At 34.6% G+C, this 57671-nt stretch carries 54 protein-coding genes, 1 tRNA gene, 1 other RNA gene and 2 pseudogenes (1 of these 58 only partly in view); 33 read left to right on the top strand and 25 right to left on the bottom strand.

What is annotated here, in order from left to right; translation table 11 throughout:
* The 3 genes from lysS to ABN099_RS07500 form a co-directional block, all read left to right on the top strand.
* On the top strand, positions 1-401 hold the end of the coding sequence (gene lysS / locus ABN099_RS07510; RefSeq protein WP_349463019.1) for a lysine--tRNA ligase. It extends 1126 nt beyond the left edge of the window; only the last 401 of its 1527 coding nucleotides appear in the window; the start codon falls outside the window, past its left edge; the stop codon is at positions 399-401.
* Between the two features lie 157 nt (positions 402-558).
* Positions 559-632 (top strand) — tRNA-Gly (locus ABN099_RS07505).
* Between the two features lie 1244 nt (positions 633-1876).
* Positions 1877-3430 (top strand): methyl-accepting chemotaxis protein, encoded by a 1554-nt coding sequence (locus ABN099_RS07500; RefSeq protein WP_349463018.1) that lies wholly within the window; start codon positions 1877-1879, stop codon positions 3428-3430.
* Between the two features lie 468 nt (positions 3431-3898).
* Here ABN099_RS07500 and ABN099_RS07495 read toward each other — a convergent pair whose 3' ends face one another.
* The 3 genes from ABN099_RS07495 to ABN099_RS07485 form a co-directional block, all read right to left on the bottom strand.
* Complete coding sequence (locus ABN099_RS07495) at positions 3899-4102, bottom strand: hypothetical protein (protein ID WP_349463017.1); 204 nt, start codon at positions 4100-4102, stop codon at positions 3899-3901.
* A 351-nt stretch (positions 4103-4453) separates the two neighbouring features.
* The gene (locus ABN099_RS07490) at positions 4454-4663 is read right to left on the bottom strand and encodes a sigma-S stabilization anti-adapter protein IraP (protein ID WP_349463016.1); all 210 of its coding nucleotides are present in this window, start codon (positions 4661-4663) and stop codon (positions 4454-4456) included.
* A 601-nt stretch (positions 4664-5264) separates the two neighbouring features.
* Positions 5265-5813: an NADPH-dependent FMN reductase gene (locus tag ABN099_RS07485; protein ID WP_349463015.1), complete on the bottom strand. Its 549-nt coding sequence runs from the start codon at positions 5811-5813 to the stop codon at positions 5265-5267.
* A gap of 448 nt (positions 5814-6261) precedes the next feature.
* Here ABN099_RS07485 and ABN099_RS07480 point away from each other — a divergent pair, with 448 nt between their 5' ends.
* Entirely contained in the window at positions 6262-6762 is a 501-nt protein-coding gene (locus ABN099_RS07480; protein ID WP_432807488.1) for a hypothetical protein, read from the top strand.
* A gap of 5 nt (positions 6763-6767) precedes the next feature.
* Positions 6768-9590 carry a sugar transporter gene (locus tag ABN099_RS07475; RefSeq protein ID WP_349463013.1) on the top strand — a complete coding sequence of 941 codons (2823 nt, stop codon included), beginning with the start codon at positions 6768-6770 and terminating at the stop codon, positions 9588-9590.
* Between the two features lie 52 nt (positions 9591-9642).
* Here ABN099_RS07475 and ABN099_RS07470 read toward each other — a convergent pair whose 3' ends face one another.
* Positions 9643-10494 carry a T3SS regulon anti-activator ExsD domain-containing protein gene (locus ABN099_RS07470; RefSeq protein WP_349463012.1) on the bottom strand — a complete coding sequence of 284 codons (852 nt, stop codon included), beginning with the start codon at positions 10492-10494 and terminating at the stop codon, positions 9643-9645.
* An 83-nt stretch (positions 10495-10577) separates the two neighbouring features.
* The gene (locus ABN099_RS07465; protein ID WP_432807487.1) at positions 10578-11414 is read right to left on the bottom strand and encodes a helix-turn-helix transcriptional regulator; all 837 of its coding nucleotides are present in this window, start codon (positions 11412-11414) and stop codon (positions 10578-10580) included.
* A gap of 1278 nt (positions 11415-12692) precedes the next feature.
* On the opposite strand from ABN099_RS07465, the gene ABN099_RS07460 reads away from it, so the two are divergent.
* Together ABN099_RS07460 and ABN099_RS07455 are read left to right on the top strand one after the other, a co-directional pair.
* Positions 12693-13208 carry a bactofilin family protein gene (locus ABN099_RS07460; RefSeq protein ID WP_349463010.1) on the top strand — a complete coding sequence of 172 codons (516 nt, stop codon included), beginning with the start codon at positions 12693-12695 and terminating at the stop codon, positions 13206-13208.
* 74 nt (positions 13209-13282) lie between these two features.
* The gene (locus ABN099_RS07455; protein WP_349463009.1) at positions 13283-13840 is read left to right on the top strand and encodes a GNAT family N-acetyltransferase; all 558 of its coding nucleotides are present in this window, start codon (positions 13283-13285) and stop codon (positions 13838-13840) included.
* Here the strand turns inward: ABN099_RS07455 and ABN099_RS07450 are convergent.
* The gene (locus tag ABN099_RS07450; RefSeq protein ID WP_349463008.1) at positions 13818-14168 is read right to left on the bottom strand and encodes a nitrous oxide-stimulated promoter family protein; all 351 of its coding nucleotides are present in this window, start codon (positions 14166-14168) and stop codon (positions 13818-13820) included. The genes ABN099_RS07455 and ABN099_RS07450 overlap by 23 nt on opposite strands.
* Positions 14169-14347: 179 nt before the next feature.
* On the opposite strand from ABN099_RS07450, the gene ABN099_RS07445 reads away from it, so the two are divergent.
* A complete protein-coding gene (locus tag ABN099_RS07445) occupies positions 14348-14593 on the top strand; it encodes a DinI-like family protein (RefSeq protein WP_349463007.1) in 246 nt (81 codons plus the stop codon).
* 105 nt (positions 14594-14698) lie between these two features.
* Here ABN099_RS07445 and ABN099_RS07440 read toward each other — a convergent pair whose 3' ends face one another.
* Both ABN099_RS07440 and ABN099_RS07435 read right to left on the bottom strand, forming a co-directional pair.
* On the bottom strand, positions 14699-14938 hold the full coding sequence (locus ABN099_RS07440) for a YecH family metal-binding protein (protein WP_349463006.1): 240 nt from the start codon (positions 14936-14938) through the stop codon (positions 14699-14701).
* Between the two features lie 109 nt (positions 14939-15047).
* Positions 15048-15263: a DUF465 domain-containing protein gene (locus tag ABN099_RS07435; RefSeq protein WP_349463005.1), complete on the bottom strand. Its 216-nt coding sequence runs from the start codon at positions 15261-15263 to the stop codon at positions 15048-15050.
* A 254-nt stretch (positions 15264-15517) separates the two neighbouring features.
* Between ABN099_RS07435 and eco the strand changes: the two genes are divergently transcribed.
* Positions 15518-16009 (top strand): serine protease inhibitor ecotin, encoded by a 492-nt coding sequence (eco, locus tag ABN099_RS07430; RefSeq protein ID WP_349463004.1) that lies wholly within the window; start codon positions 15518-15520, stop codon positions 16007-16009.
* Between the two features lie 80 nt (positions 16010-16089).
* Here eco and ABN099_RS07425 read toward each other — a convergent pair whose 3' ends face one another.
* Complete coding sequence (locus ABN099_RS07425; RefSeq protein ID WP_349463003.1) at positions 16090-16527, bottom strand: universal stress protein; 438 nt, start codon at positions 16525-16527, stop codon at positions 16090-16092.
* Positions 16528-17053: 526 nt separating this feature from the next.
* On the opposite strand from ABN099_RS07425, the gene ABN099_RS07420 reads away from it, so the two are divergent.
* Positions 17054-17968, top strand: a complete 915-nt coding sequence (locus ABN099_RS07420; protein ID WP_349463002.1) for a cation diffusion facilitator family transporter — start codon at positions 17054-17056, stop codon at positions 17966-17968.
* Positions 17969-18065: 97 nt separating this feature from the next.
* Here the strand turns inward: ABN099_RS07420 and ghrB are convergent, their stop codons facing one another.
* Positions 18066-19025, bottom strand: coding sequence for a glyoxylate/hydroxypyruvate reductase GhrB (ghrB, locus tag ABN099_RS07415; protein WP_349463001.1), 960 nt, complete (start codon positions 19023-19025; stop codon positions 18066-18068).
* A 425-nt stretch (positions 19026-19450) separates the two neighbouring features.
* Here ghrB and galE point away from each other — a divergent pair, with 425 nt between their 5' ends.
* The 10 genes from galE to ABN099_RS07365 all read left to right on the top strand — a co-directional run bounded on the left by galE (position 19451) and on the right by ABN099_RS07365 (position 32731).
* On the top strand, positions 19451-20467 hold the full coding sequence (galE, locus tag ABN099_RS07410) for a UDP-glucose 4-epimerase GalE (RefSeq protein WP_349463000.1): 1017 nt from the start codon (positions 19451-19453) through the stop codon (positions 20465-20467).
* Positions 20468-20514: 47 nt separating this feature from the next.
* Entirely contained in the window at positions 20515-21570 is a 1056-nt protein-coding gene (locus ABN099_RS07405; RefSeq protein WP_349462999.1) for a UDP-glucose--hexose-1-phosphate uridylyltransferase, read from the top strand.
* Between the two features lie 132 nt (positions 21571-21702).
* Positions 21703-22863 (top strand): galactokinase, encoded by a 1161-nt coding sequence (galK, locus tag ABN099_RS07400; RefSeq protein WP_349462998.1) that lies wholly within the window; start codon positions 21703-21705, stop codon positions 22861-22863.
* Entirely contained in the window at positions 22863-23933 is a 1071-nt protein-coding gene (gene galM, locus ABN099_RS07395; RefSeq protein WP_349462997.1) for a galactose-1-epimerase, read from the top strand. The genes galK and galM overlap by 1 nt, the downstream gene beginning before the upstream one ends.
* A 180-nt stretch (positions 23934-24113) precedes the next feature.
* Complete coding sequence (locus ABN099_RS07390) at positions 24114-25130, top strand: substrate-binding domain-containing protein (RefSeq protein WP_349462996.1); 1017 nt, start codon at positions 24114-24116, stop codon at positions 25128-25130.
* 394 nt (positions 25131-25524) lie between these two features.
* Entirely contained in the window at positions 25525-27159 is a 1635-nt protein-coding gene (locus ABN099_RS07385; RefSeq protein WP_349462995.1) for a sodium/sugar symporter, read from the top strand.
* A gap of 235 nt (positions 27160-27394) precedes the next feature.
* The gene (locus ABN099_RS07380) at positions 27395-29434 is read left to right on the top strand and encodes an IreA family TonB-dependent siderophore receptor (RefSeq protein ID WP_349462994.1); all 2040 of its coding nucleotides are present in this window, start codon (positions 27395-27397) and stop codon (positions 29432-29434) included.
* A 111-nt stretch (positions 29435-29545) separates the two neighbouring features.
* A complete protein-coding gene (locus ABN099_RS07375) occupies positions 29546-30403 on the top strand; it encodes an alpha/beta hydrolase (RefSeq protein WP_349462993.1) in 858 nt (285 codons plus the stop codon).
* Between the two features lie 377 nt (positions 30404-30780).
* Positions 30781-31947 carry an MFS transporter gene (locus ABN099_RS07370; protein WP_349462992.1) on the top strand — a complete coding sequence of 389 codons (1167 nt, stop codon included), beginning with the start codon at positions 30781-30783 and terminating at the stop codon, positions 31945-31947.
* 196 nt (positions 31948-32143) lie between these two features.
* Positions 32144-32731 (top strand): DUF1287 domain-containing protein, encoded by a 588-nt coding sequence (locus tag ABN099_RS07365; RefSeq protein WP_432807486.1) that lies wholly within the window; start codon positions 32144-32146, stop codon positions 32729-32731.
* 622 nt (positions 32732-33353) lie between these two features.
* On the opposite strand, the gene ABN099_RS07360 is transcribed toward ABN099_RS07365, so the two are convergent.
* A complete protein-coding gene (locus ABN099_RS07360; RefSeq protein ID WP_349462991.1) occupies positions 33354-33737 on the bottom strand; it encodes a YkgJ family cysteine cluster protein in 384 nt (127 codons plus the stop codon).
* Positions 33738-34124: 387 nt separating this feature from the next.
* Positions 34125-34469: a DMT family protein gene (locus tag ABN099_RS07355; RefSeq protein ID WP_349462990.1), complete on the bottom strand. Its 345-nt coding sequence runs from the start codon at positions 34467-34469 to the stop codon at positions 34125-34127.
* A gap of 452 nt (positions 34470-34921) precedes the next feature.
* Here ABN099_RS07355 and ABN099_RS07350 point away from each other — a divergent pair, with 452 nt between their 5' ends.
* Positions 34922-35335 (top strand): lysozyme inhibitor LprI family protein, encoded by a 414-nt coding sequence (locus ABN099_RS07350; protein WP_349462989.1) that lies wholly within the window; start codon positions 34922-34924, stop codon positions 35333-35335.
* Positions 35336-35515: 180 nt separating this feature from the next.
* Here ABN099_RS07350 and ABN099_RS07345 read toward each other — a convergent pair whose 3' ends face one another.
* The 5 genes from ABN099_RS07345 to ABN099_RS07325 all read right to left on the bottom strand — a co-directional run bounded on the left by ABN099_RS07345 (position 35516) and on the right by ABN099_RS07325 (position 42994).
* Positions 35516-36220 carry a LutC/YkgG family protein gene (locus tag ABN099_RS07345; RefSeq protein ID WP_349462988.1) on the bottom strand — a complete coding sequence of 235 codons (705 nt, stop codon included), beginning with the start codon at positions 36218-36220 and terminating at the stop codon, positions 35516-35518.
* 1 nt (position 36221) lies between these two features.
* Positions 36222-37643 carry a LutB/LldF family L-lactate oxidation iron-sulfur protein gene (locus ABN099_RS07340; RefSeq protein WP_349462987.1) on the bottom strand — a complete coding sequence of 474 codons (1422 nt, stop codon included), beginning with the start codon at positions 37641-37643 and terminating at the stop codon, positions 36222-36224.
* An 11-nt stretch (positions 37644-37654) separates the two neighbouring features.
* Positions 37655-38374 (bottom strand): (Fe-S)-binding protein, encoded by a 720-nt coding sequence (locus ABN099_RS07335; protein ID WP_349462986.1) that lies wholly within the window; start codon positions 38372-38374, stop codon positions 37655-37657.
* A gap of 120 nt (positions 38375-38494) precedes the next feature.
* Positions 38495-40021 (bottom strand): L-lactate permease, encoded by a 1527-nt coding sequence (locus ABN099_RS07330; protein WP_349462985.1) that lies wholly within the window; start codon positions 40019-40021, stop codon positions 38495-38497.
* 1812 nt (positions 40022-41833) lie between these two features.
* Positions 41834-42994 (bottom strand): MFS transporter, encoded by a 1161-nt coding sequence (locus ABN099_RS07325; RefSeq protein WP_349462984.1) that lies wholly within the window; start codon positions 42992-42994, stop codon positions 41834-41836.
* Positions 42995-43307: 313 nt separating this feature from the next.
* On the opposite strand from ABN099_RS07325, the gene ABN099_RS07320 reads away from it, so the two are divergent.
* From ABN099_RS07320 to ABN099_RS07310, 3 genes are all read left to right on the top strand, one after another.
* Positions 43308-43598: a putative quinol monooxygenase gene (locus ABN099_RS07320; protein ID WP_349462983.1), complete on the top strand. Its 291-nt coding sequence runs from the start codon at positions 43308-43310 to the stop codon at positions 43596-43598.
* A gap of 156 nt (positions 43599-43754) precedes the next feature.
* Positions 43755-44345, top strand: coding sequence for a histidine phosphatase family protein (locus tag ABN099_RS07315; protein WP_349462982.1), 591 nt, complete (start codon positions 43755-43757; stop codon positions 44343-44345).
* Between the two features lie 157 nt (positions 44346-44502).
* Entirely contained in the window at positions 44503-44781 is a 279-nt protein-coding gene (locus tag ABN099_RS07310) for a hypothetical protein (RefSeq protein WP_349462981.1), read from the top strand.
* Positions 44782-45077: 296 nt separating this feature from the next.
* On the opposite strand, the gene ABN099_RS07305 is transcribed toward ABN099_RS07310, so the two are convergent.
* Both ABN099_RS07305 and ABN099_RS07300 read right to left on the bottom strand, forming a co-directional pair.
* On the bottom strand, positions 45078-45494 hold the full coding sequence (locus ABN099_RS07305) for an autotransporter outer membrane beta-barrel domain-containing protein (protein ID WP_349462980.1): 417 nt from the start codon (positions 45492-45494) through the stop codon (positions 45078-45080).
* Between the two features lie 56 nt (positions 45495-45550).
* Positions 45551-46177: a fimbrial protein gene (locus tag ABN099_RS07300; protein WP_349462979.1), complete on the bottom strand. Its 627-nt coding sequence runs from the start codon at positions 46175-46177 to the stop codon at positions 45551-45553.
* Positions 46178-47291: 1114 nt separating this feature from the next.
* Here ABN099_RS07300 and ABN099_RS07295 point away from each other — a divergent pair.
* Complete coding sequence (locus tag ABN099_RS07295; RefSeq protein ID WP_349462978.1) at positions 47292-48173, top strand: hypothetical protein; 882 nt, start codon at positions 47292-47294, stop codon at positions 48171-48173.
* Between the two features lie 125 nt (positions 48174-48298).
* Here ABN099_RS07295 and ABN099_RS07290 read toward each other — a convergent pair whose 3' ends face one another.
* The gene (locus ABN099_RS07290) at positions 48299-48433 is read right to left on the bottom strand and encodes a hypothetical protein (protein ID WP_349462977.1); all 135 of its coding nucleotides are present in this window, start codon (positions 48431-48433) and stop codon (positions 48299-48301) included.
* A gap of 709 nt (positions 48434-49142) precedes the next feature.
* On the opposite strand from ABN099_RS07290, the gene ABN099_RS07285 reads away from it, so the two are divergent.
* A complete protein-coding gene (locus tag ABN099_RS07285) occupies positions 49143-49955 on the top strand; it encodes a hypothetical protein (RefSeq protein ID WP_349462976.1) in 813 nt (270 codons plus the stop codon).
* A gap of 42 nt (positions 49956-49997) precedes the next feature.
* On the opposite strand, the gene ABN099_RS07280 is transcribed toward ABN099_RS07285, so the two are convergent.
* Together ABN099_RS07280 and ABN099_RS07275 are read right to left on the bottom strand one after the other, a co-directional pair.
* Positions 49998-50735, bottom strand: coding sequence for a DUF3732 domain-containing protein (locus tag ABN099_RS07280; RefSeq protein WP_349463126.1), 738 nt, complete (start codon positions 50733-50735; stop codon positions 49998-50000).
* A 678-nt stretch (positions 50736-51413) separates the two neighbouring features.
* A pseudogene (locus tag ABN099_RS07275) lies at positions 51414-51704 on the bottom strand (DUF932 domain-containing protein); the annotation flags it as partial.
* Between the two features lie 366 nt (positions 51705-52070).
* Between ABN099_RS07275 and ABN099_RS07270 the strand changes: the two are divergent.
* From ABN099_RS07270 to ABN099_RS07255, 4 genes are all read left to right on the top strand, one after another.
* Entirely contained in the window at positions 52071-53885 is a 1815-nt protein-coding gene (locus ABN099_RS07270; protein ID WP_349462975.1) for a colicin-like bacteriocin tRNase domain-containing protein, read from the top strand.
* 2 nt (positions 53886-53887) lie between these two features.
* Positions 53888-54148: a bacteriocin immunity protein gene (locus ABN099_RS07265; protein WP_349462974.1), complete on the top strand. Its 261-nt coding sequence runs from the start codon at positions 53888-53890 to the stop codon at positions 54146-54148.
* A 116-nt stretch (positions 54149-54264) separates the two neighbouring features.
* Positions 54265-54570, top strand: coding sequence for an HNH endonuclease signature motif containing protein (locus ABN099_RS07260; RefSeq protein ID WP_349463125.1), 306 nt, complete (start codon positions 54265-54267; stop codon positions 54568-54570).
* A 2-nt stretch (positions 54571-54572) separates the two neighbouring features.
* A complete protein-coding gene (locus ABN099_RS07255) occupies positions 54573-54833 on the top strand; it encodes a bacteriocin immunity protein (protein ID WP_349462973.1) in 261 nt (86 codons plus the stop codon).
* 45 nt (positions 54834-54878) lie between these two features.
* On the opposite strand, the gene ABN099_RS07250 is transcribed toward ABN099_RS07255, so the two are convergent.
* Positions 54879-55034, bottom strand: a complete 156-nt coding sequence (locus ABN099_RS07250) for an integrase core domain-containing protein (protein ID WP_432807494.1) — start codon at positions 55032-55034, stop codon at positions 54879-54881.
* A gap of 205 nt (positions 55035-55239) precedes the next feature.
* Between ABN099_RS07250 and cas1f the strand changes: the two are divergent.
* A pseudogene (gene cas1f / locus ABN099_RS07245) lies at positions 55240-55689 on the top strand (type I-F CRISPR-associated endonuclease Cas1f); the annotation flags it as partial.
* A gap of 173 nt (positions 55690-55862) precedes the next feature.
* Here cas1f and ssrA read toward each other — a convergent pair.
* Positions 55863-56228: a transfer-messenger RNA gene (ssrA, locus tag ABN099_RS07240) on the bottom strand.
* Positions 56229-56287: 59 nt separating this feature from the next.
* Positions 56288-56770: an SsrA-binding protein SmpB gene (smpB, locus tag ABN099_RS07235; RefSeq protein ID WP_349462972.1), complete on the bottom strand. Its 483-nt coding sequence runs from the start codon at positions 56768-56770 to the stop codon at positions 56288-56290.
* Positions 56771-56926: 156 nt separating this feature from the next.
* Here smpB and ABN099_RS07230 point away from each other — a divergent pair, with 156 nt between their 5' ends.
* Together ABN099_RS07230 and ABN099_RS07225 are read left to right on the top strand one after the other, a co-directional pair.
* Positions 56927-57361, top strand: coding sequence for an SRPBCC family protein (locus ABN099_RS07230; RefSeq protein WP_349462971.1), 435 nt, complete (start codon positions 56927-56929; stop codon positions 57359-57361).
* Positions 57351-57647: an RnfH family protein gene (locus ABN099_RS07225; RefSeq protein WP_432807493.1), complete on the top strand. Its 297-nt coding sequence runs from the start codon at positions 57351-57353 to the stop codon at positions 57645-57647. Before ABN099_RS07230 ends, ABN099_RS07225 begins: the two co-directional genes overlap by 11 nt.
* Positions 57648-57671: the final 24 nt, after the last annotated feature.

The following is a 57671-nucleotide window of genomic DNA, read 5'->3' as shown; positions in this document are numbered from 1 at the left end:
AAGAAGTTGCTGAAAGCCACTTAATTCAACCAACATTTATCATTGAATACCCAGCTGAAGTTTCACCTTTGGCTCGTCGTAATGATGACAATCCATTTATCACTGACCGTTTTGAATTCTTTATTGGTGGTCGTGAAATTGGTAATGGTTTCTCTGAGCTTAACGATGCTCAAGACCAAGCGGAACGTTTTGAAGAGCAAGTACGTCAAAAAGAAGCCGGTGACGCAGAAGCAATGTTCTTTGACCATGACTATATCACGGCATTAGAACATGGTTTACCACCAACAGCAGGTTTAGGTATTGGTATCGATCGCATGGTGATGCTATTTACTAATAGTCATACTATTCGTGATGTTATTTTATTCCCGGCAATGCGCCCAGGAAAACCAGCTCAAGCTTGATTATTATCGAGTTATTAAATAGTTTAAAAGTCACCGTAAGGTGGCTTTTTTATTTTTGATTATAATGAGTTATATCTATTTAGGTGAATAAACAAGCAGTTAAATTATCAAGGGATTGCTGTTCAAATCTGTGGGCGTATAATCGGAAAATCCTACTGCGGGCGTAGTTCAATGGCAGAACGAGAGCTTCCCAAGCTCTATACGAGGGTTCGATTCCCTTCGCCCGCTCCAAACAAACCTCTAGTAATATCTATTAAAGTCTCCAAGTTACTGATAAATTAAGGCTAATATTTGCTAGGTCTTTTCGCAACGAAATACTCAGCGCAACAAAAGTAGTTAGCTACTTAATTTTCCAGCAATATCTTTGTGACGTTTCCGCACTAAATAAATATGTTTATCCCTCGATTTACCGCTTTTAGTTTGATAACTAGCCTCATTAATTCGTTCAGCGATACGCACCTGTTATTAACTCAATGAATACTTATTATATTTGCGTATAACCGTGTTATACAGATTAGAAAATGTAAAATTACTGATTAATTTTAAGTGCAAGATAATTTAACTATGAAGATGGAGGGATTAGTTTATGTAAGAGGCTTCTAACGTCACATTTATGCCTTGGTTTGTACAAATGAAAACTGACATACTAAGTGAAACATCAAATTTAAAAAGTTGAGGTAACAAGGCAAAACATCCTGTAGAACAATCACCTAAGCTAGACTATCTTGCCCCTAATTTTTCTGAAATATATCCATACCTCAGTCAATGGGGAATTGTTGATGATAAAGGTAGATATTTACCTTGGTGTAAGCTGAAGTGGAGAGTGCCAAGCAAGAAAGCCAAGAATATTTGCTGGGCGATTAAATTTCGCAGAGAACAAGTGAAAAAAAATATCGGCGTATTTGATAAACATGGCAATGAATATTTTTCTTCCAATAAAAATTGGAAGGTCAACGCATTACATAGCTCCAGCAGACATAAGAGATAGACTATAGAGTAAGGTAACTTACTGTAAAATCGGAAAAGCATATTATTGCGTCGTGTCACTGTCTGAATACATGGCAAAGCTCAAAATAAGGGGGAAGTGCAGACAATACAATCTAAAGAGTGTTACAACTGGCGAATGACCGCCCTCACTTACCAATAGACGAAGCCAGCACCAAAGAGGTGATAAGAAGTTAACCAAATTTTATTTTTCAATTACTCTCTTATCCCTTCAACTTACCTTACTGTTTCTCAAGCAGCATAAAATACAATGCATTGATTTTTAACTGTTTTTTAATTTATAAACTAAGTTTTAAAATTTGTTATATAAGTAACACTTTTACTTCCCTCTAATAACTCTTTTTATGTAGAAAAATAAAAAAACAATTTATAAAAAACTTTAGTAAAAAATTAAAATTAATTGAAAAATTGTCGATAAGAATAGATTAGCCCCTATTGGGATTACTTTATCTTGTTAGTTGAGAAATTAAATGCAGAAACTTCGAAATATTACTATTCGTCTGATGATGTTAGTGATACTTGGCCTTTTATGTTCGATATTTGGTGGCGTAAGCGCATATAGTGCTTGGTCTTTATCACAAATTTCCAAAGGTAATCAAGCAGATAATCAAATAATAAAGCAGATGGCTGCGTTAAGTCAGGGAAATGATCAATATTTCCGTTTTGTCACTCGTTTAAATCGAGTGGTTGAGCAAAAAGCCGCAGGTGAAGAGGTAGATTTCACGCCTTCTCAAATTGCCATGGAGAACATGGAAAAACAGCTAGAATATATGAAATCTGTTTCTCCTGGTCCCATGGATGAAAAAGTTTCACAAGAGTTAATGACAGTTTGGCAAGCACTATTTGAGCAAGGTGTTAAACGCCAAATGGATCTGGCAAAAAACGGTACTATTGCTGAATATGAACAGCATGCAAAAACTGTTACACCTGCATTAAGCCGAGAACTAGGCGCAGTAACCGAAAACTTTAATCTTGCTGCTAATGCCAAAATTGATAGCACTATTTTGGAAGTTGATGAGTTGATAAGCTTAACTCAAATGGTGATTATGATTAGCGTTATTTTAGGCGTGATCATATTAATTCTAACCGATCGCTATTTAGTCTCGATGTTACAAAAACCATTAGAAAGCATTCGTCAGCATTTTATCAAAATCACACAAGGTGATTTAAGCCAATCCCTTAAACCTTTTGGTAATAATTGCGCGGGTAGATTAATTCCATTATTAATGGAAATGCAAAATAGCCTACACGAAGCTGTAAGCACTATTCGTATGGGAAGTGAAAGTATTTATCGAGGTGCATCTGAAATAGCTAAAGGAAATAACGATCTTGCATCTCGAACAGAAGAACAAGCGACAGCACTAGAAGAGACCGCGGCAAGTATGGAACAAATTACTGCAGCAGTGAATCAAAATATGGAACATGCTTATCAAGCGAGTGGGCTTGCAGATAGTGCTTCAACAACCGTTGCTCGTGGTAATACATTAGCGGTATCTGTTGCAACAACCATGAATGGGATCTCTGATAGTTCAAAGAAAATAGCAGATATTATCCATGTTATAAATAATATCGCATTTCAAACCAATATATTAGCATTAAACGCCTCTGTTGAAGCGGCAAGAGCAGGTTCTCATGGTAGAGGCTTTATGGTTGTCGCTAATGAAGTCCGTAATTTAGCTGCTGATAGTGCTAAAGCGGCGAAAGAAATTGAAGTGTTAATTACAGATTCTGCATTACGAGTAAATAAAGGAACCAAACTCGTTAATGATATGGAGTCAACAATGGAAGAGATCCTGATTGGGGTTAATCAAGTAACAACGATAATGAAGCAAATCAGTACGGCTTCAGAAGAGCAAAGTAAGGGAATTGCACAAGTGAGTGTTGCAATAACTCAAATGGATGGTGTTACACAACAAAATGCGTCGTTGGTTGAGCAGGTTTCGGCTGCCGCAGTTTCATTAGAGCATCAAACCGAAGGCTTACAATTATCAGTACAAAAATTTAATATTGTTAATCGTTATTAATTTATAGCGATATAGAGCAATACTTTAAAAATGTGTCTAAGGTGGTAAGTTTTTACTCGTTAGATACATTATATTGAATCGTTTAAATGTAATACAAATCATATGTTTTAATTTTATTTATAAAAAATTATTATGATTTTATTTTGATTAATAACTTAAATATTGATTTAATGTTTGTGATTTAAGGTCAATTAGATGCTATTTTAAGCTATGTAAAAGAACCCACTATCTTAAAAATAGAAGGGGATTTTCTATTAGTCGCGAAGATTGCTTATTTTTATTCTCCGTTTTTACCAATCTTTATTGAAAAGATTTCTATATTAACTCAATTGTATTAATTGTTATTTAATCAATCAGTGATGGTGTTCGGTTACTGAGGTGATACATTATTATACTAAAGGCGCTGATATAGAATCATAACTAATATAAAGATAATTATTGTGATATTGAAAATATAGCGCCGTAATCTTAGAGCAGTTTCTTTATATATTGTTCTGTTTTGTTTATTACATCCTTATGATGAGGATGATCAACATAAGCTACACTGATAGTTTTATCAATATCTCGAATAACTAATTCTTTTTGTTTACTTGTTAAGGTTAGTAATAGAGACTTTAAAACGACCTTTAAGGCGGCAACTTCATACTCTATATTGATGACTTTTTTTTCCATAAGATCCTCAAGAATTTTGTATCTATTCTGCTATAGGAAGATTTATTTTGCATAGTAATTAATTATTTAAATAATTCCAAGGAAAAAGTGTCATAGAGGATAAGATGATAATTTTTATGTCAAATTTTTTTGTTGGTATAAAAATTAGTATCAAGTTGATACTGGTATTAATATGAAATTTATAAAGGAAAATCAGTAAGAGTAAATTTAGCTTAAGTGAAGTGATGGAGTAATAAAGAATAAAATAAGCAAGTGATGGCTGAAAGTAGTAGTAAGTATAGGTAGGATGCTTTGAGCTGCATCCTATATAACAATTTGGCTATAATTTTATCAATAGTGATAAAAATAAAATTAGGCTTGGGTAAGTTTTTTTACATATTGTTCAGTAAGATTGATAACTTCATTAAGTTGAGGATATTTGTTTGAAGTATCTTCAATGACCAAGGATATATTGCCTAGCATATCGCGTCGCTGTTTATCATTTAAAGTGGAAAGTAAAGATTTGATGACAATCTTTAGTGCAGCGATCTCGCATTCGATTTCTTTTAAATTTTTATCCATGATTTACCTGCCAGTATTTAATGGTTCGGTAATATAGGTAAATTTTTCACCTATAACAATTAGTGAAGTATATTATTTAGAGATATATCGCACATTATGCCTAATAATTTAATTAATGTTAATTAACAAAAAATAATTATCAAGTATTTATCCTATTCTGTTTATTATCGTTTTTAATTTATTGATAATTATTGCTTTTACTTAAATGACATAAATTTGTCATTTTTGATCTTACTGATATTTTGCTTGGCTTAGTTATTTTTTGTTTGATATGGCACTAAAACTAGTTATAACTAAAAATAAAATTAGTCCTTTTTTGATTGTTTATGTTGGTTACTGTTTAAAATACCAAAAAATTAAAACGAACTAAGATTTTTATAAGTGATCGTTTGGGTCGAAATTAGACTAATGACTCTATTAAAAATGATATTTTTTATCGTTTTTGCTAAGGGGAGGTAATTTATTTTTATCTGTTCATGTTGTAAAGCATAAAAAACAATAAAACTAAACCATTGAATAATCAACATGCTTAAATATCATGCTACTTTCAGCTTGAAAAACGAGCCCAGTAATTTATTAGCGGGCTCGTTTTTATTATTTTTTATTTGTGATTGTGCTTAATAAAAGCAACATAAGCATCAACCCAATTTTGCATAAAACTGGCACTCTTTTCTGAAAAATGTCCATTTTCAACCATACCGTCATACCATTTTAAAAAGCATTCGGGTTGATTCAATGTTGGCATATTTAAGAAAGATAGAGAGTTACGTAAATGTTGTTGAGCGATAGCAGTACTGATATTGCCAATAGAGACACCAATAATACCTGCTGGGATATTATTCCATGCATTAGTACCATAAGGGCGTGAGGCTTGATCAAGTGCATTTTTTAGCACACCAGGAATTGAGCGATTGTATTCCGGGGTAACGAAAATAATACCTTGGCACTCTGTTATCTGTTTTTTAAAATGGATTACCGCTTCAGGAGTGTTACTATCATCATCTTGGTTGTAGAGGGGAAGAGTGCCAATATCGAGAAATTGAAATGCAAAATCTTTTGGAAATAGCGAAATTAGTGCATTCGCTGTTTGTTTGTTGTACGAGTCTTTTCTTAAACTTCCTACGACAATACCAATTTTAATTCTACTCATTTTAGCTCTCCTATATTGAAGGACAAAACGAAAATCAATTACAATTTTGATATTCGTATTCTGATATTATCCTCATAATAAGAATCCGCAATAAAAATTAAATAAAAAAAACACACGTAAATTGCGTAAATAAATGATAAATTTACTATTATTATTTTTATTATTATCTGGTATCCTTTCCTCAAGATAGAATTAAAAATATTAAATAACGGTTAAAATTGAGTACTTATTTTTGCTAAATAAAGGTTGTGTTCATTTTTTGATGTTTTTAGTGTGATGTACGTAGTGTTTTTAGAAAAAATAAACAAAACAGCAAGGTTGCTCGTTGCAACCTGAGGCTTTAGCCTATTTATTTAGTATGCAGTAGGTAATAGAAAATTATAATAAAATGGCTTAAAATGCGACAACTCATACGCTCTTATTTAAGTCTGATCGGAATTAAGGAAAAATGATGTCCTTATTAAAATATAAAAAGAATGTTCTTGCTGTGTTTATGGCAACTAGCACTATTGCTTTATCGGGGTGTGTTTGGTCATCACAAAGCCAACCAGTTGAGACGCCAGCTCCAGTAGCGGCACAATATTCTGCACCTAATAGCACTACACAGCCAATGGCGACGGCACAACCTCTTTCTATGACACCGACCTTAGAATCAGGTAATGGTGGATTGGATACACAAAAATTAGGATTAGCACCACAAAGTGCTTGTATCAAGCAACTTGATTCCTTAAAAACATTTTCACCCTCAGACTATCAGTCAATGATGGGTGCGTTTAAAGAAATTAGTGAAATCAATGCGATGTACCGTAGTGTTCAAGGCACAGCCAGCAAAGATAGCTTAGATCTTTTGAAAATGAGTATTGAGTCGAAAACTGAAGTGTTGTGTGCGAAAGTTCGCTACCTCTCTGTAATGTCAGTGAATTCGACATTAAAAAAACTAGGTGAATAATAATCATGAAATTAAAGCAGAGTGTTTGTCTTGCTTTTATGTTGTTTCCGGCGTTGTCATTTGCTAATAATGAGTTTAATTCTGTCATTGAAGATTTTGACCGTTATTTTGAAACTCAAGAGCCTCAGAAACCACTTAAAGTTGATCCTAAACCATCTGCTGTTAATTCATCTTCATCGTCAAGAACGGGGCAGGTTAGAGGGGCGAATAATTCGACAATCAAACCTCAACAAGTAAAAACAGATCCGCAAGTAAGACCATCGACAAATAAAACGGATAATCAGGTGATAGCATCAACTAAAACACCTGATGTCACCTTGTCTGAAAATTGTCCTGCACCACAAATTGATTATTCCAAAGTGAATAGCGATTACACTCGTTATTTAACTCCGCTGCTCTCTTTTGTTCCTATTAACCCTCAGTTTTCAGCGGCAGATTTAAATCGGTATAGTTATAGCAATAAACCCGCTGTTTATAATCCGCTCTCTCTTTATACGGGTGCACGTTACCCACAACAATCACGTAATGAAAATCCACTACTCGATATTTTCCCTGGCGCATTTTATTCAATAACTGCCATTCCTCTGCATTTTACTTATCAATTTAATCGTTCTTTACTCGATCATAAACAACCACTATTTAATAAAGAGTTATTAAATCGACTGGCAAATACCAGAGAAAAGTATCAAACATTACATAAACAGTTTACTGAACAAGTAAGCACTATTGCCCACTATTCTGAGCAGCTATTACATGCCAATGCTCAAATACAGCAGCTACAAACAGAATTAACACAAACAGAAAAGAAACTTGTTCTGGCGAATAATCTGTTAAAAGATGACACTCTAAAAGAGTCAGTTGCTAATCTGCAAAATGAATTAAGTAACACAGAAAAAGAGCGTAATACCTTAGCAGGACAACTGGCAGAAAAAGAGAAAGCGCTGCAGGCATCAACAGAAAAAAATAATGAGTTTGTAAAACAACAACAAGAATTTGAGTCACAACAAGAAGTGCTCAAAAACTTAGAAATCAAAGCGGCACAACTTGAAAAAGAAAAAGAGCTAGTACAAGCGCAATATGCGCAAGCTCAAGCTTTATTAAAAGATAATACAGCTAAAAAAGAGATTGAAAAACTACAAGCCTCATTAACAACTATCACTAATGAGCAAGAAAAATTAACCAGTCAATTAAATGAAAAACAAGCATTGCTGGCTAAAATAGAAAAAGAGAAAGAAGATGTGCAAGGTCAATATGCACATGCTCAAGTGTTATTAAAGCAAAGTGGTGAGCAAAAAGATAAAGAAATTGCTAAATTGCAGGCATTAAAAGATAAAGAAATAGATAAACTACAAACTTCTTTAGCGACAGTACAAAGTGAGCAACAAAAACTGACTGCTCAGTTAACTGAGGCACAAACTAAATTTGCGCAAATCGAGAAAGAAAAAGAGGATGTGCAGGCTCAATATGCACAAGCTCAGACTTTATTAAAAGATAATACCGCTAAAAAAGAGTTAGAAAGACTTCAAAGTTTAATATTGAAACTCACTTCTGAGCGTGAAGACGTTACTAAACAACTTGCAGATAACCAAGCTTTGTTGACACAAACTCAACAAGATAATAAGCAACAAGTTGATGCCCAGTTGCAAGAAGTAACACAATTAAAAACACAATTAACGAAGAGCCAGCAGGACCAAGAGCAAATTAATAAATCATTATTAATGGCACAACAACAAGTTGCTGACTCTGATGAAAAGCTAAAAGTAATTCCTGAGCTAAAACTACAGTTAGAAAATAAAGTAAAAGAACTCGCAGATCTCAAAAAAGGCTTATCTGCCGGTGAAAAAGCAATAGATACTTTAGTCTCAGATAAAAACAATCTAATTGCTAAATTAGAGAAAGCACAAAGCGATTTATCAACTAAATATCAGGCATTAGATAATCAATACAAAGAAAGCAATATTGCTATTGCTCAGTTAAATGTTAGCAAAACAGAAAATGAAAAAGCGTATGCTTTGCTAGAAAAACAATTTGCTGAAAGACAAGACGCTATTAATAAATTAGCGACTCAGTTAGAACAAGCCAAAGTACAGTCAGAGCAAAAGAATACAGAGAATGCACAATTAATTGCTTCATTAAAACAGCAACAGGCAGAATCTACAGCACAAGTAAAACTGCAAGAAAGCACGCTAACAAATGCTCAAAAAGAGTTGATTGATATCACTAAACAGCTTGAAGCTCAGCGAGTGTTAACTAAAACTCTTGAAGAGAAAGAGTTGAAGCTAAATGAGCAAATTAAAGTAAAAGAAGCAGAATTAGCTCAAACAAATACTGATACAACAAAAATCCAGAAAGAGAATAAATCACTCAAAGAACAACTAGAAAAAGTAATGGGTGAAGGACAAATGATCTCTGGGCAACTTGCTTATGCTTATTCCATTATCGGAAAAGACAATGCGCAACGAAATAAAAGTATTCTTTCAGATATACAAAAACAAAATTACACCCAGTATGATGACAATACCTATTTTAAAATATTGAAACAGGGTAAACCCGTTGATTCTATCAATAATAAGACCGTCGTATTCGTTATGCATGAAGAGCTGACAGATGGTACGGTGACGCTAAATTATGATAAATCTAATCCACTTATCTTACCTTATCGTCAGTTACCACTACCATTGAATACCTTTATTGCAAAAGCAGGTATCAATGGTAAAGCTAAAATCTATATCAAACCTGGTGGAGGATATGGTAAAAATGGTGTACCTGGTCAAATACCACCAGAATCCATGTCTATTGTGACTGTTGAAATATTAGAAATTAAGTAATTTTAAACTATTTCAGCTCTTCTATTCCTTTGGGTTTAGATGAGCTGATTTGTTATTCACGCCATAAAAAATTATCATTATTCAAGCATAGCGATCTTTCTAGTAGCCAATTTTTTAATTTCTGACAGTTTTCAGGATGCTCAGGAATACTTCTTAATATAACCCAAAGCGGTTTTAATATCTCAGAGCGTGGTGAAACCGCTTGGATATACTCAAGTGTATTTTTTATTTCTACAGTAAAAATAGGCTCAGATTTCCATGCATTTAACAATAACTGTATGTCTTTGTTTAATAATTCATTAATAAGTATTAGTCTTATCTTATCAGCATCTAATTTAATATTAATATCGTCTAAAGATAAAAAAGAATCACCATTATTTGATGGTTGTTTTTCTTCAAATAGCTTAATGTTATTGCATTGATTAATCTGTAATTCTAACTCTCTCTTGGTTTCGTAAAGAGAGAATAACTGTGGAGTGATATGGTTTACCCACCAAATAAAAAGTGGCTTGATTACGGCTTGAATAAGGCGTAGGTGCTCTGTAATGTTCACTGTAGCATCAAGATCGTCATTCCAGTTAATATGTAAAGGAAATGAGTGATCAGATGAAAGGCTTGATATACGAGCTAGTTCAATAATATCTCTGATATCTTTTTTTGACATAGCAACAGAGCAATGTTTTTTTCGCAAAAACCACGTTGATTGCAATAAGCTATCTAAATCTTCTCGACACAAAAGACGTGATAATATTTTTATCTGCTTTTCATTAATATCTTCATTGTTGAAAAACAAAGAAAACTGAAGGTTAAACAAGTCATCTACAGTTTTCTTATTGTCACTAACCATCATTCGCTTTAGTAAGTCTAAGTCTCGATAATAATGATGTTTGTTATTTTCTATCACAATATTCACTCTCTCGTAAGGATAAATTTTGAATATTCTAACGATGAATAAATTTTTGATATTATGATATTCGTCTGGATTTTTTATAATTTTAACTTAAGGCTTCTCGCTTTACTTGGTGTCATGTTGAAACGACGATGATAGCTTTGTGTGAAATAAGATTGGCTAGAGAAACCAGATTCCATTGAGATATCGACGATACTCATTTCTGTAGTTAGCAGCAGTTGATGTGCGTAAATAATCCGTCTTTCACATATCCATGTTCTTGGTGATGTACCATAAACATGGCTAAACAACTCTTTAAATGTTGTTAACCCCATTCCAAACTCTCGAGCAAACTGCTTTAATTTCCAATTTCTTAAGTGATTTTTTTCCATAAAAATCTGTAAGCGGTCAACTTGGCGATGACTTAACTGGCGTAGCAATGCCATTAGATCAGAGCCTTGTTCTGTTGAAAGTAATAAAATTAAAAGCTCTTCAATACGTAATTGTGTAAAAGCATTGGGACAATCTTGAGATAATAAGTATTCAAAACCATTGTTGCAAAAATTAATTAAAGGAGAATTTTGAAAGCAGATAAAAGCCGAAGAGAACGTTTCATCGCGTTCTATATTACTAAGAATATCACTATACTTTGACATGAAACTTCGAAGAAAGTCATCAGTAAGCGGAATGAAAATAGTTTCGCAAGATTCTGCATTCTGCGTTTTTATTGTATAATTTCCCTGCTGTAGGAAAAGAACTTGATCTTGATTTACCAAAACGGTATCAGTACAGTTTTGTAATATAAGCCCATTTTTTCTTATAATATATAAAGCTTTTTGCTCACTTTCTAATATTTGATATTGTGGATATAAATAAGTTTTTTTTTGAATAGCACAATCATTTAGATTTTTTTCACTGCATTGTATTGTATTCATGTTTCGCCCAAAATTTATTTTATAAGTATCACTATATTTTAAAGTTTAATAAATAGAGAGTTTTTAGAAAACGTCTCTTTATTATTGTGCCATTATTAAAAGTAAAAAAGAGAATGTTTTCTTTATTCTAATGTGGTTTTTTTTTAGATATTAGACATTGATATAACCATTGGTAATTTAAGATAAGTAATTTTTATTAATTTAAAGTCATTTTTAATGAATTGCAAAAAAAAAATAATTAAGTGGAACTTCATAGAGAAAGGGAAAGATTAATAGCAATAAATATTTGTAATTTATTATTTACAATAAACTGATGAGTAATTAAATTAATTTAATTACAATAGGTTATATCGGGCTTATTTGTTTACAGTGTAAATTATTTGATTGTGAATGCAAAAAATGACCATCTTTATTATATTTAATAATAGCGTGATTTATTTGTATTTTGTTAATATAGTTTGATTTAATGTAAATTAAAATGAGTGAAATATTTTAACTAAGTAACAATTTAAAATAAGAACTAGGGATTATAGTTTACATGATTATAGTTTGCATGATTATAGTTTCACCTGTGTCTTTTTTCTACAATTTTAAATTTTTATATGAACGCAATGTCCACTAAATTTAAAGTGTAAATGTTTATTTTAATGACATGATAGAACAAACAGTGATGGGTGACTGTGTGTTTTGCAGGTGTGACAATTTATCAAAGAACCTACTTTAAATATATTAATTTCTTTATTATATGACTTATGTCTCATGTTTTTTTTTGAGGCTAATTTTTTTTACTGAAAAAGATTAATTTAAATGATTGGTTTTTTTGAATGGTTTTTCCTGTGAATGTTAGCTTGAGTGGTAAATGTTAATTTTAAATAAAAAATATCAATAAAATACATCTAGTAAATGTTAAAAAATCATATCGAAGCTTAATTTATTTAAAACATGGTGATTAGTAGTAACTTTAACGTTAATTTTATCTAAAAACAAACCAGTAAACTAAATAGAAATAGTAGCCCTACTATTGCAATTATATTAGGTGATTATTTATTAATATAGTGAATGCATTAGTGTCTTTATTTTCAGGGAGGTAAAGCAGTAGCTAATATGGATAATAGGCGAACACAGCAAAATATTATATTTAGCGGGATATGGATTATTTGGGTTATCGCATTAATTGCTTTTTGGCGTTATAGAATCGCAGGCGAGTTTTTGATTATCCTTATCCTAATTTTTAGTATTATTATTTATTCTATGACTATGAGGTTAAAAAAAACAGCTATGTTTAGTCGTAAAACTGAGGCACCAAAAGTTGCAGAGCCAATTACCACTGTAATTAGCGAAGAGAAAAAACCAGCACCAGAGCAACGTCTGTATACCATTATTGCTAAAGGGACTGTGTTTCAGGGAGATATTAATGTTGAAGGCGATATCCAAATATGGGGAAAAGTCGCTGGAAATATCAAAGTAAAAGATGGTGTAATCCGCGTTATGCACGCAGGTCAAGTTGAGGGTGAATTATCGGCACCAGATATTATTATAGATGGTTTTGTTAAAGGAATTTGTGCAGCAAATAACTTGGATATTTTAGAACATGGTGAACTTCGTGGTACAAGTCGCTGTGGTAGCATGTCAATTAAACGTGGTGGCATTTTCACTGGACAATCAGAACAAGTAGAGAATCAGGCTAAAGCGGTTGCTCAGCAGCGTGTTGTCTCTATTAAAGAAGGTGCAAATACAAATAAAGAGAAAGATGCGGCACCAGTAGAAACGCCACTTAAAGAAAATAAAAAATAAAAGCGCCTTTTCATTGCTCGTTGTTTATCCTATTTTATCGTTATTGTTTTGCGTTGAATATAAAGTGAATAACGTTGAAATTAGAAACTCCCCGACTACAACTGCGAAAATGGCGTGAAAGTGATAAAGCGCCATTTTTTTATCATGTTAATTCCGATATTGATGTTATGCGCTATTTCCCTTCAGTGTTAACACAAGCTGAAAGCGATAATATGGTTGATACCCTTATAAATAAGTTTACTCAGCAAAATGGCTGGGGTTTTTGGGCGGTGGAATTAAAAGAAACTCAAGAGTTTATCGGTTTTGTTGGCCTTAATATTCCTCAAGCGGCATTGCCTTTTAACCCTTGTGTTGAAATCGGCTGGCGTATAGCAAAGGCACATTGGCGTAAAGGCTATACCTATGAAGCAGCATTAATCGTACTAAAGTTTGCTTTTGAACAGTTATCTCTCAATGAAGTTGTCGCATTTACAGCACAAGCAAATACACCTTCGCAAGGTGTTATGAAAAAATTGGGTATGACTCAGACTGGGTATTTTTTACATCCGGCACTAGATAAAGACCATTCTTTGGCGCGGCATGTGTTATATAAGTTAAATAAGCAGAATTTTATTTTTCCATCGAACGAGTAGATCGGCGTTTAGCAGGTATTGGGGGCACCGGTCTTTTATCATCAATAAGATGTCTGATTGCTAAAATTGGATGATAAATTAGCATTCTAGGACCTGCCCAACGCATAATCTGTTTCATTGTCTCTCTTTTTACTGGCTGATAACAATGAATAGGGCACTGCTTACATGCTGGTTTTTCTTCGCCATAGCGACATTTATCTAATCGATTATAAGAGTAATCAATAAGTTGCTGATAATAGTTTTGATCAAACTCTGGGTGTGAACGGGCATAAAGCATAACCATTTTTTGAATTGTTTTTTTCTCACGTTCGATTCTTTTACCAGACATATATTTCTCTCTAAATAATATGTTTCATTCCAAATACATCTTATCACTTACCTTTGTTTGATGCTAAAAACTTATTTAGCGCAATAAAGTGAATTTTTTTATTAAAAACACTTTTCTTTTTTCTTAGAATATAATACTGTATTTATATACAGTTTATTTGCCTTTGAACGGTGAAAACCATGCGTGTGGAAATTCTATTTAGTAAACAATCTAAAATTACAGAGTCATTATTTCCGCTGTTAGAGTTAGAGCTAAGAAAAAAAATCGCACCTGAATATCCTGATATGCAATATCGTATCGCTTTTAGCAGTATGAATTCAATTCAAGTTACAGGTGTAAAAGACGAAACTAAGCATGAGCATATTATGGAACTTATTCAAGGTGTCTGGGAAGATGACGGCTGGTTACAAACAGACGATGAATAATACTCTCTAAAAATAGATTAAAAAAATTGCCAGTAATAAAAGATTTTTAAAATCGCATAATAGCTAACACGATTTTTAAAATATATCACTGGCAATTTATAGCGGTTAGTGGCGACAAATCTTACTTTCACTTGTTGTAAATCCACCATTCGCAGGAATGAACTTCCCTTTTTTCTCTAAAAAATCTACTAGCTGAGAGGCTGTCATATTTTCAGCAGAGCAAGTGTGAAAAAGTGAGTCATTGCCAAATTGTTGATGAATGGCTTCAACCAACGACGCTTTTGTGAATGCAGTTTCAGATGATAAGATAAAATGCAAAACTTCATGACCATGTATAGAAGACATAATTAGCACCCTAAAAATAAAGATATATTAATTATGCATCTTTTGCTGTGGTCAACTTTGTTTTTAATCATAAAAGCGATGACATAATGCCATCGCTTTTAAATACGGATTATTTTCCAGCTTGTTGAAGTAGTTTTTGCATCTCATCTTTTAAATGAAGCTTTTCTTTTTTGAGTTTTACCACTTCATCATTATAGCCTGCACCATTAGGACCTTCTAATTTAGCTATTTCTTGGTCTAACCGATTGTGTTTATCAAAGAGGGCTTGAAAGCGAGGGTTACTATCTTTTAACTGAGAAACTAACGTTTGTTGGTCTGAGAACATAGAACCTCCTAAAAAGAGAAATTGGGATCTCTATTTCAGTATAATCATTGAGCCGTTGTCTGCATGGTGATATATCACAAATTTACATTTCATCACGCTAACTGCTGTTTTCTTTAAAAAATTATTCGGAATTATCCTCTCATAGCGATATCTGCTAAGGTGTTAGCATTCAACTAATAAAAATAGTAGTCATAAGATGATTATTAATAGAAACATCTAGGCTAAACTGATTACCAGCGAGATATCGTTGTAAAATGGAGAACGTGATGAATAAAGTAATTTTATCTTTAGTAGCAGCAATGTCTTTATCTGCTTGCGCTCAAGCAGTTGATGGTTTAGAAAAAGTGGCTCCTTACCCTAAAGCACAAGAAAATCAAATCCGTCATGTTATCGAACTAGAGCAAAAGGATAATGAGAGTAACTACCAAGTCGAATTAATCGTTGGCAAAGAGTTAATGGTAGATTGTAATCGTCAATGGTTCGGTGCTGAGTTAGATAAAAAAGATTTAGAAGGCTGGGGCTACAACTATTATGTTGTTGGTGATTTAAATGGCCCAATGTCTACTATGATGGGATGCCCTGATAATTCGAAAAAAGCAGCGTTTGTTCAGGCAAATATGGGACAAGATGCTTTTATTCGTTACAACAGCAAATTACCCATTGTTGTTTATGCACCGACTGGCGTTGATGTTAAATATCGTATCTGGTCTGCAGCAGATCTAATGCAAGATGCGGCTAAAAAATAGAATTTATTAACTTAACTTAAGCTAGAATGTCGTTAGAAAAAGATAAAGCCCTTTGGTGTAAACCGAGGGCTTTTTTTATGTTATCTAATAACAAGTACAGACATTTTTGCATGACGCACAATTGATGATGCCGTCGAACCTAATAGATAAGATGAAACATTAGGGCGATGAGAGGCGATAGCAATTAAATCAGCATTGATATGGCGAGCATATTCTAAGATCTCATCTTTTGCATTACCAACTCCCACATTACATTTAATTTGCTCATCAGGAATTTTTGCATCTTTAATCATCTCTTGCAGAGCGATAAAGGCAAGACGGGTTCGTTCTGCTGAGTCTTTAAATTTTTCTGGAATTGCAGCAAACTCGATGCCAAAGAAAAGTTCAGCATTAGGAATAACGGTGAGGAAGTGGATCTCTGGCTTACCAACCTTTGCAATTTGTTCAATATGAGAGATCAGTTCCTGAGAAAGTTCGTCTTCTAAAATATCAATTGGAACTAGAATTTTTTTGTACATTACAAACCTCACTTAACGTTAGTCAAAGGATATCTTCTATTATCGCTTAATATAAAAAAATAGCTGTGATCTATGTTCTAAATAATAGTGAGAATGATTATTTTCACGGTTTATAGCCGTAGTGTAACAAGAAATAAATTAAGACAATTAATACTTGTTAAATTAGCCTACGACTTAACTTATTGACAGTATACATATAAATACATTTTTTTTAAAAGTGCCTATAATTAATCTTAATAAAAAATATAAAATGAATAAAAGAATGATTATCAATTATATTATTGTTATGTATCTATAGGATTTTATTGGTAAAAATTAAAGACAATAAGGTTTAAATATGGCATATTAATAACGAATGACATCTCAACATGATGTCTGGACAGCAATCTTAGTCCTTAAACTGGATTGTTATTCAGAGTCGTCCTTTATCCTCACCAATGAGTTATGGATCCTGAAATAACCTATGGAACTCTATTTTTCACCTGTTAATAGAGTGGGCTATTTAAAACAGAATAAGATAATTACTATGGCGCATAATCACATTGATGATATTGAGTTAGATCTGGCTGATAATATTCAGTTAGAAAAATTTAAAGCAGCGAAAAAAAGCACGCTAGTCAGTGTGTTTGTTAATATTGTTTTGTCTATTTGGCAAATAGCTATTGGCTTTTTTTCACACTCCCAAGGCTTAATTGCTGACGGAATTCATTCTTTGTCTGATCTTATTGCTGATTTTGTTGTACTGATTGCAAATAAAGGTAGCCAAAAGCAACCAGATGCCGATCATCCTTATGGGCATTTTCGTTATGAAAATGCAGCTTCACTGATTTTGGGAACTATTTTATTAATTGTTGGCTTAGGTATGGTGGTGTCAGCAGTACATAAAATGTTTGATCCATCATCTATTCCTGAAGTGCACAGTATTGCTTTATATGTTGCGTTATTGGCATTAGCGGCCAAAGAGGGATTATTTCGTTATATGTTACGTGTAGCGAAAAGAGTCGATTCAAATATGTTAGTTGCTAATGCATGGCATGCGCGTTCTGATGCTGCTTCATCTTTAGTTGTTGCTATTGGTATTATCGGAAGTCTTGCAGGATTTAAATTCTTTGACCCACTAGCGGCACTTATTGTTGGTATCTTTGTCGGTAGAATGGGATGGCGTTTTACCTATCAGGCACTGCAAGATTTAATGGATAGAGGTGCTGATGAAGAAACGCTTCAAGAAATATCTAATTTGTTAATTACGACACCGGGCGTTAAAGGTATCCATGATTTAAAAACTCGCCGTGCCGGAGACTATTTCTTAGTTGATGTTCATATTGAAGTGGCTGGGGAATTAACGGTTAGAGAGAGTCATGACATTGTGGTTAATGCGCGTAATAAAGTTTTGCAAAATAAACAGATACTAAGTGTTATGGCGCACGTTGATCCGGCTTAAAAGGTTTGTTTATTAACCAATACCAAGAAAAGGTAATGAACGTTATTCATTACCTTTTTTCTTATTTGAGTAATGTTAATAGAGAGATTATCTTCGTTTAAAAATTAACACAGTTCTCTTTGACTTCATTTTTTAATGCCGCGATTAAATTATCAACAGCGCATTGTGCCATTGCATAGCGCGTTTCTTTGGTTGCCGAACCAATATGAGGTACAGCAACAACATTCTTCATAGATAATAACGGTGATGTCGCTGACAGCGGCTCTTGTTCAAAGACATCGAGTCCTGCGCCTGCAATTTCTTTTTGCTCTAGCGCTTCTATTAAGGCTTGTTCGTCAACCACTGCACCACGACCCGCATTAATTAAATAAGCATCAGATTTCATCAGTGAAAACTGAGCTTTGCTGATTAAATGGTGAGTCTCTGTGGTTAACGGAAGTGTGATACAGATAAAATCTGATTGCTGCAATATTGTCTCTAATGAACAATAAGTGGCATTAAAACGCTCATTTACTTCAGGATATTCTGTCCGAGATTGATAAAGAATATTCATATCAAAGCCAAAGTGAGCGCGTTTCGCTAAGGCTTTACCAATACGGCCCATACCAATAATGCCCATTGTTTTATGATGAACATCGGTTCCGTACCAATCTGGTGTTATCCCTTTTACCCATAAACCTTGCTTAATATTATCGGCAAGTTCAGGAATACGCCTTGAAACGGATAATACAAGCGCCATCATGGTATCTGCGACGGTATCAGTGAGCACAGTTGGTGTATGCATTAATTTAATATTGCGTTCTGTAAGTGCTTGCACATCAACATTATCATAGCCAACAGAGATAGTTGAAACCGCCTTTAATTTAGGAGCTTGTTCGATAAAGTGCTTATTAATATTTCCACCAGCACCTAATAATCCAGAAGCACTAGCGAGTGCGGTAGCAAAATCTGCTGAATCTAAAGAGAGTGAACTAAATTGTTTTATTTCAGCAAAATGGGCTAATTTTTGGTGTAAGTCTTCTGGTAGCTGTTGATAAAGCACAACAATCGGTTTCATGATGTTCTCCTAACGCAAGGGTGTTATAGGGCTTGCTGTTTCTTATTTATCGATTTTAAAATCGTTATTGAGAATATTCTCAGCCCTCTTATACATATTACAAGGGGAGTTAATAAGGTATGATAAATCTAAGGTAATGTCAGTTTTATCAGGTTATTAGCGCATTAAATGGTGTGTAATCGTTCCCTTTTTTATTGTGATAATACAACTCTAAAAATAGAGAATGTTTCATCAAGATATCCAACTGATTGTAATGCGTATAAAAAAAATTATTTTTTTAAGTTTAAATAATAGGGAATGAGTGTAAACGTTTACATTAAATGTCGGTTTGATCACGAAAAGACTTTATTGATCTTGTTAAACTCTCTGTCAATGAACAGAAACCGTCTTTAGCTTTCCTTTGAAATGAATCAAAAGAGGTGAATGTGGAAATATTAGTTACAGGTGGAATGGGATATATCGCAAGTCATACTTGCGTACAAATGATTGAAGCAGGGATGACGCCAATTATTCTGGATAACTTAAGTAATTCCAATGAAGAAGTACTTAACAGAATTGAAGCACTAACAGGAAAGCGTCCACTGTTCTATAACGGTGATATTCGTGATGACAAACTATTAGCATCAATTTTTGCTCAACACACCATTCAATCTGTTATTCATTTTGCTGGATTAAAAGCAGTTGGTGAGTCAGTTCAAAAACCCATTGAGTATTACGATAACAACGTTAATGGCACATTAGTGTTGGTACGTTGCATGCGTGATGCGGGTGTGAAAAGCATTATTTTTAGTTCATCAGCAACGGTTTATGGTGATCCTCAAACAGTACCTATAACTGAAGATTCGCCGGTGGGTGGTACAACTAACCCTTATGGCACCAGTAAATATATGGTAGAGCGTATTTTATCTGATTTGTATGTTGCTGATGAAAATTGGTCAATTAGCTTATTACGTTATTTCAATCCAGTCGGCGCTCATCCATCAGGGACTATGGGTGAAGATCCTAAAGGTATTCCAAATAACTTAACACCTTATATTGCTCAGGTTGCTATTGGCCGTCGTGAAAAAGTTGCTGTTTTTGGCAATGACTACCCAACGAAAGATGGCACTGGTGTGCGCGATTATATCCATGTAATGGATTTAGCGGATGGTCATATTGCAGCATTAAATGCATTAGGTAGCAAAGCGGGTTTGCATATTTATAACTTAGGTACAGGCAATGGTACTAGCGTTATTGAGATGATTGAAGCATTTAGCAAAGCCAGTGGTAAAGATATTCCTTATGAGCTGCAACCTCGTCGTCCTGGTGATATTGCTGAGTGCTGGTCAAGCCCAGCAAAAGCTGCCGCAGATTTAAAATGGAAAGCAATCCGCTCTATTGATGATATGGCAGCAGACGCTTGGCGTTGGCAGTTGAAAAATCCAAATGGTTATCTGAAATAAGCAATTAAGTGCTATCGGATAATCACTAATAAATAAGAGAGAAGATTATGTCGAAACTGATTTTTGATCCTGTTGAGCATCCACATCGTCGTTATAATCCACTTACAGGTCAGTGGATTTTAGTGTCGCCACACAGGGCGAAGCGACCTTGGAATGGCAAAGATGAAAAGCCTCAGATTGCGACACTTCCCTCTTATGAGCCACACTGTTATTTGTGTCCTAATAATACGCGTGTTTCAGGTGATAAAAATCCTGATTACAAAGAGACTTATGTTTTTAATAACGATCACAGCGCATTGCTACCTGATGAATATAGTGTAACGCCTTCTGATAATCCTTTATTTCAGACTCAAGCAGTCAGAGGTATTAGCCGAGTTATCTGTTTTTCACCAGATCATGGAAAAAGCATTCCTGAATTACCGGTTAGTCAATTACGCAAAGTGATTGACACATGGGATAGCCAAATCGAAGAATTAAGTAAAGAGTACCTTTGGATCCAAGTATTCGAAAACAAAGGTGAAACGATGGGATGCTCTCAACCGCACCCTCATGGTCAAATTTGGGCTAGTGATTTTTTACCGAATGAATTAGCGCGCAAAGACCACTATTTACGAGATTACTTTACTCAGCAAGGCAGTAATTTATTAATGGATTATGTTGATGCTGAAATTAAAGATGGCAGCCGTACTGTGGTAGAAACTGAGCATTGGATTGCTATTGTTCCTTATTGGGCTGCTTGGCCTTATGAAACCATGTTATTACCTAAAGTGCATATTCGTAGAATGCGTGAATTAACGCAAATACAGCGAGACGATCTTGCTATTGCAATGAAAAAACTCACAAGTCGCTATGACAATCTCTTTCATTGTTCATTCCCTTATTCTATGGGATGGCATTTTGCGCCATTTTTTAAAAATAATGAAAATATCGATCATTGGCAATTACATGCGCTTTATTATCCTCCTTTATTGCGTTCAGCCAGTGTACGTAAGTTTATGGTGGGATATGAAATGCTTGCTGAAATACAAAGAGATTTAACACCAGAACAAGCTGCGGCTAATTTGCGTCAATTAAGCGATATTCATTATAAAGAACAACCTTAATTCTGTCAGATGCCTAATTAAGCTAGGTTTTAATTAGCGCGATAATTTTATGATTAAACAAATAAAAGCGTACATCTCATTAATTGTGATGTAACGGATTGTTATTACTTAATTTTAAGTTGAGGAACTATTATGCAGGCACTTATTAATAATGTGACTCGCTCATTTTCGGCTGCTTTTGGTTATACACCAACCCATTTTATACAAGCGCCAGGAAGAGTTAATCTTATTGGCGAACATACTGATTATAATGATGGTTTTGTTCTTCCTTGTGCCATTAATTACCAAATGGTGGTTGCTACTGCAAAGCGAAATGACAATCTTATTCGTGTAATTGCTGTCGATTATCACAATGAAATTGATGAATTCTATCTTGATAAACCCATTGAATTTTTAGCCGATAAAATGTGGGCTAATTATGTTCGTGGTGTGATTCATTTTTTACAGCAAGAGCATTACGATTTTCATGGAATGGATATCGCAATATCAGGAGATGTTCCACAAGGTGCAGGGCTGAGTTCTTCGGCTGCATTAGAAGTTGCTATTGGACAAACCGTTAAGGCATTGTATCAGCTTCCTATTAGTCAAAAGGCGATTGCCTTAAATGGTCAAAAAGCAGAAAACCAATTTGTCGGTTGTAACTGTGGCATTATGGATCAGCTTATTTCGGCATGTGGTGAAGAGAATCATGCTCTTTTAATTGATTGCCGCTCTTTAGATACAACCGCGGTGACAATGCCTGAAAATATTGTGGTCATGATTGTTAATAGTAATAAAAAACGCGGCTTAGTAGATAGCGAATACAATACTCGTCGTAAACAGTGTGAAGACGCGGCAAAAATATTAAATGTAGCGGCTTTAAGAGATGCATCATTAGCGGATTTACAGACTAAAAAAGCGATAATGAGTGATGTGGTATATCGCCGTGCTCGCCATGTTATTACTGAAAATGAGAGAACACTACAAGCTGCTGATGCACTACGCCAAGGGAATTTACCCGTTTTAAGTCAGCTTATGGCACAATCTCACCAGTCAATGCGGGATGATTTTGAAATTACAGTAACTGAAGTTGATACATTAGTTGATATTATTAAGTCTGTTATTGGTGAACAAGGTGGCGTTAGAATGACTGGCGGCGGATTTGGCGGCTGCGTTGTTGCACTTGTGACGCCTGATTTAGTCAGCAAAGTGACTGATGCGGTTGGATCACAATATCATAGTAAAACAGGGTTAAAAGAAACTATTTATGTCTGCTCGGCAAGTCAAGGAGCGGGCTATTCGGAGGCAAAATAATGGCAGTTAATGATATTCGTTTTTTTGAACCTGAACAAATGACAGTTCAACCTGCGTGGGATGGGTTACCAGCTGAGATAGTTACCTTAAAAAATCGCCTCGGTATGTCTATTTCTATTATGGATATTGGGGCGACATGGTTAACGTGTATTGTTCCTGTCAATGGTGTTCGTCGAGACGTGCTATTAGGTTCTCCAGATATGAATGCTCACAAACAACAAACTGCATATATGGGTGCCACTGTAGGACGTTTTGCTAACCGAATTGCGGGTAGTACATTTTCGTTAGCGGAAAAACAGTATGTAATTGCCGCCAATGAAGGCAAAAATACACTTCATGGTGGAAAACATAACTTTAGTCGCCGTCGTTGGAGTATTGCTGAAAAATCAACGCAATCTGTAACCTTTACATTAAAATCACCCGATGGTGATCAGGGATTTCCGGGTAATGTTGACGTTTGTGTGACTTATACTTTAACGGATAGCAACGAAGTTTGTATTCGTTATCAAGCGATAAGTGATAAAGAGACGCCACTTAGCTTAACTAATCATGCCTACTTTAATCTTGCTGGTGAGCACACACTACGTACCGCTCTTGAGCATGATGTAATGATATCTGCGAATGACTATTTAAAAAATGGTGAAGGCAATATCCCAACGGGTGAGTTAGTTAATGTTGCAGGAACAAGCTTTGATTTTCGTAAGTTAAAACGAGTTGGGCTCGATTTTATGACAGATGAGTGTCAAAAAGCCGCTAATGGTTATGATCATGCTTTTGTGTTAGATAAACAGAAAATAGATGGAAAAACGGTACTTGCTACGGTTATTTCGCCAGAGGGTGAATTAAAAATGGATGTGATGACAACGATGCCATCAATTCAATTTTACACGGCTAATTTCTTGGCTGAAACGAAAGGAAAAAGCCGTCGTTATGGTAACTATTCAGGGTTAGCTCTAGAGACTCAGTATTTTCCTGATGGCCCAAATCATCCTGAATGGGGTGAAAATCAAGGGATCCTTCCTGCTAATCAGCAATGGCATAGCCAAACAATCTATAAATTTTATCAGTAAATAGAATAGGGAAGTGTAAACGCTTTCCTATTCATCACTTATTTGATCTTTTTACTTTTTAAATTCCCCATCTTCACTGATAATCCCTACCATTGCTTTTATAGCGAACTCGTTTTTGTCTTTGGATTAAATTTCAGGTTATTCCTTGATAGTGAATAAGGGTGACCTTATGAGGTGTATATGGCGACTATCAAGGATGTGGCAAAAGAAGCTGGCGTGTCTGTTGCAACGGTATCGCGAGTCATTAATAACTCGCCAAAAGCGAGTCGTGCATCAATAGATGTTGTGAACACGGCAATGCAGAAATTAGGATATCGCCCTAATGCCGCGGCGAGAGCGTTGGTTAATCAAAGTACACAAACGTTAGGTGTCCTTGTGCATGATGTTTCAGATCCTTTTTTTGGTACATTAGTTAAAGCGGTTGATAATATTGCTAGAGACGCGGGAAAACACATCCTAGTTTGCAATGGTTATCACGATGCACAAGATGAACGCCAGTCTATTGAGCTGCTAATTAATAGTCGTTGCGATGGTTTAGTTATTCACTCCAAGGCATTAGGTGATGATGAACTGCTTGCCTATGCTAATGAAGTTAAAAGTATGGTGCTTATCAATCGTTTTATTCCTGAAATTGCAGAGCGCTGTGTTGCACTTGATAACTACAAAGGTGCATGGATGGCGACGGAACACCTTATTAGACAAGGTCATAGTAAAATAGCGTATATCTCATCAACACATAATATTGAAGATACAACACAACGACTAGCAGGATATAAAGCTGCTTTAGCGGCTTATAAAATTGACTTACCCGCCAGTTATATTGAATATGGTGAGCCTGAAGGCGAGGGTGGTGAGAAAGCCATGACGCATCTTCTAACCAAATCAATAGATTTCACTGCTGTGGTGGCTTATAACGATTTTATGGCGGCAGGGGCTCTGTCGGTATTAGATGAAAATGAAATTCCTGTTCCTGAAAAGATCTCAGTGATTGGTTTTGATGATGTACTAATTGCTCGCTATATTCATCCACGATTAACTACCGTGCGTTATCCCATCCAAATGATGGCGGAACAAGCGGCAACGCTGGCAATTCGACTTTCCCGTGGTGAAATACTTGAGCAAAAACAGCGTATTTTTTCTCCGACATTAGTTCAAAGAAATTCCGTATTTAATTTAAGTCATCTTAATCATTCATAGTAATCTATGACTTTTAGTAGTTCTTGCTTACTTATGCCTACTAGAAGTCATCTGTTTCACTTTATATTACGATCCTGAATAACCTCCCACAAAAGCAATATAAAAATCATTTTATTATTATATGGTTATACATTGTAATCGTTATCAATTTAATGACCAATATGCTGTATTATCCATGTAAAAATCTCTTTTTACTAACTGGAGCTGAGTTATTAATACTCTATTACTATAGATATATTACCTTTTTTTGTGACGCAATCGTTTGTTTAGCTGTTTTCTGATGCATGTTCGTAACATTAGCAATGAAATTGTGAAGAGAGTAACGGAAAAAGGGTGTGAAAACGTTTACATTGATTTCCTCTTTATCTTACTCTGGGTCTGAAAGGATAATATTATGCATACAGAAGGTGTTGGATTAAGCACAATAGATTATGCAATCTTTGCCCTCTATGTTGTTATCATTATTAGTGTGGGATTATGGGTATCTCGTACTAAAAACGGTGAAAAAAAAGGGACAAAAGATTATTTTCTAGCAGGTAAAACATTACCTTGGTGGGCAATTGGTTCTTCTCTTATTGCCGCTAATATTTCAGCAGAACAATTCATTGGTATGTCTGGTTCTGGTTTCTCTATTGGTCTCGCTATTGCCTCTTATGAATGGATGGCAGCGCTCACATTAATCATTGTTGCTAAATACTTTTTACCTGTTTTTATTGAGAAAGGTATTTATACCATTCCTGAATTTGTCGAAAATCGTTTTAAAAGCCGTAACTTAAAAACTATTTTAGCGGTATTTTGGCTAGCACTCTTTATTTTCGTTAACTTAACTTCAGTCCTTTATTTAGGTTCATTGGCGTTAGAAACCATTCTTGGTGTGCCGATGATGTATGCAATTATCGGTCTGGCGCTATTTGCCGTCGTATATTCCCTTTATGGTGGTCTCTCTGCTGTTGCATGGACTGATGTTGTACAAGTCTTTTTCCTTATTTTAGGGGGCTTATTTACAACAATATTAGCGGTGAGTTATATCGGTGGTGATGGCGGTATTACTGAAGGTTTAGCAAAAATGACCGCTGCGGCACCCGATCATTTTAAAATGATCTTGGAAAAAGAAAGTCCTCAGTTTATGAACTTACCGGGTATTGCTGTGCTTATCGGTGGGTTATGGGTTGCCAACCTGTATTATTGGGGCTTTAACCAATATATTATTCAACGTGCGTTAGCGGCTAAATCTATTAACGAAGCGCAAAAAGGTTTAGTTTTTGCCGCCTTCCTGAAACTGATTGTCCCTATTTTAGTTGTCGTGCCGGGTATCGCGGCTTTTGTTATTACGACTAATCCTGAATTAATGGCAGGTTTAGGAACAATGGCACAAGAGCATATTCCAACGATGGCTCAAGCCGATAAAGCGTATCCTTGGTTAACACAGTTCTTACCTGTTGGTGCTAAAGGTCTGGTATTTGCTGCATTAGCGGCTGCGATAGTCTCTTCACTAGCATCAATGCTTAACTCTATCGCGACGATTTTTACTATGGATATCTATAAAGAATATATTGGTCCAAAAGCATCTGAAACCCGCTTAGTGAATGTGGGGCGTATTAGTGCCGTTGTGGCATTGATTATTGCTTGCTTTATCGCACCACTATTAGGCGGCATTGATCAGGCATTCCAATATATTCAAGAATATACCGGTTTAGTTAGCCCAGGTATTTTAGCGGTATTCTTATTAGGTCTATTTTGGAAAAAAACCAATGCAAAAGGTGCAATTATGGGGGTCGTATTATCCATTCCTTTTGCGTTATTCTTAAAATTAATGCCGTTAGGAATGCCATTCCTTGATCAGATGATGTACACCTTTATCTTTACATCAGTTGTGATTGGTTTAGTGAGCTTAACTTCAACCAAAACCGATGACAGCATTGGTGCTATTGCACTAACTGATGCAACCTTTAAAACACAAAGTGGATTTAATATCTCTTCTTATATCATTATGATCGTTCTTTGTGTGCTGTATGCCGTTTTCTGGTAATAGCAAAAAGTTAAAATAATCCCCTACACAAAAAGGGCAAGTGGCTAAGTCACTTGCCCTTTTTGTGATCTCCGTAAGATATGCGCTCACTGCTACCAATAATCACGCTAATTTACTTTGATGCAGATTAAAAAAAAATAGCTAATAGATAAAGAAAATCATTCTCATGATTATTTGATTAAGATAATATTAATCATTCTCATTTATATAATCGTTATAATCTCAGGGAATTATTATGAATTATAAAATAGGCTTTTTAGCAGCCTGTATTTTTTCTGCCTCTTATCCTCTCTATGCACAAGAAAACAAAGAGGAAAGATTGGTTGTTTCTGCCTCAGGCTTTGCACAGCAACTCACCGATGCACCAGCAAGTATCACTGTTATCAGCAAAGAACAGCTTGCCAAAAAACCCGTACACGATCTTGCCGATGCCGTAAAAGGTGTTGAAGGGGTAAGTGTGAACGGTAATGCTAATAAACAAGAAATTACAATTCGTGGTTTACCAGGCGACTACACACTGATCATGGTTGATGGTAAACGTCAAAATAGTCGTGAATCTCGTCCAAATGGTAGTGGTGGTTATGAAGGTGGTTTTATCCCACCAGTAGAAGCAATTGAGCGTATTGAAGTTATTCGTGGACCTATGTCATCACTGTATGGTTCTGACGCTATGGGTGGTGTGATCAACATTATAACTAAACCAGTTACTAAAGAGTGGCATGGCTCTATTGGTGTTGGCGGAACTATTCAACATAACCGTGATGCAGGGGATTCTGTCGATGGTAATTTTTATCTTTCAGGACCTCTGATTGAAGATAAATTAGGCTTACAGCTTTATGGTGGTGGTTATTTACGAGCTGAAGATAAAATTACCTATGGTCAGGGCAGAAATGATAATAAAAACGTTACTGCGAAATTAGCCTTCACACCAACAGATAACCAAACATTTTTATTAGAAGCCGGTCGTACTACGCAACAGCGCACAACCACACCGGGTAAATCAATGAGCGAATTCACCATCCGTGGTGGTAAAGCGGATGAAAATAAAATGTTAGAGACCAATAATGACCGAAATCATTGGGCTTTAACGTATAAAAATCAGATGGATATTCTGCACTCTGAGTTAAGCGTTTATCAAGAACAGACTAAACGTATTACTAAAACAGAAGAAATTGATAAAACAACGAAAGATCGCCATGAGTTTTATGAAGATCGTCGCCCTGAAATCACCAATACTGTGTTTGATGCAAAATTCACTGCATTTTTGCCTGACAATGTCATGACCTTTGGTGGTCAGTATCAATATGCGCGCTTAAAAGATGAATCTTCGCTTGGTAAAGATGAAATCAAACAATCAACAGTCACGGCAGATCAAAAAGCACTGTTTATTGAAGATGAGTATAGCGTGACTGATAATCTAGCCTTAACAGGTGGATTGCGTCTTGATGATCATGAATATTATGGTAATCACTGGAACCCAAGAGCTTACGCTGTTTATCATTTAACTGACGAATTTACGTTAAAAGGTGGTGTTGCAAAAGCGTTTAAAGCACCTAGTTTACGTGAATTAAGCCCAGAATATGGTACTTCAACCGAGAAAGGTCGTGCGATTATGTATGGTAATCGTGACCTAAAACCTGAAACATCAGTGAGTGAAGAAATTGGTGTGGGCTATGATAATGGTGATGGCATTACAGCAAGCCTGACTTTCTTTAATACTGAGTTTAAGGATAAACTGACCAACTACGATACGGGTGAAAATGATCCGATTACAGGCTTAAAACTCTATCAATACGATAACGTAGGAAAAGCGAATATAAAAGGGATTGAAACAGCCGTTGCATTCCCTATTGCAGAAGCTTGGCGCGTCAATGCTAACTACACCTATATCAATTCAAAACGTAAAAGTGATGATGAGAAACTCGGTTCAGGTGAGTCATTAAAAGGTTATCCACTGGATATGACACCAAAACACAGTGCTAATGCACGTGTAGATTGGGATTTTAATGAAGACATGAGTTTCTATGCCAATACAGCCTATACTGGAAAACAGATCTGGGCTGCACAGCGTAATGGTTATACAGGCGCTCGTTATCGTAGTGGCTATACCACATTTGATTTAGGTATGACCTATAGCATTAATAAAAACACCCTGTTTAATATGGCGGTATTAAATATTACCGATGAAACAGGTCCTGCTGTAAATGATAAAGGCGGTAACTGGGTTGTTGATGAAGGTCGTCGTTACTGGGCTAATGTAAAATATAGCTTCTAATTTTTCTTATTTAAATAAGCCTCATGTTATGCATGGGGTTTATTTTTTCTATCGCTATATATCGTTATTAACGAATACGCCTTTTTTTATTACTTACAGTGTATCTGACTTATGCGAATACTAATCTTGTGTGGAATGATGATGTTATCTTCTGTCGTGCAAGCTAGACCTAATCAAGTGGTTCCTGAAATAAATACTCAGGCTCAACACTATTATCAAATCACCGAAAAAGAGATGGATTATCAAGGAAAACAGTATCGTATTTTCCTTGCTATTCCTAAAGCAACGACGAAAACCACGCTGCTTTATTCAGTTGATGGTAATGCTCAATTTCCATTAATTGTTAATGAAATTGTCGAACAGAATATAGCACCACGACCTGTTGTTGTGAGTGTGGGTTATGTTGGCGATAACGCTTATTTTATTCCTGAGCGTACTCGTGATTACACACCTAGTGTAAAAGGTGATGAATTTAAACAAGGCGGTAATGCAGAGAATTTTTACCAGTTTATCCTAACGCAGGTAAAACCTTATGCAGATAGTCAAATTGAAAAATCCAATTTAACAATTACCAAAAAATCATTATTTGGTCACTCTTTTGGCGGGGTATTTACACTGTATGTTTTGTTTAATCATCCAGAAGCGTTTCAGCACTATACTGCGGCTAGTCCTTCATTATGGTGGGGGAAAGGGGAGTGGTTAACAAAAGAGAAATGGCAAGCTATTCCTAATGATATTACGCTGACAATTACCCTTGGCGAAAAAGAAGAGACACCAGATATTGCAAATATGAATCAAGAGCAACAGCAAAATCATAACGGTCGTAGTAGTTGGCTAACACCTCGGCAATTATGCCGTTATTTATCTGATGCCGGAAAACAGTGTGATTTTCAGCTTTTTGCTGGAAAAACACATGGTGGTTCTATCCCTGATGCAATTAAAACGGCAATTAGTAAAAGTGCAGAGTAATTTACTGCAATAGTTTATTTTTAACTATCCTATCTTATAAAGGTAGGATAGTGATTAATCCACGCTACGTATTTTATCGTAATCTTATTAATATAGAATTAATCTTATTTTACAAAAATAAAATCACTAGAGAGGCTATTCTTTTTGTAAGAAAGGGCGATAATAACTTATAGGATAAATAAAATTATTTTCTGGCATTAGATTTTATAATTTTATTTATGATGAGTAACAAGCTATATTCGCGTCTCCCAAAATTAGGGACGCCATCCACTGCTTTTATCATTTAAACAATCATCTTTCCTAGATGACTGTTTTGCCACTATCTGGCATCGAGAAAGCAGCGCATTATCAACCGTTTGAGTGTGGAGACGAGGGTAGTGAAACAGAACACTACTTTGGTACGCAAGGGCGACAGTACATTAGTACCTGTGGCTGGGTTAACGGTATTTGCTATCGCATCAGGCTATTTAATGAGTTTAATACCACTATCAATGGATAGTTTTGGTTTTGATACTCTTTATGCGAGCTGGTTAGCAAGTATTTATTTTATCGGATTATTAATAGGTTCAGTGATGATCGAACCTGTTATTGCAAGAATAGGGCATCGTCTTTCATTTGTTGTATTTTTATTATTACTGGCTGTAACTGTCAGTATATTACCGTTGTTGCCTTATTTATCTGTATGGATGGTATCGCGCTTTATTGGCGGTATGGCGGTTGCAGGTATTTTTGTTGTTGTCGAGTCATGGCTATTAATTGGCGATAATCCGAAAGAACGAGCTAAACGCTTGGGCTTTTATATGACATCGCTTTATGGCGGAACAACATTAGGGCAATTAGCGATTGGTGCAATTGGCACACAAGGCACTATTCCTTTTATGGCGGTATTAGCTCTGTTATTAATTGCGGTATTACCACCGTTGTTTTTTAAACAAGGGCAGCCACAAGGGCATGTACATAAAAGTTTGTCATTAAAACAGATAAGCCGTTTAAATAAAGCCGCTTTAGTAGGCTGTATGGTTTCTGGTGTTGTGATGGGCAGTATTTATGGCATGATGCCGCTTGCATTAAATCAAGGGCAATTTACTACCGATCAAATCGGTGTACTGATGGCAGCAATTATTTTAGGTGGGATGATTGTTCAGCCTATTATCAGTAAATTGTCAGTGATAATAAGTAAGACACTGTTATTAGCAATGATGTGTTTAGTGGGTGTGTTTGCAATGGGAGTGACCTATCTTTCTAACGATTATATTGTGTTAATAATCGCACTGGGATTGTTAGGAATGTCCTCTTTTGCACTTTATCCTATCGCAATAACTTTGGCATGTGACCATGTGAATGCGAGCTACATTGTGGCTATTACCCAAATAATGTTGCTAAGTTATAGTATCGGTTCGGCAATAGGTCCATTAGGTGCGGGCATTTTTATGTCTCAAGCACATAACGGTATTATGAATTTCTTCTTTGTGGTGTTATTAGCAACGGCGGTTTATATGCTGTTTGCAAGCTTACGACGTAAGAGCCATATTGTATTGAACTAACCAATTTTTTCGTTTTAATCTCTCTTTCTTGTTTATTGTATGCCGAGCTTATCTTATAAAAGAGGGCTCGGTTTTTTTATACCGTAATAATTAAGAGTTACCTCATTTTTTTGTTAGGCAATTTAGCCAATTATCATTACTAACAATAATACACAATAAGTCATTATGGACACCTAATTAGCATGGAGACACTCTATTGAAGATCATCGCACCAGTTTTATCTGCCCTATTTCTTCTCTCTTTTTCTAATGCGCAAGCACTAACACCAGAGCAAAACAGACAGCTGGTGGAGCACGCTAGCAATTTACCAAAAGCTGTTTTTTACGATCCGGCTTATCGTAAGATTGATTACCCTAATGGCGATGTGCCTGAGTATTATGGGGTGTGTAGTGATGTGGTTATTCGTAGTTATCGAGGCGTTGGTATAGATTTACAGAAATTGTTGCATGAAGATATAAAAACACATTTTTCTGCTTATCCTAGTCATCGTATGTGGGGATTAACTAAGCCTGATACAAATATTGATCACCGAAGAGTTCCTAATTTAGAGGTGTTTTTTTCACGTAAAGGAAAAGTGAAACCAATTACTAAGAATGGGGCTGATTATCTTCCTGGCGATATAGTCAGTTGGCGTTTAGACAATGGTCGTCCACATATTGGTATTGTGGTGGATAGTAAAAGCCGCGATAACAAGCGTTATTTGGTGATGCATAATATTGGTTATGGGCAAGTGGCTGAGGATGTTCTGTTTTCTTGGAAAATCATAGGGCACTATAGTTATTAAAGGCACCATAGCTATTAAAGGCACTATAGCTATTAAGATCGCTATAATTATTAAAAATTCGTAACTACAATATAGAGAATTTGATACAGCTATTAATAGAAAATATTTTATCAATAAATTGTTGGATAAAATAAAAAATAGAATTAAAAAATGAAAGAGAGTGATATTAGAGAAAACTAAATTATCAATTCCGGGTAATAAATGGATAGCGTGTAGTTCTCTTAAAAATAAAGTTTTAAATAATCGCCCATGCTTTTTTAAATAAAATAAGTATGGGCGTTACTGTTGGGAAAGAATATTTTCATCAGAAATATTCATAATTAATCCTCTAAGCCACCTAATAACATACTAACGACGGCGATAGAACAGATGAAAGATAAGAAAAGGATAAAAAAAGAGCTACTAATCATAATGCCCTCCAAGATGACGACTATTTTTAAATAAAAAACCTCACTAAATACACATTATTGCCTGATTACTATCTATACTAGATGTTTTAAAAGTAAAGTCAAACTAACACATTATTTAATAATGATATTTTGTACGATTTTTCCTATTTTTAGTAAGTAAATATGAAGAGTGTGATCTTGATGGATCAGGAGGGGCTAACCCCTCTGATGTGTTACGCAGAATGCGGTAGTGTCGTTCTGGTTAATGGTGGAAGTCCATAAGCTGCTCTTGCACGATCACAAGCTTCATTCTGGATACCATTTACCCATGATTGGTTAAACTCACGACAAGGTGAAGGTCGTTGTTCATAGATAGTACAACTCACACACTCGCCCACTTCACCAACTAATTTTGCACAGCGAGGTTTTTTCTCATTGGTTCCTTTCATACAAGATAAGAATGGCGTTAGTGGTTCTGTTAATTCATCGGGAACAACACCGCCACCACTGACCATTTCAGCCCAATAGAAAGAGACTCTAAAATAGGCGCAGCAAGCACCGCAATGCATACAGGGATTATCCTGCATATAAATAAAATCGTTAGACTGTTTGCTCATACCAGATACCATTTTATCTGACGTTAAAGTAACAAGGGATGCGCTTTAAGGGCGCTTTTATTTAAGAGAGGCAATAAAAAAGAGAGAAACAGTGCTTCTCTTAAGAATGAACATTATGCGCTGAGTGAAAATGTTTTTTCAAGAGGAAAGTCTGGTTTGGCGTAACTATATTTATAATAAATTAGGCTATTATTTTATATAAATTAATTAAGCAAACTATATAACTTAATGATAAGTGGTGTTGTTATCGTATATAAATACGGAGTGAGTACGAAATTTAACTTAAGTCAATCAATAAAGGGTATCGAAAGTATAAAAAAACCTCATTTTTTATCATGAGGTCGAGTGACAGAAATCAGCAGTCAATGATTTGTTCGCTAAGTGATTTTAAAAAGGTCCTTTAAAAATAAACAGTGCACCAGCGCCAATTAAAAGGAAACCAATAAAATGGTTTAATGTGAAGTTTTCCCCTAAATAAGTGACAGAAAAAATAGCAAAAATAGTAAGCGTGATAACTTCTTGAATTGTTTTTAGCTCAGCTGCACTGTAGTAATTATGACCAATTCTATTTGCAGGCACAGCAAAACAGTATTCAACAAAAGCAATAAGCCAGCTCAGAATAATAACGACAATTAACGGTTTATTACCGTATTTAAGATGTCCATACCAAGCAAAAGTCATAAAAATATTTGAAATGATCAGCAGGATAATAGGGGCAAATTTGTAGAACATATCAGCGATACCACAAGCAATGAGTAAGGCAAACTGTGCCTAAATGAGAGCATGAGATTACTGCAAAAAAAGATATTTTTCTATTAACTTAAATAAAAATAATCACAAGATTTCATCGTAAAAACAGAGAACATAAAAATGTTTTTTTCCTCATTTAGATGAAAAATTGGCTATTAGTCGCAAAAATGATGTTTACTCTCTTTTTTTAAAGAAAATAATTTGTTGATATTGTAGTTGGTTATTATTTTTTAACAAAATCTCATCTCTTATACTCTAGATAAAAAAAACCTATTGATAATAATTTCTTTATCTTTTTGATATGTCATTTTTTTATTTTTAGATGCGATATATCCTATTTTTAGCCTATCGCATTTATAGCAGTGGTAAATATTAATTTATACTTTAGGCTAATAATAGTTTCATTATTTTATATTTTATCATTGGGAGTTAGCATGAAAATTGGTGCGTTTATTATTTCTTGCAGTTTATTCACGATGAGTTTTCTCTCTTTTCCTACTATTGCACAAGTAAAAAGTGATCCGCTAACGAAATGTTATGAACTCACTTCTCAAGCACCTAGAACTGAAATTCAGGTTTGTTTGCTAGAAGAGCTAAAACTCTCAGAGCGGCAAATGAATTTGATTTATGAAAAAAGTAAAAGTGACCTTGAAGATATCGATTCTGTTGCTGTAAAAAGTGCGATAGAAGCATTGATTAGTTCACAAGAACATTTTATTAAATTCAGAAGTGCAGAGTGTCAACGACAATCAACATTGGTTCTCGGAGGAACGGGGGCGGGTGATGTGTTGCTAGCTTGTGAGGTTAAACTTAATCAGTGGCGCGCTAAAGTGCTGTTAGACAATTAACCATACTGCCGAATAGCTATCTAGCAAGAGATAAAGGAAAAATAAAGAGCAATAATAAAATAGAGTATAAATATAAAAGGCTTTTATCAGCCTTTTATATTGTTAAGTGGTCAATCCTTTGACCATGACCTTAGTTTGCTTGTTAACGATCTTATTGTAATAAACTGATTCTATTAGTAATTAACAATCTTCAATAATAAGATAAGCGGCATGTACAGGTCCATGAACGCCCCATACTTTTATCAGTTCAATATCTGCGGTTGAACTTGCACCACCAATTAAGTTAATACATGAAGGCATTCTGATACCATCTTGTGCCATTTTATGTAAACGTTCTGCAATTTGAGCAACACGAGGCAAAATATCGCTTTTACGTAGAATAACAATGGATGTTTCAGGTAATAAACTAACCGCACGCCCTTTTTCAGGAGATGAAAACAGTACGATCCCGCCTGACTCAGTCAATCCTGCTTCTGCAAAAACAATACCGATTTGCGATCTTTCAGCATGAGTAATATTGTCATAGCCTAATTGCGGATCCCAAACGTAGGTTTCATATTTTTCGCTAATGGCTTGGGTAACACCGAGATCATATAAGCGCTTATCACCACTCATTACCACTGACCCCTGACAATCGTAGCTTTCACATAACTCAATTAGGCTATTAATAAGATTTTCGGGTTTGCTAACAACACATTTCACCATTTGAGTTTGTGCAAACTCAGTAAATGCTTTACATAACTCATCTTGTGTTAGATTGGCTAAACGTGTTTTTGCTAAATCATTTACTGGTTTATCTTGTGGCTGCGGTGTATGTGCAACAGGGCGACCTAATTTTTGAGCAATAGTTTGCAGAAATTCATTACGATTTTGTTCATTTAACATGTTATTTTTTTCCTTCTGCTTTATGGCGTTTAAACCAACTACGGAAACTATAGCCATCAGGTTCTGGTAGATCACGTGATGCCATCCAATCATTCAATACACTGATTTTGATTGGTGTGGTGCCTTTTTTGATCATTAACCCTGCCATTTTAGCACCTACATTCATACCCACTTTCCACAGTGCAGGATGCGCATTCAGGTAGTTAAACATACCAGTAACCCGTTGTTCAGCTTTTGGTGTTAAGCCACCTTCAGCCATAACTCTGCGATGTTTAAGGATTAATTGCGCTAAAGGAATTTTAACAGGGCAAACAACATTACATGCGTTACATAGTGAACATGCATAAGGAAGATCGTGAAAATCTTTATAACCGCCTAATAAAGGCGAAATCACTGCGCCAATTGGACCGGGATAAATAGAGCCATAAGCATGACCACCAATATTACGGTAAGCAGGGCAGGTATTTAAACAAGCACCACAACGGATGCAGCGTAAAATATCTCTAAATTGTGAGCCTAAAATTTCAGAGCGACCGTTATCGACAATGACTAAGTGAAACTCTTCAGGACCATCAACATTACCTGCTTCGCGAGGACCCGTTACCCAAGTGTTATAACTGGTAAGACGTGATCCCACCGCACTACGGCATAGCATAGTAATAAGTGGATCAACTTCTTCAAAGGTTGGCGCAATACGTTCCATTCCCATCACTGCAATATGGGTTTTTGGTAATGTTGTTGTCATACGCGCATTGCCTTCATTGGTGACTAAACAGACTGAGCCTGTTTCAGCAACCGCAAAGTTACAACCAGTGACACCAATATCAGCAGAAAGAAAATCTTGACGAATACGTTGACGAATAAACAACGTAATGTCTTCAGGGTTTTCACTGCCTTCATAACCCAGCTTTTCATTTAACACTTTACGAATTTGGTAACGATCTTTATGAATTGCTGGCACTACAATATGTGATGGTGGATCGTTATCCACTTGAAGAATATATTCACCAAGGTCGGTTTCGATGATCTCAATGCCTTCGTTTTGTAAGGCTTTGTTCATACCAATTTCTTCAGTCACCATCGACTTAGATTTTACAATCTTTTTAGCATTCTTCTTTTTGGCAACGTCGCAAATATAACGAGATGCATCTTCGGCGGTTTTAGCAAAGTAGACATGACCACCATTTTCAGTCACTTTCTCTGATAATTGATAAAGATATGCATCTAGGTTTTCAAGAACATGGTTACGAATTTGTTCAGCGCGATCTCGCCACTCTTCCCAATTGCCCAATTCTTTAACCATAATTTCACGGTTAGCCCCGATGCGTTCTTGCGCCATGACGACAGCATTACGCATGATAGTATCTTTCATCTCATGTTCTAGGCGGGGTCTGAAATTTATATCACTGGTTTTAATCGACATTGTGGGCTCCCTTATTGGCTCATTAATACTTGTGCAATATGCAGCACTTTTACAGGACGTTTTTCACGGCTTAAACGACCTTGTATATTAATTAAGCAGCTTGTATCTGCACCAATAACATAATCAGGACTTACTTGCATGATATGTTTGACTTTCTCCGTTACCATTTCACCCGAAATTTCAGACATCTTAACGGAGAACGTACCACCAAAACCGCAACAGGTTTCTGAGTTAGCAAAAGGCAGCATTTCAAGCCCTTCAACATGTTTTAGTAGTGTTAAAGGCTCACTAACGACACCTAATTTTCGCGTTAAACTGCATGATGGATGATAAACTGCTTTACCCGGAAGACGGGCACCTACATCCACAACGCCTAATTTATTAACAATAAAGCTAGTTAAGTCGATTAATCTATCTGCGACACCTTGTGCGCGTAATGCCCATTGTGGTTCATCAGCAAGATAAGTTGGGTAGCCTTTAATGGCATAAGTACAGGATCCTGCGGGTGATATAATCGGATAATCATTAACTTCTAATGTTTCAATTAAAGATTTCATTGCTGGTTTTGCATTATTCACATAGCCACTATTTAAAGCGGGCTGACCACAGCAACCTTGGCGTTCTTGAAATAGCACTTCGCAACCTAGTTTCTCAAGTAGCAAGACGGTATCTCTTGCGGAATCTGCCTTCAGTACATCGCCAAGACAGGTTGCATAAAAATTAACTTTCATTAATTGAACTCCAAAACATCGCTCAGATGTTGTCATTTTTACTTAAAATAAAATTCTTTTTACTGTGTTATTTATTTAAGAGAAGTGAGTGAAATCGATAAACTCACCTCTCTTTATGAGTTAGTTCATTAGGTGATAAATAATGCCAATTTTTGCCCCAAGAATAATTATATAAGCGATACAGTATTTTAAGGTTTCGCGCATAATGGCACTGCTTTGCCCATCCATTTTGGTTGCTGAAACCGCTATCGCTATGCTTTGAGGGGAGATCATTTTACCGCCGGTTGCACCAGAGGTATTTGCTGCGGCAAGAATGAATGGATCAATATTAAGTTTGGCTGCGGCACTGGTTTGTAACTTACCAAACAGCACGTTAGAGTTGGTATCACTACCGGTTACAAAGGTTCCTAAGGCACCAATAACTGGGGCAATAAAGATAAAACCAGAACCTGTTAAATCGACTAATGTTTCAGCAATACTGCCTATCATGCCGCTGAAATCCATTACGGTTGCCATTGCAACTATCGCCATAATGGCAATTATTGAGTTCTTAAGTTGAATGGTTGTTTTTACTAATACTGAAATCAGTGTTGAAACGCTTGCACCTTGAATAGTACCGCCCACAAAGCTGGCTAAAATAATCAGCACGCCGGGCGTACTTAACCAAGCAATCGTTTGATAGACAGTTTGCGAATCACTTAATACAAATGGGATTTTGGTGGAAATAGCGCCTGCTGCACTTTGCAGTGTAGGAAAAAGTGGTGAACAAGCGAGAATAAAAATAAAGGTGAATAGATAGATAGAGCTGGCAACAAGCAGCTCTTTAGCACTGTATTTTTTGGTACTTTTACCCTTGTTATTTTTACCTTTCATACGTTTAGCAAGGAAAACAACCACAATAAGGCTGACTAAACTACCGGCAAAAGCAGGTAACTCGGCACCTAAATTAGCCGCTACAATATATTGTGGGATTAATGTACTGATACCGCACATTAATGTAATAAATACCACGCCTTTGATTGCTTTAATTCCACCACCCGCTATCGCGACAATGACAAAAGGCAGCAAGATATTAAATAATCCCAACTGAATAATAATGGTTTCACTTAGAATCAGTACATCAAGACCCGTATTTTGCGCCAGAATTGAAACGGGGATCCCAACTGCACCAAATGCTGTCGGTACGGTATTCGCAACTAAAGAGGCAACCGCTGCTTTAAACGGATCAAATCCTAATGCGATTAAAATCCCGATAGGGATCGCAACCGCAGTGCCGTATCCCGCAACCGCTTCAAGAAAACCACCAAAACACCATGAAATAAGCAGCACTTGTATACGCTTATCATCACTGATGCCTGCTAGCACATCTTTTAAAACTTCCATGCCACCTGTTTTTAACATTAGGTTATAGCTATAAATAGCGGCAAGAATAACGATAATGATCGGCCACAATCCTTTTACTGCACCATAAAGCACAGACATTGAGGCAAATTGAATGGTGTTGTTCCAATGAAAAATAGCAAGAACGACAGTAATCACTAAAGAGACCAGTACGGCGTGGTGAACCGCAGATTTCATTTTTAATATCATAAAAATCAGAACAGCCAAAGGAACTATTCCCAATAAAAATGATAGATAGTCTGACATGTTATTTTTATCCTTAAGTTTGCAATTTTTATCGTTTATTACTGCGTCGGCAAAACTATAAGTTGGTCATTATTTTATTGTGTAGGGTACTCGGTTTTATTAATGCTCTACTTTGCTGAAACGATAAAGTATAAGTAAAAAAAGATAGTTACCCAACTAAACAATGCTCGTAATAGTTACGTAGGAGATTGTCAGGTTAGATTGGTTGGCTATTGTAGGGAAAATTTGAAGAGATGTAATAGAATAAAATCAATTGTGTGACAAATATAAAAAAATTCCTTTTTTGTTATAATTTGGTTATTAATTGGCTTATTTTTTGACTTTTATCAATGTAATTGAGTTATTAATGTTGTTGCGAATATTGTTATAGATGAAAAAAAACACAATATTATTTTTTTCATCACAGTAACTTAATGGATACACTAAGTAAGAAAAGTACTATTTATTGAAAGGTGAGCTTTTCACTATATTAATAATGATAAGGTATTCTTATTGATTTACATTAGTTATCAATGGTTATTAGGTAATGGTTTTAAACTATTTTTTAAATATAAATTTAGCTATGTTATTAATTTTTTATTTAATTTAAATTTTTAGATTTTTTTATTAAAAATATAATGAAAATATTTTTATTGAAGTTGAATTAAATATATATGATTTATGTTATTATTTTTTTGTTAATTCCTATTCTATTTTGTTTTCTTATATTTGATTTTTGTTAATTATAATTAATAACATTAAATAGTGTAAAAAATTGTTTGTTTTTTATTTTTCTTTGTGCTTTTTAATTGACCATTTTATTTTTTATATTTATTTATATTTTATGTATCGAATATTTGTATCTGCTATCATTTTATTATTATGATTAACTCTATTTTTAATTTTATTTATAATTAATTATTCTGAATAGGTAATTATACGTTTTTACTAAATTTATATTAATTTTTTATATGGTCTTAAAAACGACTTTTCCATCAGTGATAAACTTCACACTTCCGTTAACTTGGCTGTAGATCGGATGTTGGTTGCATTATCATTTGTATTACAAATCAGGCTAGTGAGGTGATAGTTAGTGATGATTTTAAAATAACTAATTTTCTCTTTGCGGCTTAATATTTATAATTAAATTAAAATATAACTAGTGATAATTATAAGTATTTTATTTTTATTATATAATTTATTGTATTTATACAATTGTTAAGCTTTGCTTTTTTCTTGATCGTTTTTATTTTAAATTGAGAGCTAAATTAACTCTTTTTTGTTTTAACTAAGCGTGTTAATAAAAATAAGTGGTTTTGTTTTGCTTCATCTGATTTTGATTGCCATTATGATACTTGCTAGTTTTTATCCGTTTTTATTGTCAACAAAACAAAAGAAGACGAAAATCAATTAGTCAATAATCAACATGAGTTTGCCTAGAGCATGTTTTTACGCTTTGGTTTCATTTTGTTTGTCACTCTTTTTCACTTAATCAATCGCTGATAAATGCTTATCAAGAAAATGTTACTTATTTCAATAATAAATAGCGTTATCTTTGTAACCAAAACGTAAAAGATGCCATGGATGTAATACTTTTTGATCCTAATTTATATCGTTAGTTGATAAAAAATATCAGCGGTTATGTTAGCGATGTTTTAGGATTTAACATTTGAGGTTGTACTTAACTATCAAAACAATAGTGTGTCTTTAAAATCGGTAGTGTAGAAATTAATATTTCGCGTAAGTAAGAATGATGGTGCTATGGGGAATAAAAAAAGGATCAAAGTGTGAACTTGATCCTTTCTTAACTGAGTTGAATGGGGGATAAGCAGGTTAAGCTAAACTTTGTTCTGGCTCTCTTTTGATCTTTAATTGTGAGAAAACCAGTAACAAACCGATAATCCCGACTAAAGCGGCACTTAAAGGAACAATGTTATAGCTATATTTTAATGCAATACCACCAATAATTGCGCCAATTGCATTACCTAAATTAAATGCTCCGATATTTACAGAAGAGACTAAACTTGGCGCATCATGTGCTATTTGCATCGTTTTTATCTGCAGTGGGGGAACAAGCGCAAAACTTGCCACACTCCAAATAAAAATAGTCGCTACAGTGAGGTACAAATTACTTGAAACTAACGGGAGTACTAACATAGATAAAATCAGTAACACAAAAAATGTCACTAGCGTTCTATCGATGTTATTTGCTGATAACTTTCCACCCAAATAATTCCCTACAGTAAATCCTAAGCCAATAACTACCAGTAACATGGCAACGTCGCTTTCGTTTACATGCACGATGTTAATTAAAAAGGGTGCAATATAAGTATAAAGTGCGAAAAGAGCAGAAGCACCAAATACGGTTGTCAATAACGCAAGCACAACAGGTAAGCGAGTCAGTACTTTTAATTCATATCTAATATTAGGTTTGTTCCCTTTTGGAATAACAGGCAGGAACATAAATAGACCAATTAAAGTGATAAAGCCTAATCCTGAGATAAGTACAAATGCTAGACGCCAACCATATTGTTGACCAATCCAAGTAATTAAGGGAACACCCACTAAGTTTGCAATTGTTAATCCCATAAACATAGCTGCTACGGCTGACGCTTGCTTCTGTTTTTCGACAAGACTTGCTGCAACCACAGAGCCAATACCAAAAAATGCACCATGATTAAGACTCGTAATTAAACGAGCCATCATTAAACCCCAGTAGCTATCTGCTTGTGAGGCTAATAAATTGCCGATAATAAAGAGTAATAGAAGAAAAACTAAGGCATGACGTTTTGTTAATCGCCCTAGACCTAATGTCATTATTGGTGCACCAATCATAACACCCACTGCGTAGCCAGTAATTAATCCGCCAGCTATTGTGATTGAGGTATCTAACCCTGAGGCGATGTTAGGTAACAGTCCCATAGGTGTGAATTCTGTTGCGCCGATTGCAAAAGCGCCAGTGGCAAGTGCTAATAAAGGAAGAATGGCTTTCATTATTATTCCTAACAAGATGAATGAGAAACTCAAGAATTGATATGTGGCAGTTTAATTAGATAATCAGGAGCAATAAATAAGGGGAAAAGCAATAGACTATTGCGTTAATAACAATAATCCTTATTGAGATTTATGCTTACAGATTACTTGATACTAAAGAAGAAAATTGCAGAGATAATATTAATATTGGCAATTTATTTTTGGGTAAATGTAAATAATAAAATGAAGAATATCTTGAACGTTATGTTAGAGTGTTTTCAGTTTCTTTCTTCGTTTCTCAATAATACTCAGAGTTGAGTTATAGGATGTGTAGATGAATAATATCAGATTAATTGCCACTATCGTGGCGAAAGAAAATTATGAAAATGATGTTTTGTCCGCTTGCAAGGCAATGATAAAACCAAGTCATCAAGATGAAGGTTGTATCCAATATGAACTTCATAAAGATACCACTCAACCAAGAGCATTTATTTTCTTTGAAATATGGGAAAGTCAAAGTGCTGTTGATAAGCATAATGAAACGGCACATATGAAAGCATTTGTTGAAAATCTAAAAGATAAAATTGAGTTGCTAGACATTAAATTTATTGAGAAATTAGCTTAACGCTATTTAGCCATTAAAATTATCTTTTCAGTAACATTAATAAATTCTCTATTTTGAAAGCGTTAATAACACTTGAAAAATATTGTTATATTTCAATTGGATAATATTTTAGTTATTAATGTTACTTATACTTAATTTACTAAAAGGCATAGAGGTATGCGCAGTGTGTTACTATTTTTGAGTGTATTTATTTTGGGATTTAGTCATATGGCATATTCAGAGCAAATACTTGTTTTTGTGAGACATGGTGAGAAACCTGATAACGATAGCGGGCAGCTAACCTGTAAGGGTTTAAACCGCGCTTTATCGTTGCCCGATGTATTAATTAATCAATTTGGTAAACCTGACGCACTATTTGCGGCTGCACCTAAACAGAGTAAGTTAGGTAATTCATTACGTTCACTACAAACAATAACGCCAACGGCAATTCGAATTTCCTTACCTATTCACCTTAATTTTCATGCAAAAGAGATAACAGAGTTACGTGAAGCGTTACTTAATAAACAATATGAAAACTCAGTGATTTTTATTGCATGGGAGCATGATAATTTAGTTAAAGTCGCTAAAGATATCATGAAGCAAGAAGGGGGCGACCCTGATTTAATTCCCAAATGGAAAAGTAGTGATTTTGATAGTATTTATATCTTAAAAATAATCCGAAATAGTGATGGTAGTAAAAACGTTTTATTTGAACAGAGACAGCAGGGATTAAATGGGGTTTCTGATAATTGTTCTTATGCCTTATAATAACTTTATTGCCACAAGAAGAATTAATCATACTATTGATATTATAAAAGAATGATAGGAATTAATGTAAACCCAAGTAAATTATCTTATGATAACTTGACCCTGAAGTTAACTCTAAGGTTTATAATTGAATTAAATCTAGAGAGTGGAGGTAATTATGGGATTCTTAAGAAATCTATTTGGTAACCAATTTGGTAATAAGTATAGCAGTTCTCATGGTAATAAGAACTCGCGTGGGCATAGTCGCTCAAATAACGGTGGGCATCATGACGAATATAATAATCAAGGTTACAATAATGGCTCTTATGGGCAAGAACAGCCTGATAATAGAGTAACTGTATCGACTAAATATGATAAATATTGTTCTTCTTGTGGAACTGGTCAAAATAAAGAAGCTAAATTTTGTAACCAATGTGGTAATACATTGCCACAATAAAATATAACATCTTTTATCTATTATATTTAATGTGTTTTTCGTATTGTCTTTATTAATAAAGATAAGGTTTATATCACTATTAAATATTTATACTGATTTTAACCTATTTGATGTTAAAAATAGAGCTTGTATTTAGATTAGTAATATTAATTAATAGAGTTCGCAAGGTAACGACCTTTATTTTTTGTTAATGGATTTATTTTGCGTAAGAAACAATGCTTCTTAAATAGATAACCACCCACTATATGGGTGGTTATCGCACTTATTTTTATTCAAGTTATTTTTTTATCGTTTCTTTAAAACTTAACTTTTATACCTAGCATTCCTTGTGTATCGATATAACTATTATCGCCAACTTGTTGCGCTACGTTAAACCACACATCGGTATTTTTCGACATTCTACCTTCGATTCCTACCTTAATTTCGCCTATATTACGAGTGCCTGATTGACTTATTCGTACATCATTCATTGAAACTCCAGTTATTTTACTATTGTAAATCCAGTTGGCTTCAATAAATGGTTGAAACTCACGATCAGTTTTATTATCGAGAGATGCGTGACCAAGACCAAATGCTCTCACACCAAGACGGGTCTGAATGTTATTTTCGCCTTTACCTGAAATACGAGTACCATTATGTTCAGTATGATCACTCATCGTTACCCCTAAATACTGATAAATGGAAAAAGAGGGGAGGCTAAATGTTAAATTCATCGTTAATAATAACAGAGGAGCATAACTCCTCTGATGTTAATAAAATAGATATTCTGTTATTTGTATTGAAGCGTATAAATAACACTACTGTTAACTTTACCTGCTGTAGTTAGACCTGTTGCATAGTATTCTACGGCATAAGGTAGCGTTGTTGAAAACGTGTCAATATTGATGCTTACATAAGTTGTGTCAGTGACTTGCTTGGTATTACCAATTTTAATCGGAGCAAAATTATTACTGCCATCTAATAACTGCAAATTAACAAAAGTGGCTCCCGTAGCACTCGTATCCATATTTTTAAGTTGTCCAGTTACTGGATCAACTGTCATACCCGCTTCAAAAAAGGCAGATACAAGTGCATGAGTTGTACTTACTGTAGTATTTCTTGTAAGAGGTAATGAAAAATCAATAATTTCCGGGATTATATTTTCACAATCATGTAAATTCATATTAAATGCAGTTCGACCAGTTACTTGCCCTGCTTGAGTTAGTGTATTGGTGCTTACTGTAGGCAAAGTAATAGTGGCATCAGGACCTTGTCCTTCAATATCAACTTTACATGTTGTTTTTGTTAATTGACCATCAAATGTAACAGTACCTGTATTATCAGCCGCAAATGCAGAGCTAGTAGCTAAACCTAATGCCATCGTAATAAGTGATAGGCTTAAAAGTTTTTTATTCATTCCTTACCTCTGAGTTGTTGTTTTTTATATATAATTTAAGTAGCAGTTTTAAATAATTGGAGACACAAATAATAATTATCTTTAAATTTTAGGATGATAAAGATTTTACTAATTTATATGCTTTTAAAAATTAATAAAGTAGGTTGTTTCTATGCAATAAAATATAATGATAGATATTTTCTATAAGAGAGTGTTTTAAATAAAATCGTTTTAAATCAACATATTTCATTTTTTTATTTTGCTATTTATTATAAATGTTATTATTTTATGGTGTAATTCACTTTATTAACTAAACATAAGAGATATTAAGCTTGTTATTATCATAATAAGATGGGTTTTATTTTTATTGTGGAAGGTTATTACACTTTTTACGAGTTTATTTTTTCAATATTTCTATTAATTGGTTTTTATTTTTATGTGAAGAGTAATGGAAATGATACAGGGTTAATAAGAAGTGAAATATATATTGGAAACTTGAAAAAGAATGAAAGAGTATTTTTAAGGGGAAGCGTTGTATCATTGTTAAAATAAAACCAAACTGTTTTGAAGAGGATTATTATTTATTAATGTGCACTATTAACTATATTAATTGTTATTATTCAATTAATTACGTATTAGTACGCATAAAATATAGATAATAAAAAGGCTTGCAGAAATGAGCTTTTCTAAACTTAAATGATCCATTAGTCATTTATGTGTTATTTATAGTGGTTTTTTTGTTAGCGTGTAGTTCTGTTGTTTTCTCTAACTTGGTATTTTTGGAATTGTTATGTTTACACTAAGTTATTAAACTTGGTGGGCGGGAGGAGTTTCAACTCATCACTTAATTAAGTGGTTTTATAGTACTAATGTTTGATTTTTGAAAAGCACCTAATAAGGAGCTTAAGTTATTTTTGATTATCTTCCAAGTATGGGATTAATTACACACTGTAATTAATATTACACCAGTTAATGTAAAAATTACTACTTCAATTGCTGATAATCTTGCAAGGATTGAATATGGAGTTTAAAGTTAATTACCATATTTATTCATTTGTATTAAGCAATGATTGTTTATTTTGTGATTCTTTAACATATTCATATAAAAATTTGGCAAAAATAAAAGGAAATAGATATGAGCATGTGGACGCTTGATGATCTGCGCAGATTGGATAAGAAATATGCTGAGGATGGCGTTCATGTTCACCAACGACCGTTGACAGCTGCAATGGATATACTAGGAACAGATTTTATCCTTGGATTTTTCAGTAATCCAGAGGTTCAACGTATAGTAGATGCATACATTGTCATGATGCCTGAAGTGGAAACAAGCAGGCCTGGTGCCGGAATAGGTATGATTGCATCCATGGATCAAGTTAGAAAAACAATCTTTCCTATCCTATATGGAGAGAATGTACTAGAAGTTTGGCAAATAGCAGGTTTTTCAAGTAATCAAGAGTGGTGGGAGTGGTGTAGAGAAGATAGGGTAATTGCAGCAGAAGTATCTTTTGCTATTGCTGATCTTCATGATTTTACTATGGGTTTGAATGAAATAGAAGATTGCGCCTCAGAAGCATTAACACTCTGGAAAATGTCTCGCTCTAATCTTGAAGATATAGCAAATACGCTACCTAACAGCTTTAGTCATGATTCAGTTATTCAGCCTATTTGCATGGTTGCAGAGCTTTCCTTCAAAGCGGCTTTAGTTTGGAGTGGCGTCGATTTAAACACTTTGAAAGGTAAGAATGGTCATAATCTTACCAATTTGGCACAATTAATGATGGAGAAAATTCCCCATCGTGACGATAGACAAATTAAAGCTGTGATTGATAAAATGCCTCATTATGTAGCTAGCCGCTATAAGCCCGAAGGGCTTAAGCGTCTTCAGGTTGTTCGATTGGCGCTAGGAGTACAATTTATAGCAGCGTCTACTTTACGTAGAATAACTACTTCAGACTTAGCTATACAAATGGAATCAGAAGAATATCCGGGTTTACGCCCAACATTTAGTATTTGAGTGAGAAGAAGAAGTTCATAAAGTATTACTTATACCTCAGTTTATTGAGTATCATAAGAATGATTTTTATTAATGTTGTTAACCAATAGTGTAACTATAGAATGATGGATTTTATAGTTAGAGGCTTATTTCCTTGATACGTCTAGAACAAAAATATCTATAAATTTTTGCAGTTCAGCAGGGAGCTTTGCTTCAATACTACTTTTAAGCTCTTGGGCAGATTTCAAGCCATGTTTTTTCCTACCAGCGACACTTTCCATTTTACCAAACCATATGACAAGGAACATACCTCGCTGCTCAGCAAACGATCATATAGCTGAGATGAAGCTGCATAATAGAGTTCTCTGTGCCATCGCCCTTTTACTTCAGTTACGAGTGGACAATTGGATTTAATTAGGTGAGATTCGACGGCGCAGGACAAAAAAAGCCTACAACTCATTGAGTTAGTGGGCTTTTCGAACTTTTTCAATGACTCTGGTAATCATTGATAAAGAATTTTTTGGTGGACTGGTGGAGTCTGAATTAGTCGCTTAACTAAATGATTTTATAGTGCTAATGTTCAATTCAACTTTTCAAAAGTGCCTAATAAGGTGCCTAAAAATAATTTGATTAGTTTTGGGGCTTCTTATTGCTTAAGATTGATCTGTGTATATTATATCCTTTTTGACTAGTCGCACACAATAGAGTTATTAGTCTTTCTGTTATAATTATAAATTTTTTAATACGAATGTATTTATACTAAATGAAAATTATATTCACTCTTTATTCATTTATTTTTTTATATTATAATGAAAAATATTTAATTTTATGTGTGCCAATAAAAAAATTTCTCTTGGTTTTTAAATGTCAAATAATTATCAAATTAGTAGCTACCAGAGAGTTAATGGAATAAGATAGTCTATTAATGGTGATTAGCCTGATAAATTAAGGTTAATATATTTTTGGGTATTTTTAATTCAAGAATAGGTTATGGATAAAATAGCTTGGAATATGAGTGTATGTAGATTATGTAAGGATAGTGATCAATTAGAGCTAAGTCATCTACTCCCTAGGTTTATATTTAAATATGCAAAGTTATCAGCATTAACTGGACATCTTAGGACAACTGAAAACCCAAATAAGGTATCTCAAGATGGAAAGAAAGTTCATTTTCTTTGTAAGAAATGTGAATCTATCTTTAGTGGCTGGGAGAGTTATTTTTCTAAAGAAATATTTTATCCTTTAGAATATAATGAGAAAAAAGAGTTTGAATATGATAATAGATTAAATAAATATTTAGCATCAGTTAGCTTTAGAGTTTTATCATATATATATGAAGTTAATTTAAATGAGTTTTCTTATAAGGAAAACAAAGAAATAATTAAAGCCATTAATAATTTGAGGGAGTATTTATTAGGTTATAATCCTCATCCCAAGGAGCAGCGACAGTTATTGATTCTTTTAGATAAAACTGATACTAATGATGACTTAGACATATATTTAACTAAGGCTATTGAGTTTGACTTTATTAAAGTGGGGAGTGAGTTGTTTACTTATGTTAAATATCTTAGATTTCTACATTTATGCCCGATTAAAATAAATTCTAATAGGGGATGGAAAAGCGCTAGAATTAATAATAGCTCTGGTGTACTGTCAGTGAAAGATCAGGAATTACCTATTTATATCCAAGATAAAATTAATAATTCTATAGTTTTTTTTCAAGAAAAAAAGAATTCTTTATCTTTAAATCAAAAGCAAAAAATAGAAAATAGAATAATTGAGTCACTATCTGGGGAAAAGTAAAATCAAACCCCATATATAATTTAACTATGAGGTTTGATTTCTTTATTTAATCCATTCTAATGGAATTAATCCATCACCCTCATATTTCCAATGCGCGGATTCATGGATATTTTTCACGTCTCCCCATATGCTGCTATCAGCATGTTCCAGAACGATAATTTGAAAGTTATAGTTATTTTCCTGAATAGCATGAGCTAATACTTCAAATATTTTTTTTGTGGCACTAATATCATTTTCTCTAGTACTCTGTATGGTTTTCATTTTATTCGCATCATCTAGAATATTGTCTCCAGATTCAGCACTTGGAAAATATACTTGACTAGGTTGATCTATGACTAGAAAACTGAATGGTGGCAATTTTTGATTATCTTTTTTAGAAAAGTATTCATGAAATGCTAAAAATGTAGATATATGATATCCCATCCAATTAGCGCCACTACCTATCTCCCATAGATATTCATATTTTCTTAATCTAGGGTTGGCGAAGCTCAGTGTTAATTCTTTTTTATCAAACTTAATTTTCCCACTACGTTTGAGGCTAAATTTATCTGCATATTTCTCTATTAAATTATTGATTTTTGAATAGGTAGTATATTCATCATTATCAAAATTTTTATTTTCAAAATATTTTTTTAAGGGGGTCAATTCTTTTTTTATTTCTTTTATTTGCTCGTTTATATAGTTGTTATTACTTATTTTTTCAATAGATAGTAGTTTTTCTTGTATTTTTCCAATAACAATGTAAATATTATTTAGTGAGTCTGTATTTTTTTTATCCATGTTTTCTAAGGATATTTTTTTTATTCTTATTGAATGTAAATCACTTTGTAAATTTCTTAATTGTATTTTAAAATTATTTAACTCTCTATCTTCAATCGGGTTATCAAATAAAGCATCTGATAATGAGTTAATTGAATTTACTTTTTTCTCTAAATTATCAATTACTACATGCAATGATTTGGTTTTTGAGCCACATGCAATACATTCATGATTTGGAGCTAATGTTTCTTTAAGCCACTCAAAGCCAACGGTGCGTTTTTGTTCTCTCTTAATGGCATCCGTAAACTCTTTTCCTTTAGAAAATAATTGTTCATAATTTATTATTTGTGTTTTCAAGTCATCAATACTTCTTTTTTTCTCTTCTCCTTGGTGGATTAAGTCGTTTATTAAGTTGTTATGGTATTCATAATTTGGTTTTTTTAATATTTCTAGAATTTTTCCATCTAAGTATTTTTTATTTATGAATTTTAAATTATTGATTTTTTCTTGCGTATCTATATTTTCTAAATTTGATATTAAGCCTAATTCAATGCATTCTTGCCACAATATTTCAATTTCCAGCTCCCAATTAGATAGAGCATTTCTATGAATTTCTAACTGCTTATTAAGTATGTTTAATCTCTTTTCTAGATCACTGCGTTCCTTTTCTTTTACCATGTACTCTCGATCTATAATACCTAATGCAAACGGCATCACCCACAGTGCTTTATTCAATTTAATATCCCCATCAATGCCATTCACTGAACGAGTGCGAGCTCACTTACCTTTAACATTCCTACCTGATAATCCTCCCTTGATTAAGTTTTCCTGTAAACGTTGATATACCGTCCATAAATCATCTTTCTTATTTTCTCATCAGTGAGGTTGTAATACTTGCTCCTTGGTAACAGGCTGATGCCCCTCACCGAAGCGATAAGTCAACGCCGCTTGTGCCAAGGCATGTTGTGCTGGTGATGGTAATAGAAGTGATACCGAACTCATCCTGATGCACCATCATTTGCGGATAATAAAATTGACGGTTTTAAGAATGGATATCTAATTGATATTCCAGCCAGTCGTTTTATTTCTGTTCGTGTACAGATGCCAGAGCAATCAATCTATAACGTGAGAATGTGTGAGATGGAAGAAACGCAGGAAGAGGAAAATAAGGACACCAATAGCGCACCAGAAATTGATAACTGATTGATTTACTTTATTTGGATCAAAGAAGAATTAAATGTTAATAATAATCATTCTTAATAAAGCCGAGGTAAGAGGATTGATTTACGATTGTTATTGATGTTGCTGTGTTTATGTACAGCATCTATGTGCTATTGAATATAAAAAGGAATTTATATGAGTGATAATGAAGATCGAGATGTTCGTATTGAGATAACAGCCAGTGTTAGTAGCCATGACTATGATGAAGATGATAACTCAAATCACACAGATAACGACAGTGAAGATCGAGACAAAAATGAGCGAGTAAGAGAAGTTCAAGACATTTCAGATTTTGATCTAGGGAAATACCCTGAGAAGTTAGTAATGGCATCCGCCGGTCTTCCTGCTTTAGGTTTTCTTACTTATCAAGGTGTCCTTAGTTTTACATCAAGTCCATTTGTTTCCGCTAATATTAAGAGTGCTTTTTCTAAATCATTAACAGCGCTAAGAACTAGTGCAGTTGAAGCAATGTTAGTTGCGCCAAAGCTTGCTAGGATCACAGGTGTTGGGATTGCAGTCGAAGGATTGTGGCCAAGTAGTAACATCATGTCTACTCAAGCTGAAATGGCATTGTTAAAGAACTATGGCATTTTGGATAGAGATATTTTTGATAGAAACAAAGCACGTAAAGTTACAACGATGCCTGCTGAAATTGTTACTAATCAAATTAGTGATATTGGTAAAAAAACATCCTTAAGCATACATACACAGGTTATGTCTGCTTTAGATAAAAATACTAGAAAGCAGCGAACCATTGTATCAACAGGTCAGGCTATTAGTATCCCAATCGTAAAGGCAACAGCAACAAGCACACTTAATATTTATACCGCCCCTGTTATTACTGGCGCAAAGCCAGTGCGTATTAGCATTTCTGAAAACAAAGTGGATAAAAATAAACAGGTAGTCATCAACTCTAAGCCTAATGCTGGATACTATATTCCTTCATCTAAATTAAAAACTCATCATGCAATTGTTGATTTTGGTGGGAAACATGAAGCGCTTTATGTCTCTATTATTGATGTGATTGATGTAGATAACGAAGAGAAAATAGTTGAAGAAGAATGGACAGAATGGTCGACTTTATACCCTTTAGAAGCCGCATTATTAGAGCTTGAAGAAGCAAAAAAAAGATTAGCCAATATTGATAAGCAATATCAGGCTCAAGTCGCTGTTATTAATAAACTCAAAGTGACTCCAGAAGGCTTGGCATTAGCCGATCCTGTTAAAAATCCTCTTGTTTATAAGCAGAATAATAAACAAATTAGCGTCACTAAAGTTGAAGTTAAGATTGCTGATAAAAATTTACTTAATATTCTTCTAAATAAAGGAATGGATGCATATTTAGGTGAAGTAGAAAAAAGAATAGCTGTAAATAAACCAGACAGAATACAAACTTATCTAATCAAACTATTTTATGAGCGACTTGGTGATCAGGTACTATCATATGATAACCAACTAGCCAAATCTGAAGAAAGTCTAGCACCAATCCTCGAATCGCGAAAAAAAGCAGAGAGTGAGAAAAAAGCTGCTGAGGATAAGGTTAAAAAAGAAAATAAACGCAATCAACCAGGTAAGGCTACAGGTAAAGGCAAAAAAGTCGGTGATAAATGGCTTAATGATGCCGGAAAAGAAAATGGAGTTCCTATTCCAGACCGTATTGCCGATAAATTACGTGGTGAAAAATTTAATAATTTTGATGAATTTAGACGAAGATTGTGGGAAGAGGTTTCAAAAGACCCCGAATTGTTAAAGCAATTTAATCCTCAAAATCAAGGTAATGTAAAAGCAGGGAAAGCTCCCACACCTAGAAATGCAGATCAAGTAGGCGGAAGAATTAAGTATGAATTACACCATGATAAACCTATTCACCAAGATGGTGGAGTTTATGATATAGATAATATTAGAGTTGTTACACCGAAACGTCATATTGATATTCATAGAGGAAAATAATAATGAGTCAAAAGCAAAGTATTAGTGATTATACAGAAGCTGAATTTTTAGCCTTTGTTAAACAAATTTTTAATGTAGAAAATACTACAGAACAAGAAGATGTAGAGAATATTCTTTTATTTAAAAAATTAACAGAACATCCTGATGGCTCGGATTTAATTTATTACCCAAACGATAATCGAGAAGATAGCCCTGAAGGGGTTGTTAAAGAAGTTAAAGAATGGCGAGTTAAAAATGGTAAGCCTGGATTTAAAAAAGGTTAATTATTACCTTTGTTAAATTAATAGAAGCCTCTTAACGGAGGCTTTTTTGTTATTTAAAGTGACGGAATAGACGAAATTAGCCATTTAATCAACTTTGACGCAGTAACCTTCAATCTATTCCAGACCGTATTGCCGATAAATTACGTGGTGAAAAATTTAATAATTTTGATGAATTTAGACGAAGATTGTGGGAAGAGGTTTCAAAAGATCCCGAATTGTTAAAGCAATTTAGTAAAGCTAACCAAACATTGATAAAAAAAGGTAATGCACCTTATCCGATCCCTGAAGAGCAAGTTGGAGGCAGGGAGACATTTGAGCTTCACCATGTTAAGCCTATTATTGAAGATGGTGGAGTTTATGATATGGATAATATCCGCATTGTCACCCCTAAACGACACATTGATATTCATAGAGGAAAATGATCATGGAACTGAAAAATAGTATCAGTGATTATACTGAAGCTGAGTTTTTGAAATTGTTACAGGGAATCTGTAATGTAACAACTTCTAATGAAGAAGAGCATAAATCATGGGTTCGACATTTTGTTAAATTATCAGAGCATCCTCGTGGTAACGGTTTGATCTATTATCCTAAGGATGGTGAAGATGATTCACCTGCAGGGATTTTGAACACAGTTAAAAGATGGAGAGCTCAGAACGGTAAGCCAGGATTTAAAAAAGGTTAATTATTACTTTCATTATGACTAGTTCTGATATGGGTTGACAACTTTTCAGGCATAAAATGCTCGATAAACCTTATCGGGCGTTTTATCGTTTAATGATAAATACGGTCGCCTTTCATTATAAATTTGTATTGATTCTGCAACTAACCTCTGTGCCTGCTCTAAATTAATCAGTTTTATCAATAGATATTCCATTTTTAATATCCCATTATTAATTTTTTTAAGTCTCCTACAATAGCTACTAGAATATATTTCGATTGTATATTCCCTCCTTATTATATTTAAAAGTAATTATTTGGTATTTTTGATAATTAAATTTTCTTTAACAGTTCACAAATATACAACTTGCTCATGTCATGCTGACTCCTTAATTGATATTGTTTAGAGATGACTAAATGAGGCTAAAGTAATGGAAGATTTATCCCCCTCCGATTTGAAAACTATTCTTCATTCTAAAAGGGCCAATATGTACTACTTGGAATACTGCCGAGTGATGTAAAAAGATGGTCGTGTTTTATATCTTACCAAGTCGAAGAAAGAGAACCTCTACTTCAATATTCCTATCGCTAATACTACCGTTTTATTACTAGGCAATGGCACATCAATTACCCAAGCAGCCATGCGAATGCTTTCACAAGCTGGTGTATTGGTAGGTTTTTGTGGAGGAGGTGGTACACCTCTGCACATGGGGACCGACGTAGAATGGTTTACTCCGCAAAATGAGTATCGTCCAACAGAATATCTACAAGGATGGCTTTCTTTTTGGTTTGATGATGAAAAGCGACTTGGCGTTGCTAAGCAATTTCAAAGCGCTCGGATCAAATATTTGCAAACTGTTTGGTCAAAAGATCGAGACTTAAATGTTCACTGCCGCATAGGCAGCTTAGAAATTTAGTTCAATATGCCGAAAATGATTGGATTTAACTAGATAAGATTCGACTGCGCAGGACACAAAAAAGCCCACAACTCATTGAGTTAGTGGGCTTTTCGAACTTTACCAATGACTCTGGTAATCATTAATAAAGAATTTTTTGGTGGAGCTGGCGGGAGTTGAACCCGCGTCCGAAATTCCTACATCCGCGGCACTACATGCTTAGTCTATCTTTAAATTCGCTTACCTGCTGCGGACAGACACGCCACAAATAAGCTAGCTTGATTATTTTTAACGCTTCAACCCCAAGCAAGGTATCCACGCGATCTCTTTTGGTTTTGACCTCTCTTGATCCCCGTCCTAAGAGCGGAGGCTAGGGAGAGAGGGCTCTACGCAGGTTATTAAGCTGCTAGTGCTTCGTACTGATTGTCGTTTGCGACTATCTTTTTGCGGCTTTTAACGAGGCCAACCGCCCCTCGGCATGCACCTTGGGTTTCGCAAATTCCGTCGAATCCAGAATCAGCCCCAAGTTGATAAACGCAAGTATATCAGAAAAACACTTGTAATAGCTAGCACTTAACGTGATTTAGCGATTAGCATTTTTCATAATTCTTGCTTTGTCTAATTTCCACTCACGATCTTTGATAGTTTCTCGCTTATCGTGATCTTTTTTACCTTTAGCAACGCCAACCTTAATTTTGCACCATGCATTCTTCCAATAAAGTGAAAGAGCAACAACAGTGTAACCATCACGATTTATTTGACCATAAAGTGAATCGAGTTCGCGTTGTTTTAATAATAGTTTACGGGTACGCGTTGGATCACAAACTACGTGGCTTGATGCAACATTTAAAGGTGTGATGTTTGCACCAAAAAGATAAGCTTCGCCATCACGCATAACAACGTAGCTATCACTAATGTTTGCTTTACCAGCGCGCAGTGATTTTACTTCCCAGCCTTGTAACGACAGACCCGCTTCTATCTCATCTTCGATGAAATATTCATGGCGAGCACGTTTATTTAGCGCAATAGTCGCAGAACCAGGTTTGTGTGATTTTTTCTTTGTCATAATGTCCACATTATACTGTATGAGCAACAGAAAGAAATCATTTAACCGACTGTTTTCTTTTCAATTGCATAAAACTTGAGCTATATTCCATTAGATTTTTATTTAGTCACTGTTCAATGATATGATCGCACACAGTGTTGTCGTACAGGAATAACTATGCCTCAGATTAGCCGATCTGCTCTAGTTCCTTTTAGCGCAGAACAAATGTTTATACTGGTGAATGATGTTCTCACTTATCCTAATTTTCTACCAGGATGCGTTGGAAGTAAACTGATCAAAAGCACACCAGAAGAAATGATTGCATCAGTTCAGGTCTCTAAAGCGGGTATCAGTAAAACATTTACTACCCATAATTTTTTAAAGACAAATGAACGTGTTGATATGCGTCTTGTTGATGGTCCTTTTCGTAAGCTAACGGGAGGGTGGGTGTTTACCGCATTAGATGATAATGCGTGTAAGGTCGAATTTCAGTTAGACTTTGAGTTCACAAATAAATTAATTGAGTTAGCCTTTGGTCGCATTTTTAAAGACTTAACCAATAATATGGTTCAGGCGTTTACTCAACGAGCGAAAGAGATCTATCGTGACTAAAATAGGGGTCGAGGTAACTTATGCGTTACCAGATAAACAGTATCTTATTCCGGTTGAATTAACTGCAGGGGATACTGTCGAGCAAGCCATTATCGCGTCTAATATCTTAATGATTTGTAATGATATTGATTTAAAAAAGAATAAAGTAGGGATTTATAGTCGCCCAGCTAAATTAACGGATAAGGTGAAAGAGGGGGATAGAGTCGAAATTTATCGCCCATTAATTGCAGATCCTAAAGAGATGCGTCGTAAACGTGCAGAGAAAGCGCGTAAAAAAGCAGACTAATATATTGTTATAATGCTTCTTGGA

Source organism: Proteus hauseri, from assembly GCF_040139125.1.
Classification (GTDB): Bacteria; Pseudomonadota; Gammaproteobacteria; order Enterobacterales; family Enterobacteriaceae; genus Proteus; species Proteus hauseri_B.
This window is presented reverse-complemented; position numbering and strand designations above follow the sequence as displayed.

Bases quoted from the DNA above. Each gene is read 5' to 3' on its own strand.
- ABN099_RS07495 (WP_349463017.1), bottom strand. From the start codon at position 4,102: ATGGAAAAAAAAGTCATCAATATAGAGTATGAAGTTGCCGCCTTAAAG.
- ABN099_RS07290 (WP_349462977.1), bottom strand. From the start codon at position 48,433: ATGGAAAGTGTCGCTGGTAGGAAAAAACATGGCTTGAAATCTGCCCAA.
- smpB (WP_349462972.1), bottom strand. From the start codon at position 56,770: ATGACAAAGAAAAAATCACACAAACCTGGTTCTGCGACTATTGCGCTA.
- ABN099_RS07385 (WP_349462995.1), top strand. From the start codon at position 25,525: ATGCATACAGAAGGTGTTGGATTAAGCACAATAGATTATGCAATCTTT.
- ABN099_RS07485 (WP_349463015.1), bottom strand. From the start codon at position 5,813: ATGAGTAGAATTAAAATTGGTATTGTCGTAGGAAGTTTAAGAAAAGAC.
- ABN099_RS07425 (WP_349463003.1), bottom strand. From the start codon at position 16,527: ATGTACAAAAAAATTCTAGTTCCAATTGATATTTTAGAAGACGAACTT.
- ABN099_RS07320 (WP_349462983.1), top strand. From the start codon at position 43,308: ATGAATAATATCAGATTAATTGCCACTATCGTGGCGAAAGAAAATTAT.
- ABN099_RS07310 (WP_349462981.1), top strand. From the start codon at position 44,503: ATGGGATTCTTAAGAAATCTATTTGGTAACCAATTTGGTAATAAGTAT.
- ABN099_RS07445 (WP_349463007.1), top strand. From the start codon at position 14,348: ATGCGTGTGGAAATTCTATTTAGTAAACAATCTAAAATTACAGAGTCA.
- ABN099_RS07380 (WP_349462994.1), top strand. From the start codon at position 27,395: ATGAATTATAAAATAGGCTTTTTAGCAGCCTGTATTTTTTCTGCCTCT.
- ABN099_RS07340 (WP_349462987.1), bottom strand. From the start codon at position 37,643: ATGTCGATTAAAACCAGTGATATAAATTTCAGACCCCGCCTAGAACAT.
- ABN099_RS07475 (WP_349463013.1), top strand. From the start codon at position 6,768: ATGAAATTAAAGCAGAGTGTTTGTCTTGCTTTTATGTTGTTTCCGGCG.
- ABN099_RS07450 (WP_349463008.1), bottom strand. From the start codon at position 14,168: ATGTCTGGTAAAAGAATCGAACGTGAGAAAAAAACAATTCAAAAAATG.
- ABN099_RS07295 (WP_349462978.1), top strand. From the start codon at position 47,292: ATGAGCATGTGGACGCTTGATGATCTGCGCAGATTGGATAAGAAATAT.
- ABN099_RS07405 (WP_349462999.1), top strand. From the start codon at position 20,515: ATGTCGAAACTGATTTTTGATCCTGTTGAGCATCCACATCGTCGTTAT.
- ABN099_RS07375 (WP_349462993.1), top strand. From the start codon at position 29,546: ATGCGAATACTAATCTTGTGTGGAATGATGATGTTATCTTCTGTCGTG.
- ABN099_RS07360 (WP_349462991.1), bottom strand. From the start codon at position 33,737: ATGAGCAAACAGTCTAACGATTTTATTTATATGCAGGATAATCCCTGT.
- ABN099_RS07460 (WP_349463010.1), top strand. From the start codon at position 12,693: ATGTTTAGTCGTAAAACTGAGGCACCAAAAGTTGCAGAGCCAATTACC.
- ABN099_RS07255 (WP_349462973.1), top strand. From the start codon at position 54,573: ATGGAACTGAAAAATAGTATCAGTGATTATACTGAAGCTGAGTTTTTG.
- ABN099_RS07280 (WP_349463126.1), bottom strand. From the start codon at position 50,735: ATGGATAAAAAAAATACAGACTCACTAAATAATATTTACATTGTTATT.
- ABN099_RS07355 (WP_349462990.1), bottom strand. From the start codon at position 34,469: ATGTTCTACAAATTTGCCCCTATTATCCTGCTGATCATTTCAAATATT.
- ghrB (WP_349463001.1), bottom strand. From the start codon at position 19,025: ATGAAACCGATTGTTGTGCTTTATCAACAGCTACCAGAAGACTTACAC.
- ABN099_RS07500 (WP_349463018.1), top strand. From the start codon at position 1,877: ATGCAGAAACTTCGAAATATTACTATTCGTCTGATGATGTTAGTGATA.
- ABN099_RS07440 (WP_349463006.1), bottom strand. From the start codon at position 14,938: ATGTCTTCTATACATGGTCATGAAGTTTTGCATTTTATCTTATCATCT.
- ABN099_RS07325 (WP_349462984.1), bottom strand. From the start codon at position 42,994: ATGAAAGCCATTCTTCCTTTATTAGCACTTGCCACTGGCGCTTTTGCA.
- ABN099_RS07330 (WP_349462985.1), bottom strand. From the start codon at position 40,021: ATGTCAGACTATCTATCATTTTTATTGGGAATAGTTCCTTTGGCTGTT.
- ABN099_RS07285 (WP_349462976.1), top strand. From the start codon at position 49,143: ATGGATAAAATAGCTTGGAATATGAGTGTATGTAGATTATGTAAGGAT.
- ABN099_RS07300 (WP_349462979.1), bottom strand. From the start codon at position 46,177: ATGAATAAAAAACTTTTAAGCCTATCACTTATTACGATGGCATTAGGT.
- ABN099_RS07230 (WP_349462971.1), top strand. From the start codon at position 56,927: ATGCCTCAGATTAGCCGATCTGCTCTAGTTCCTTTTAGCGCAGAACAA.
- ABN099_RS07305 (WP_349462980.1), bottom strand. From the start codon at position 45,494: ATGAATTTAACATTTAGCCTCCCCTCTTTTTCCATTTATCAGTATTTA.
- ABN099_RS07490 (WP_349463016.1), bottom strand. From the start codon at position 4,663: ATGGATAAAAATTTAAAAGAAATCGAATGCGAGATCGCTGCACTAAAG.
- eco (WP_349463004.1), top strand. From the start codon at position 15,518: ATGGAGAACGTGATGAATAAAGTAATTTTATCTTTAGTAGCAGCAATG.
- ABN099_RS07345 (WP_349462988.1), bottom strand. From the start codon at position 36,220: ATGTTAAATGAACAAAATCGTAATGAATTTCTGCAAACTATTGCTCAA.
- ABN099_RS07350 (WP_349462989.1), top strand. From the start codon at position 34,922: ATGAAAATTGGTGCGTTTATTATTTCTTGCAGTTTATTCACGATGAGT.
- ABN099_RS07270 (WP_349462975.1), top strand. From the start codon at position 52,071: ATGAGTGATAATGAAGATCGAGATGTTCGTATTGAGATAACAGCCAGT.
- ABN099_RS07420 (WP_349463002.1), top strand. From the start codon at position 17,054: ATGGCGCATAATCACATTGATGATATTGAGTTAGATCTGGCTGATAAT.
- ABN099_RS07335 (WP_349462986.1), bottom strand. From the start codon at position 38,374: ATGAAAGTTAATTTTTATGCAACCTGTCTTGGCGATGTACTGAAGGCA.
- ABN099_RS07265 (WP_349462974.1), top strand. From the start codon at position 53,888: ATGAGTCAAAAGCAAAGTATTAGTGATTATACAGAAGCTGAATTTTTA.
- ABN099_RS07465 (WP_432807487.1), bottom strand. From the start codon at position 11,414: ATGAATACAATACAATGCAGTGAAAAAAATCTAAATGATTGTGCTATT.
- ABN099_RS07390 (WP_349462996.1), top strand. From the start codon at position 24,114: ATGGCGACTATCAAGGATGTGGCAAAAGAAGCTGGCGTGTCTGTTGCA.
- ABN099_RS07480 (WP_432807488.1), top strand. From the start codon at position 6,262: ATGATGTCCTTATTAAAATATAAAAAGAATGTTCTTGCTGTGTTTATG.
- galM (WP_349462997.1), top strand. From the start codon at position 22,863: ATGGCAGTTAATGATATTCGTTTTTTTGAACCTGAACAAATGACAGTT.
- ABN099_RS07315 (WP_349462982.1), top strand. From the start codon at position 43,755: ATGCGCAGTGTGTTACTATTTTTGAGTGTATTTATTTTGGGATTTAGT.
- ABN099_RS07435 (WP_349463005.1), bottom strand. From the start codon at position 15,263: ATGTTCTCAGACCAACAAACGTTAGTTTCTCAGTTAAAAGATAGTAAC.
- galK (WP_349462998.1), top strand. From the start codon at position 21,703: ATGCAGGCACTTATTAATAATGTGACTCGCTCATTTTCGGCTGCTTTT.